This window comes from Pseudofrankia coriaricola, assembly GCF_032027725.1.
Taxonomy (GTDB): Bacteria; Actinomycetota; Actinomycetes; order Frankiales; family Frankiaceae; genus Pseudofrankia.
Genome location: NZ_JASNFO010000085.1, coordinates 1 through 57,671, shown reverse-complemented (window position 1 = coordinate 57,671; position 57,671 = coordinate 1). Strand labels below are relative to the sequence as shown.

Genomic DNA, 57,671 nt, shown 5'->3' with positions numbered 1-57,671 from the left:
GTCGTCGACTCCGACCCCGACGACGACCCGGAGGAGCTGCTGGCGCTGGCCGCGGCCGTGCTCGCGCTGGTCCGCGACGCGGACCTGACCCCGGCGGACACAGCCGCTGGGCTCGACTGGCTCGGCGAGCTGCTCCTGCCGGACACCGAGAGCGAGTTCGTCCCGTCCGCCGAGCTGCTGATCGCGGACGGCCCACTGGACCGCCTGGTCGCGGGTGACACGCCTTTCGGCATCCTGGCACCGGAGATCACCGACGCCTGGTCGACGAGCGTGCTGGAGGCCGTCGGCGTGCTGCGCACGTTCGGGGTGCTCTACGCGAGCGACGTGACGCTCGACCCGGACGAACCCGTGCTGCTCGACCTCGACGACAGCGACACCTGGGTCGAGGAGGCTGTCGAGTCGCCGGCGCTCGCGACGGCGAGGGCCGCGGCGGCCCGCGCCGGCGGCCGTGGCGCTCCGGTGGTGCTCGCAGGCTTCGCCGCCGTGCGCGACCTGGAGCTGGTGGATCCGGCTGCCTGGCCGGAGGCGCTCGCCGAGCTCGCTCAGCCGCCGCTGCGCGGGATCGTGCTCGACGACGAGCCGTCATACACCCGTTGGTGGCTCGCCCGGCACGCGCTGCTGCCGATCGCGAGCGCGCGGGACACCGACGCGGCCGCCGACGCCGATGCCGATGCCGACCGCGGCACCGGCGAGGACGACTACGACGACCGGGACCGGTATGACCGGGAGGGCTTCGGCTTTGCCGGCGGCCGCGGCGGGACGGTCCGGCTGCCACCGCCGGAGCTGCGGCTGCCCGGCGCCGACCCGCTGCTCGCGGGGCTGTTCGCCCCGGCGGCACCGCTGCCCGGGGTGGACGCCGAGCTGCTGCGCGCGCTCGGCTGCCGTCTGACCCTGGGCGACGTCCTCGGCGACGTCGCCGGTGTGCTCGACCTGCTCGACAGGCTCGGTGACGTCGACCGGGACGTTCCGTGGCCGTCCGCCAGGGCGCTCTACGTCGCCGCGGTGACCGCCGCGACCCGGCTGGCCGCCGGCCCGGACGGGGAGCCGGGCGGTGGGCTCGCCGACGGCCGGCTGGACCCGCCGCTGACGGTGCGCACCCCGCGGGGAGTCGTCCCCACCCGCGACGCCGTCGTCCTGGACGCCCCGGACCTGCTCACCCTGCTCGGCGACGCGGCGCCGCTGCGGGTGCCGCTCGACCGGGCGGCCGAGATCGGCCACGTGCTCGGGGTGCCACTCGCGTCGGCGTCCGCCGACTGCGCCGTCCTCGATGGCCCTTACAACACGGCAGAGCGGCAGGCGCCGGACGGCACGCCGTACGTCGAGCACGCCCGGCTGGTGGTCGCCGACCTCGCCGGCCGACCGGCGCACACGCCCTGGCGTGTGGTCGGCGGCATCGGCGGCGAGGTCCACGTCGATGCCGCGGCCGGCACCGACGCGCTCGCCCGCGCGCTCGCCTGGCGGGCCGGCACCTGGCACCGCCGGCACGCCCTGGCCGCGGCCCTGCGGGACCCCGACGGCACGGCCTTCCGCGACGCCGAGGACGACCTCGACGACGAGGCGATCGCCCCCCTCTGGAGCGCCCCATCCGGGTGACCGCCCGGCGGGTGTGGCGATGGCTGACGATGGCGCGCGGCGATCCGGGTCTTCGACGTAATTGTCTATCTTCTTGATGGACAATGGTGAGTACCGTCGGCAGGGCTACGATCATGTGTCAGGGACGGGCCGGGGGGTGAGAATGACGCGGCCGGACTTCGTCGTCGCCGCCCCGCCCGAGACGGGCGGAACGCGGCTCGTCGCCACGCTCGCTCGCCATCCAGGCCTGCGGCTGACCGCTCCGCGGCAGGCAACGGCGGCCGCGGTGCCCGCGGACCAGCACCGGACGCCCAGCGAGCCGGGGGGAGCACCCGCCGGCGACGCGTGGGGGATCGACGGGGCCACCGGCGTCGAGGATGGGCCGGCGGTACCGGCGGGGAGCCGCCACGGCGTCGTGGCGCCGTACCTGCTCGCGGATTTCGCGGCACAGCGGCGGTTACACGAGTGCACGGCCTATCCGCGGCTGTTAGTCGCGCTACGCGACCCGATCGACCGGGCGTACGCCGCCTGGCGGCGCGCGCGGACCACTGGGACAGAGCCGCTGGCCGACTTTGTCGCGGCGTTGCTCGCCGAGCCGGAGCGTGCCAGGGCCGGCTACGGCTGGGCGTGGCGCTACGCGGAGCTGGGCCGTTACGGCGGCCAGCTGCGAAAGCTGTACACCCTGTACAGCCCCGGCCAGGTGCTGCTCGTGCACTATCCGGACCTGGTCGCCGGACCGGCCGCCGTCTTCGACCGGGCCTGCGGCTTCCTCGGCGTCCGCAAGGGCGCGGCCCGTGATCCGCGTTTCGAGCTCGCCGCCGGAGCCGGAACGGGGGCCGGGCTGGCCGACGAGCCCGGCCAGTCGGCCGACCGCCCACCGCCCGACCTGCGTGCGCGGGCCGTGGAGCTGTTCCAGGAAGACATACGCCTGCTGGAGTCGGTGACTCACCGTTCCTTCGGCGCATGGCTCACGCCGTCCGGCGGGCCGGCCCCCGTGGCACGCGCCGCGGACATCTGACCTCGCACCGGCCCGAGCGGCCGGTGCCTGGAGCCGGCGCGCCACCAGCGCGGCCGCCGGCCGCGCCGCCGGGTAACGTCGCCGACGTGGAGGCGCATGCTACGACGAGCCAGGGTGCCGGCGCGGCAGGTCGGGAGCCGGATGGCCCATCGGAGGAACCCTCACGGCCGGACGGCGTCGAGCCTCGTCCGGACGACGGCGCGGGCGGACTCGCCCCCCTGTCCCATGACGGGGTCGGCTCGGTCGCCGTCGGCACGGTGGCCTGGCTGGTTGCTCTGATCATCATGCTGCCGTTCGCCGATGACCTGCGCGCGGACGGACATCTGTGGTGGCTTGCCACGGCGGCCTGCGGCGTCGGCCTCGGCCTGCTCGGACTGGTCATCGTCATCCGCCGCCGCAACCGCCTCCGCCACGCCGGCCAGACCGCGCCGCACTCCGGCGTCTGAACCTCCGGCGTCTGAACTCCGGCGTCTGAACTCCGGCGTCTGAACCTCCGGCGTCTGACCGTCTGACCGCCTCGCGGGCAGTCCGAGCAGCTAGCCCTCGGGGGCCGGGTCCGGTCCTGGCGCCGCGTCCGGCGCGGGCATGTCGGAGATCGTGCCGTAACGGCCGTCGTGGTAGAGAAGCGGCTCGTCCGCCCGGTCGACCCAGCTGTCCACCACCTCGGCGACGACGAGATAGCTCTCACCGGCGGCGATCCGATGTTCGATCCTCGCCCGCAGCCAGACAGCGACATCGGACAGCACCGGCTCGCCGGTCGGCAGTGCGCGCCAGCGGACCGGCGGCGCGAACCGGTCGACGCCGCTCGTCGCGAACCGCCGGGCGATCTCCTCGTGGTCCGACGAGAGCAGATGCACCACCAGCGTCTCGGCGGCCAGCATCGCGGGCGCGGACGACGACGTACTCGACAGCGACAACGACAGCAGCGGCGGCGTGGCCGACAGCGACGCGACCGACGTCGCGGTGAACCCGACCGGGCCGGCGGGCCCGGTCAGGGTGACGACCGCGACGCCGGCCGCGTGCCGGCGGAAGACCCGCCGCAGCGTCCCCGGATCGACGGTGGGCGCGGCGGTCGGCTCGCGGCGGGCCAGCACCACCGGCCGTGGGTCCCGCGCCGCGCCGGTCACGTGGGTCAACGCGGGGTTGACATCCGCCAGGAAGTCCGCGTTCGTCATCGGGCAGCCCACCCACCATGGATGTGTCCTGACATCCGCGTCAGCGGGCGCGTCCACGCCTGTGCCGCCGGTACCGTCGCGCGGAGCGCCAGGCGGTCGTGCGTGCCTTCGGCGGCACTCAGCGCCATGGGCACCTTCCCGACCGACGTCCGCGCGACCGCGAAACCTCCCGTGGCCGGAGGATGTTCGGTGAACTCGGTCGACGGTTTCACACCTCTACCCAACAGTTCCGGACCTCACCACGCAGCCAGAACCCGGGGTGATTTGGACCAGGATCCCGCTGCCGTGGCCGTGGCTGACTCGGCGTCGCCGGAGCCGGCCGCCCCGGCCCGCGCCGTCAGCCGAGCAGGTCGGCCGCGACGGGACGGTAGCGATAGCCGACCCGGCGGACGGTCTCGATCCGGATCCGGTGCTCGGGCCCCAGCTTGCGGCGCAGCCGGGTCACCAGCACGTCGACGGTGCGGCCGGCCTGACCGGGGTCGTCCTCGACGTGGTGCCCCCAGACGTGACGCAGCAGCGCCGCCCTGGAGTACACGCGGCCGGGGTGGCGGACCAAGAAGTCGAGCACCTCGAACTCGAGGTAGGTCAGGTCCAGCAACTCGCCGTCGAGCCAGGCGGCCCAGGCGGACCGGTCGACCATCAGCCCACGGCGCCCGCCCGGCACCCCCGCCGGCCCGGACGAGGCGCCGCTGGCTCCCGGCGCGACCGCTCCCGCCCCGGCCAGCGCCCGCAGGGCCGCGGAGCCACGGTTCAGCTGGTGAAGATCAAAACGCTCGGTGGCGCTGGCCTGCACACCGGCACGGGCGCGCGCCCCGGAACCGGTGGAGTCGACCGGCGGGCCCGCCGGGCGGCGGACCGTATGGATGGATGCGAGCGCGGGTACGCGCGGCGAGGTCTGGGGGGCAGGAGCGGCGGCGGGCTGCGGCGACATGCGGATCTCCTCAGGCGGATGCGGCATGGGACGAGCGGCGGCGTGGCAGGGCTCCGCCGACGGGTTCTGCTCGAAAGTGGGGGCGGGCGCGCCGGCCAGGGACGGCTGCCTCGTGCCCGCCGCCGGCCGTTGTCGACGGACGTGGCACGGGGGGCGGGTCCGCGGCCGGGTCTGGCGGCGCGAGGCGGTCCAGCCGCGACGCCGGGAACCGGCGAGGCGGGCGAACGGAGGGTGGCTGGCGGCTAGGGCGGCGGGGTCGTCAGCGGACCGGACAGGCCGCGGAGGCGACCCGGAGCAGGTCGATGTAGCCCCGGGTGACCAGATAGGCCGGCTTCAGCACGAAAGCAACGGAAACACACGTGTAGCGCGCTCGCCAACGCTTTCACGGTGTGTCGTGATTCACTTTTCTACCACTTGACTGAACAAAGTGAGATTAACGATCATCGGCATCGCCGGGCCGGGCCCCGTCCAGAGGCCACGTCGACTCGACGGTGTAGTACGGATGCCGGCCCAGCACGCTCCTCATGAGATCGAACCGGTCGACCGTCCAGGCCAGGGCCGGCAGCTCGCCGAGCGCCGCCAGCACGGGCCGCAGGTCGACGCCGCTCGTCCCCCGCCCGGAACCGGCCCGGCCGGGGCCGTCCTCCCATCCCGATCGCCGGTCGTCGCGCGCCCGCGCCAACGTCAGATGCGCGCGCAGCGGCCGATCGTCGAGGCCGGCCACCCCGGCCTTCGCCGCCGCCCGCCGCACCCCGGCGGCCAGGGGGGCCAGCTCGCCGGTGACGCCTACCCACAGCACCCGATGCCCGAACCGGCCTGCCCCCGCCAGCTGCACGGCGACCGGAGGGTGACGGCGCGCGACGCGGCCAAGCCGATCGGACAGGTCCTCGCGCAGCACGTCGTCGACCGTGCCGAGGAACGCCAACGTCAGGTGGATCCGCTCCACGTCGACCCAGCGCAGTGCCGGTGCCGCTGGCCGCGCCCGCCCGACCGCCGTGACCAGCGCCTCGATCACCTCAGCCGGCGGTGTCACGGCCACAAACAGCCTTGCCCCGGCCGGGCGCCCCTCGGAGACCGCGGTCGGAGGCCGCGCGCCCGTGGCGATGCCTCGGCCGGACGCCGGCGGTTCGGCGGGCATCACGTCCCCCTTGATCGCGGACGGACCGGCAGCGGCGCGGGGCGCCTCGGCCAGCCCAGGATTTGTCGGCGTGACTCGTGCCAAGCGGGCTTCGTGTGGGCACCCGGCAGAGGCACTATCTCTAGCCATGACCACCGTGCCTGAGCTTGTCGGCCCGCGCGACCCCATGGTCGCCCGGGCCTGGCGGGAGCGACGGCGCGCGGCGAGGCGCCTGGCAGACTCCGGCCGGCCGCCGGTCGTCGCCGCGCTGGTCACCGACGGTTCGGAACGCGCGACCGCGTCGGTGCTGCGGGAAGCCGGGCTGGAGGTGGTCGGCCTGCTCGCGCCCGAGCCGTTGGAGTCGCTGGCCTGGGCGGCCGACGCCGAGGCGCCGCGGGCATACAGCGACCTGGCCGCGCTGCTGTCGGACGAGATCGAGGCCGTGTGCATAGAGCTGGCGCCGCCGGGGTCGGATCTGATCGCCCGGCGAGTGGCCGAGGCGGGCCTGCACGTGCTGATGGTGCGGGCGGCGACGGGCGACCCGGCCGCGCTGCGCGCCGTGGCCGACGTCGCCGAGGACGCGGACCTCGCCCACGTCGTCGCCTTCGACGACCGGGCGTGGCCGGCCGCCCGGCACGTGCAGGCGTCCGTGCCCACGCTCGGCCGCCTCACCCAGATGACGGTCGTGGGCGCGCCGTCCGGGCCGCTGGGCCGGGCGGAGATCCTTGACCTCACCGGCCGCTGGTGCGGCGACGTGCTGGCCGTGTGTGCCGACCCGGAGGGCATGCCGGCGCGCCGGCTCACGGCGGCCGCCCCCGTCACCCTGGCGCTCCTGACCACCAGTGGCGCGACGGTCCTGGTGCACGAGCGGATGGGCGGGAAGCTCGCCGAGGCGACGTTCACGCTGTGTGGTGAGCAGGGGCGGATCGTCGTCGAGGGCCGCCGGGTCCGCCTGGCCGACCACAACGGGGTGCGCACCGTCTGGACGCCCGCGCCGGTCTCCGAGCGCCCCGGTCTGGTCGAGGCTGCCTACGAGCTGGTGCGCGCCGTCGAGCTGGGCGACCCCGCGATGGTCCGCGGCGCCACCGTGCACGACCTGCTCACGGTCACCAGGCTGCGGGAGGCGGCCCGCCGTTCCCGGGACGACGGCGGCTGGGTCGAGCTGTGACGGCCGCCGCGCGTCCATGCGCCCACGCCCAGCCAGGGCGGCACCGAGGGCGCTGGCGGAGTCAGGAGCCGGCGAGGCTTTCGAGGATGGGGGCGGCGCGGCGCAGCGCGGCGATGTCGTCGCCGGACAGGTGGGTCAGGCGCTCGGCGAGCCACTCGTCGCGGCGGCGCCGGTCGGACTCGAGCAGGGCGTGGCCGGCCACGGTGATCTCGGCGATGACCTGCCGGCCGTCGGTGGGATGCGCGGACCGCACGGCCAGGCCGGCATCCGCGAGGTAGGTGATGACCCTGGTCATCGACGGCGGCTGCACCCGCTCGTGCGCGGCGATCTCGCCGAGCGTCATAGGGCCGTGCCGCTCAAGCGTGGCAAGCGCCGCGATCTGCGTCGGCGAGAGGCTGCTGGAACGCTCCTGGCGCATCCGCCGGGACAGCCGCATGACGGACAGGCGCAACGCCGACGCGAGCTCGGGCATCGCCGCGGTCTCCATCGTCTGACGATACTCGTTAGCGAAGCTCAGGATGTACCGGGGTTCACCCACAAGCCCGCCGGAAGGGATCACCGGCCCGACTCTCGCCCGGAAACCTCTCCCAAATCCACCCGCCGGGCGACGCAAGACCACCAACGGGCGGACCCTGGCGGCGGGTTAGGTGGTTCCCCCCATCCCCGCGTGGGGATTGTGACGGACCGTGCCAGGCTTATGACATGGCTCATCAGCATCGCGGGGTGTGCTGACATGGCGTGGTCGCTGGTCTCGCCGTCGCGCGCGGGACTCAGGCCTGCAAGCAGATTCGAATGCCGTGTCCTGGCCCCGGCGGCACTCGTAGTGGCGACGGCCTGTCTCATTACCACTCTGGTCAGGACGACGGCGCAGGACCAGGTGTACCTGCCGATAGCCCTCGCGGTGCTCGCGATCCCAGGTTCATTCGACGCCGCGGCGCTGCGCTGCCGGCTGGCACGGGTGCGAACCGCGCTGCTGCTCGCGTCGCTGCCGGTACCGCCATCGCTGGCGGACGTCAGGAACGTGCTGCGGACAGCTCTGCGCGACCCGACGGGCGAGATCTACCTGTGGGCCGAGGACGACATGCGTCACATCACCGCGAGCGGGGCACCGGCCGATCCCCCGGCACCCACCAAGGGCATCGTGAGGGTGCCGCTGCGCGACCGTGATGGCGGCCCGTTGGCTGTCGTCGTTCTGAGCAGCGGGCGGGGTGGTCCCTGGGACTCCGTCCACGTGACGGTGAAGGCGCTCGCGGTCGCGCTGGAGAACGTCCGCCTCAAGGCGACGGCCGACGCCCGCCTCGAAGAGGTCCTCGCCTCCTCCGCCCGGGCCAACGCGGCCGCCTACGAAGCCCGGCGCCAGCTCGAACGCGATCTCCACGACGGCGCCCAGCAACGGCTCCTCGCTCTGGGCACTCGTCTCGGCGTCGCCCGCCACACCGCCACGGAACCCGACACTCTCGCCGCCCTGGACGCCGCCCGCGGCGACCTCGCCGCCGCCCTCGCCGAGCTGCGCGCCCTCGCCCGTGGCCTCTACCCCGCCCTTCTCGCGGGCGGCGGCCTCGCCCCCGCGCTCGAGGCCGTCGCCGACTCCCTCCCCCTCGCGGTCACCGTCACCGCTTCCGACGAACGGCTCAGCCCCGAGGTCGAGGCAAGCGCTTACTACACGGTCTGCGAAGCCCTCACCAACGCCGTCAAACACGCCCAGGCCACCGCCGCCACCGTCACCGTCGCCCGTACCCCCCTCGCCGTCGTCCTCACGGTCACCGACGACGGCCAGGGTGGCGCGCGGACCACCCCCGACGGGGGCCTCGCCGGGCTCACCGACCGACTCCGCACGCTGGGCGGCCGCCTGACCATCAACAGCCCGCCGGGCAGGGGCACGACACTCACCGCGGTCATCCCGATCGCCTGAGCCTCAGGTCACGCTCCGGAGATCGGCGGGAGCGGGCTTCTTCCTTCTCCCCCGCGGGCCAGCTGGCGTCGGCCAGGGTGAGGTTCTCGGGCGACAGACCAACTACGGAAGGTACCTTCAGTGTTGCCCCAGGGGTCGCAGGCGCACTCGGCCGGCGGCCGGCCGCCCCCTCCAGGGTCGCCGGGCGGCCCGATGCGGAGCATGGGGTTCTCATGCGGGTAGCCGTCGCCGACGATTCGGCCCTCTTCCGGGAGGGTCTGGTCCTCCTCCTGCGCCACGCCGGTATCGAGGTGACGGTCGCCGCGGGGACGGCCGAGGAGCTGCTGGCCGCCGTCGACGCCGACCCCCCGGACGCGGTGATCCTCGATATCCGGATGCCGCCGACCTTCACCGATGAGGGCGTGCGGGCCGCCGAGAGGCTGTGCGCGACCTACCCGGGGGTCGGCGTGGTGGTGCTGTCGACGTACGCCGAGACGCCGCATGTCGTACGGCTGCTCGGTGACGGCTTCGGCGGCGTCGGCTACCTGCTCAAGGACCGGGTCGACGACGTCGACACGCTGCTGGACGCGTTGCGCCGGGTCGCGTCGGGCCGACTGGTGGTGGACGAGCAGATCGTCGCCCCGCTGCTCGCGCACCGCCGCCGGGCGAGCGCGCTCGCCCGGCTGACGGACCGTGAGCGGACTGTGCTGCGTCACATGGCCGAGGGACGGTCGAACCAGGGCATCGGCGCCGCGCTGCACCTGGCGCCGAAGACCGTGGAGAACCACGTCGCGAGCCTGCTGGCGAAGCTGGACCTTCCGATCGCGGCGGACGACAACCGCCGGGTGCTGGCCGTGCTGGCCTGGCTGCGCGCGCAGGCCGATGTCGACCCGGCCGCCGACCCGCCCGCCGGCCCGCCTCCCGCCAGCCCGCGGTAGCGGCTCCCGCGCCGGGGTCGCGGCCGTTCACCGGACTTCGTTCACCGGACTTCACCCGGGCCAATCTGTCCCGGTTGGCCCGTTTCCGGCCACTCGACGCAATGGCGGATATCCCTGAATTGGCCTTCTCGCCTTCTCTCGAAGCGGCGTCAAGAGTGGCGGGGCCCACTCGGGGCAGCCCGGTGCTGCAGGCACACGCTGAGTGGCGCGCGATACACAACGCATTCCCATCAATAATGGGTAATAGCTACCAGAACCAAGGTCGACAAGCGTTGCCGCCACGAGATGTGGCTAGCTCAGAGCGCTGAGCACGGCTCCAGCGACGCAGCAGACCAACCCGACTACGCGGGACGGACCGGGTGGCGCAACCCACGTCGGATGTACCACTCCGATCACGCGCATGTGGCGCTCCGAGCAGCCAGACTTGGGAGTAACGAACTGCCAGCAAACCGGCGCGAGGGCTTCCGTTACCCGGACTCATGGCGCCGGCGTCGTGCCAGCCCGTCGACCGACTGCGCTGCCACAGCGAGAGGAGCCCGGCGTGTCCGAGCAGGTCAGCACCCTGACCGTGACCGACAACCGCACCGGTCGTAGCTACGAGATTCCGATCAAAGACGGCGCGGTGCCCGCGGCGGACTTCCGCAAGATCAAGGTCGACGACGCCGACTTCGGGCTGATGACCTACGACCCCGCGTTCACCAACACGGCGAGCTGTCGCAGCGCCATCACGTTCATCGATGGCGACGCCGGCATCCTGCGCTACCGCGGCTACCCGATCCAGGACGTCGCCGAGAAGAGCAGCTTCCTGGAGGTCGCCTACCTGCTGCTCGCGGGCGAGCTGCCGACCAAGGACGAGCTGTTCACCTGGGAAGACGAGATCACGCACCACACCCTGGTGCACGAGTCGATCAAGAAGTTCATCGACGGCTTCCACCACGACGCCCACCCGATGGGCATGCTGGTCTCCTCCGTGGGCGCGCTGTCGACCTTCTACCCGGACGCCAAGAAGATCAAGGACCCGGGGCTGCGCCGGCTGCAGATCGTCCGGCTGATCGCGAAGATCACCACCCTCGCGGCGTACTCCTACCGGCACTCCGTCGGGTTCCCGTACGTCTACCCGGACAACGACCTGTCGTACGCCGGCAACTTCCTCAACATGATGTGGAAGGCGACGGAGCTCAAGTACGACCCGGACCCGGTCCTCGAGCACGCGCTCGACGTGCTGTTCATCCTGCACGCCGACCACGAGCAGAACTGCTCCGCCAACGCGATGCGCGCCGTCGGCAGCTCCGAGGCCGATCCCTTCTCGGCCGCGGCGGCGGCGATCGCCGCGCTCTACGGCCCGCTGCACGGCGGCGCCAACGAGCAGGTGCTGCGGATGCTGCGCGAGATCGGCTCGGCGGAGAACATCCCGTCCTTCATCGCGCAGGTGAAGGACGGCAAGAAGAAGCTGATGGGCTTCGGCCACCGGGTCTACAAGAACTACGACCCGCGCGCCCGGGTGATCCGCCAGATCGCCGACGAGGTGTTCAAGGTCACCGGCACGAACCCGATGCTGGACCTGGCGATGGAGCTCGAGCGGATCGCGCTCGAGGACGACTACTTCATCAGCCGCAAGCTCTACCCGAACGTCGACTTCTACACCGGGATCATCTACCAGGCGATGGGCTTCCCGGTGGAGATGTTCCCGGTGCTGTTCGCGATCGGCCGGATGCCAGGCTGGCTCGCCCAGTGGGAGGAAGGACTGCTCGACCCCGAGCAGAAGATCGCCCGCCCGCGCCAGCTCTACGTCGGCTACGACGAGCGCTCCTACGCCCCGATGTCGACCCGCTCCGCGGCTACGGACGCCGACGTCGACGCCATCGCCGCCCAGGCAGCCCAGGCGGCGCCGGAGCGCCCGCTGCGTTAGCTGGTTCGCTCCGGGACATGTCTGGGGTCAGGCGGGAAGGTTGTTGCTGGTTCGCTCCGTGCGGGCGGCGCGCTCCGGCCCCGTACTCGCTTCGCTCCCACGGGACCTCCGCGCGCCGTCCTCCTCCGCTCACGGGCGCTACGGCGACCTCGCTGCGGCCCGGCCCACCTCGCTGCGCTCGTGGGCCGGGCCTCCGCGAGGCGCGCCTTCGCGCCCGCACGGTCACCCGCCGCTGAACGTCACCAACCCAAAGCGGCACATCCGTAGGCCACTTCGCTTCGCTCGTGGGTGTCTGGACCGGTACCGGGCCAAGCACTCCCGTACCGGTCGGTCGGGAGCGAACCCCACCCCACGAGCGAAGCGACGTGGCCCCGCACACGGTTATGTGGTCCCGCGCTGTCCGAGCGCAAAGCAACCGTGCTGGCCCGGAGGCGCGCCTCCGCGGAGGCCCGGCCACCGAGCGAAGCGAAGGTGGTTGGGCCGCAGCGGAGGTCGCCGGAGGGCACGTTCGCGGAGGAGGACACGGCGCGGAGGTCCCTTGGGAGCGAAGCGAGTAAGGGGCCGGAGCGCCGTGCCCGCACGGAGCGAACCAATGTCAAGGCGCGAGGCGTTCGACCAGCCAGGTGTCGTCGGCGCGGCGGTAGCGGAGGCGGTCGTGTAGGCGGTCGGGGCGGCCCTGCCAGAACTCGACCGTCTCCGGGACCACGAGCAGCCCGCCCCAGAACGGCGGGACCGGGATCGGCGTCCCCGGCGGCCAGCGCTCGACGAGCTCCGCGTCCCGGCGTTCCAGCTCGGCTCGCGACGAGAGCACCGCCGACTGGTGGCTGGCCCAGGCGCCCAGCTGGCTGCCCCGCGGGCGGGAGTGGAAGTACTCGGCGGAACGTTGCGCGGACACTCGTTCCACGGTGCCAACCACGATCACCTGGCGTTCCAGCGCGTACCAGGGAAAGACCAGGCTCCCGTGCGGGTTGGCGGCGCTTTCCGTGCCCTTGCGGGAGGTGTAGTTGGTGAACAGCAAGAAGCCCTCGGCGCCGAAGCCCTTCAGCAGCACCGTGCGGGCGCTCGGGCGCCCGGCGGCGTCGGCGGTACCGAACACCATCGCGTTCGGTTCGACGATTCCGGAGCCCGCCGCGGCCGCGTCAGCGAACCATCGCGCGAACTGCTCCATCCAGGTCGGTGCCAGATCGCCCTCCTCGAGCCGTCCACCGCCGTAGCCGCGGCGCACCGCGGCGAGGTCGGCGCCGAGCTGGGTATCGGTCTCCGCCGGGACGCGAGCCGGGTGCGGATGGCCGGGCGGTGCCTGGCCGGGGCGCGGCTGATGCGTTGTTGGCTGGATGGGCCGCGGCCGGGTGGACGCGGGCTCGGGGGCGGCCATGGGCCGATCCTGGCATCGGGCGGCGGGGGGCGGGCACCGGAACCCCGCGCGGAGGGCGGCGCCGCGGCGTCGAGACGGCGTTCTCTCCGTAACACGGAGGTTTCACCTACCCAACAGCTTCGCCGGGTGTGAAGTACGACACCTCCCCGTCACTGGGGGTTTCCCTGTGGCCCTGGACAGGGCGATCGTCCCGTCCCAGGAGTTGGATGGTCGGTGGGGCCTGTTCGTGGCGTCGCCGGGCCCCGGGCGGCAGGATGCTCGCCGCGGGGGGACGCCGCAATCACTGCGATACATAGAGCGGAGATCCGGACTCGATGGCCGAGAAGACAAGCGATTTCAAGCCCGGTCTGGAAGGCGTGATCGCCTTTGAGACCGAGATCGCCGAGCCGGACAAGGAAGGTAGCGCGCTGCGCTATCGCGGCGTCGACATCGAGGATCTCGTCGGCAAGGTCGACTACGGCCACGTATGGGGGCTGCTGGTCGATGGCTCCTTCGAGCCGGGCCTGCCGCCGGCGGAGCCGTTCCCCGTGCCGGTGCACTCCGGCGATATAAGAGTCGACGTGCAGAGCGCGCTGGCCATGCTCGCCCCGTACTGGGGCTTCGGCCAGCTGATCGACATTCCGGATGAGCAGGCCCGCCAGGACCTCGCCCGGTCCTCCGTGATGGCGCTGTCGTTCGTCGCGCAGTCCGCCCGTGGCCTCGGTCAGCCGGCGGTGCCGCAGACCGAGGTCGACAAGGCGCGCACGATCACCGAGCGGTTCATGATTCGCTGGCGCGGCGAGCCGGACCCCAAGCACGTCCAGGCCGTCGACGCGTACTGGGTATCGGCCGCCGAGCACGGCATGAACGCGTCGACGTTCACCGCGCGCGTGGTCGCCTCCACCGGCGCGGACTGCGCGGCGGCCCTGTCCGCCGCGGTTGGCGCCCTGTCCGGGCCGCTGCACGGCGGCGCGCCGTCCCGGGTGCTCGCCATGCTCGACGAGGTGGAGCGCACCGGCGACCCGGTCGGCTATGTGAAGCGCGCGCTGGACAACCACGAGCGGCTGATGGGCTTCGGCCACCGGGTGTACCGGGCCGAGGACCCACGCGCCCGGGTGCTGCGGCGCACTGCCCGCGACCTCGGCTCGCCCCGCTACGAGGTGGCCGAGGCGCTGGAGGCGGCGGCGATCGAGGAGCTCACCAACCGCTACCCGGACCGGCCGCTGCGCACGAACGTCGAGTTCTGGTCGGCCGTGGTACTCGACTTCGCCGAGGTGCCGGCGCATATGTTCACGTCCATGTTCACCTGTGCCCGGACCGCGGGCTGGAGCGCGCACGTCATGGAGCAGAAGCGCACCGGCCGGCTTATTCGGCCGTCCGCGCGCTACGTCGGTCCGGCGCCGCGGCCCCTGGGGGATGTCACCAGTGCCTGAAATCGTCCTGCCCGACGAGCTTCGGCCGGCCGATGGCCGGTTCGGCTGCGGCCCGTCGAAGATCCGGCCGGAGGCGGTGGCGGCCCTGGCCGCCAGCGGCGCCGAGCTGCTCGGGACCTCTCACCGGCAGAAGCCGGTGAAGAGCCTGGTCGGCCGCGTCCGCTCCGGAATCACCCAGCTGTTCTCGCCGCCTGACGGCTACGAGGTCGTGCTCGGCGTGGGCGGGTCCACCGCGTTCTGGGACGCGGCGGCGTTCAACCTCGTCCGCGAGCGGTCGCAGCACCTCGTCTTCGGCGAGTTCGGTGGAAAGTTCGCGGACACCACCAAGGGCGCGCCGTTCCTGGCCGAGCCGTCGGTGGTGAAGTCCGTGCCGGGCACGTACCCGGACTGGTCGCCGCTGGCCGGTGTCGACGTCTACGCGACGCCGCACAACGAGACGTCCACGGGCGTGGCCAAGCCGGTGCGCCGGCCGGTCGGCGCCGACGAGGGCGCGCTCCACCTGGTCGACGCCACCTCCGGCGCTGGCGGCCTGCCGGTCGACGTGTCCGAGGCGGACGTCTACTACTTCGCGCCGCAGAAGTGCTTCGGCTCGGACGGCGGGCTGTGGGTGGCGCTGATGTCGCCCGCGGCCGTCGGCCGGCTCGCCAAGATCAAGGCGACGGACCGGTGGATCCCGCCGTTCCTGGACCTGACCACGGCGCTGGACAACTCCACCAAGGACCAGACGTACAACACCCCGGCGGTGGCGACGCTGTTCCTGTTCGCCGAGCAGCTCGACTGGATGCTCGGGCAGGGTGGTCTGGACTGGTGTGTGTCGCGGACCGCCGAGTCGAGTTCGATCCTCTACACCTGGGCCGAGAAGACCTCGTACACGGTGCCGTTCGTGACCGACCCGGCGCACCGCTCGCAGGTGGTCGTCACGATCGACTTCGACGGAGTGGACGCGGCGGCGGTCGCGAAGGCGCTGCGCGCGAACGGCGTCGTCGACGTCGAGCCGTACCGCAAGCTCGGCCGCAACCAGCTGCGGATCGCCTGCTTCCCGGCGGTCGACCCGGCCGACGTGGAGGCGCTCACCGGCGCGATCGAGTTCGTGGTCGAACACCTGTAGTTGCCACGGACCGTCACGGCGCGGTGTGCGATGAGCGCGGGTATCCGCGCGTGAGTCCGGCGATCGACAGAACGGCCGGTCCGGTTCTCCTCCGGGAGCGGGACCGGCCGTTTCGCGTGGGGGCGGTTGCCTTCCGGCTCCTGGGCCGCATCGGCTCTTCCTCCTGATGACCGGACTGGCTGCCATCTGCTTGGCGTGCTCCAGCGTGGGTTTGGCGAGGCCACCATGGGTTTGTCACTGGATGGCAAATTTCACCCTTCGTAGTAGGACAAGCTTCCTATACAGAAACCGACACCCAACGGCAGCTCTAGACCGCAACCCGCCTGTGTATCCGCTATGCGTCGTTGGTACCGTTCCTCACCGGCATCGGTGCGCGCAGGGGAAGTGCCCCCGTCGGCTCCGGCCAACTAGCCCCGCGGGTGGCAACCGTGCGGGCCGGTCCTGTGAGGGAGACGGATTCATGCGTAAATCCAGAATGCGGGCCGTCATGGCCGGCGCTGTCGGCGCGGCGGTGATCGCCGTGGGTGGTCCGGCGTGGGCGGCCTCCCCCTCACCGAGCACGAGCCCCGAAGCGACCACCAGCCCGTCAGCGAGCCCCACGGCCACGGCGACTCCTCTGACGAACGGCCTCGCCGTGACCGTCAGCCCGCCAGCGATCACCCTGCCCACCGCCACGGCTACCTCGACTGGGACGCCAACGCCCGAGGCCAGCCTCACCAGTACCGCGGTGACGTCCGCGAGCCCGACGGCCACCGGCACGCCCGGCGTGATCGTCGTCCCGGGCTTCGGTGAGATCGACTTCAAGAAGGGCTGCGACACCTTCAACTCCTTCTCGCCGATCAAGGTCCCCTGTGACAAGGAGATCAACGGCATCGAGGACTTCGAGGTCAACCCGCTGCTCATCACCGCCACCTGCGGCCCGAACGGCCCGGACTGGACGATCAAGAACACCGGCGCCAAGGCGCTCGGCTTCGGCTGGTTCGACATCAACCTCGGCGGCGGCATCTCGACGATCGCGCCGGGCGAGACCCAGAAGCTCAACAGCCACTCGAAGGCCGTGATCGCCTCGCCATGGGACGCCGCGACCAACGTCCTGCTGGTCGCGATCCCCGCCGTCGGTTTCTCGACCTGCCCCGGCGCTCCGGCCGTCCCGGCCATCCCGGCCAACCTGCCGGTCGCCCCGCCCGCCGCGGCCGTCCCCGGCACCCCGCACTTCACCGGCTGATCATGAGGTTCTCCGGCAAGATCGCTCGCGCCACGGTGGTGGCGGCTCTCGCCGCCGTCACCGCGGCCGGCTGTGGGGGCGGCGGGGCCCCGGAGGCCACCCCCACCCAGATGCCGGACCCGGTGAAGACCCAGCTGGCCGCCGTGGCCGGGGTTGGCGTGGACAGCACGATCCTGGCCGCGACCGGTAACTCGGTCGCGGTCTACCCCGCGCCCGGGGCGCCCGCCGCCGCCGCGACCCCGAAGCTACGGCTGGCAAACCCAAACCAGGACGGCGCGAAGCTCGTCCTCCTCGTCACGGCCAAGATGCCGGGCTGGTGGCAGGTCCTGCTGCCAGTCCAGCCAAACGGCTCGACTGGCTGGGTCAAAGCCGAGCAGGTGACCGCAAGCAGCACTCCGTACCGGATCGTGGTGTCCCGCGGCCAGCACACCCTCACGCTCTACAAGTCGGACGCTTCGATCGCCGTGGAGAAGGTCGCGATCGGAACCTCGGACACTCCGACGCCGGGCGGCCGGTTCTACCTCGCGGAGCTACTGAAGCCACCGAACCCGAACGGACCGTATGGTCCGTACGCATTCGGTCTCAACGGCTTCTCCACGACCCTCGACTCCTTCGAAGGCCAGGATCCGGTGATCGGCCTCCACGGCACCAACCAGCCGCAGCTGCTCGGCCAGGACGTCTCCCACGGGTGCATCCGGCTCAGCAACGACGCCATCACTCGTCTCGCGGGAACCGTGCCGACCGGCACCCCGGTCGACATCATCGCCTAAGGCGTGCGGGCGCTGGACGCGCCGCCCTGCCTGTCGGACGCTGAGCGTCCTCCCCGCGTGGCTCCGGGTCCTGGCATTTGGCGGTGGTGGGGCTGGGACCGGGTTGACGAGGTGGTCGGGTTGGCGCTGCGCCGATGCGCTGTCACCAGGTGTGGGTGAGGCGGTCCCGCGGCCGGACGGTCCGCGCCCGCCGCCGGGCGCCGCCTGTCGGACGCTGAGCGTCCTCCCCGCGTGGCTCCGGGTCCTGGCATTTGGCGGTGGTGGGGCTGGGACCAGACTGACGACGTGGTCGGGTTGGCACTGCGCCGATGCGCTGTCACCAGTTGTGGGTGAGGCGGTCCCGCGGCCGGACGGTCCGCGCCCGCCGCCGGGCGCCGCCTGTCGGACGCTGAGCGTCCTCCCCGCGTGGCTCCGGGTCCTGGCATTTGGCGGTGGTGGGGCTGGGACCAGACTGACGACGTGGTCGGGTTGGCACTGCGCCGATGCGCTGTCACCAGTTGTGGGTGAGGCGGTCCCGCGGCCGGACGGTCCGCGCCCGCCGCCGGGCGCCGCCTGTCGGACGCTGAGCGTCCTCCCCGCGTGGCTCCGGGTCCTGGCATTTGGCGGTGGTGGGGCTGGGACCAGACTGACGACGTGGTCGGGTTGGCACTGCGCCGATGCGCTGTCACCAGTTGTGGTTGAGGTGCGCTTGCTGGTCGCTGGAACGGCGCCACTCCGCCGGGGGGCCGGTGGCGCCCGAGGGGGGCGACTTGTGCGGTTCGTCGGGTGCCGGGTCGGGGCTAGCGCAAGACACGCGGGCTGTCGGTCATCCGACAGCCCCGGAAGTCGGGATGCGGTGGTCAGTCGCCCGTTGGATGCCCGAACCTTGGCTGGACGCTCCCAGCTTCAGCCGACTCATATTGGGTGCGTAAGCCCGGCTCAGCTGGGTAGGTGGCCATAACGTCGCTGGTCAGGCCCGAAGTCGCGGCTTGGGTCGGCGGCAGGTGGGTACGGAATGTCCAGGCTAGGCGGAGGCGATGGGGATCCCTCCGCCGCTGGGACCACGGACGTGTGGACTAGGAGGGTTCCACTCGTCTAGGACGGTCCCGCCCGGCCGCGGTCGCGCCGACCCTACGCTCGGAGGGGGGCGTACGGAGGCGCGACCGCGATCGGGGTACTCGCGGATCGGGACGCCGGGTGGCTTGTCCCCGTTCGCTGAGTGTTGGCAGTTTCGGCAGAGCCCGTCATGTCGCTCCGAGGCCGCGTCCCGGACCGACGAAACACAGGCCCGGCCCGGCCCGGTCTGTTCGCGAATCGGTCGGAAAGTGGCGCCCGAGCGCGCATCCGGCTTGCTGCCTGAGGACCTCACTCACATGTACGGGGTCAGGATCCCAAAGGCTCTAGGCTCGGTCACCGCGGACGATGTTGAGATGTGGACGGTGGGAGTCCTGCATGGGGGTGGGGCCGGTCTTCACGGCGGCCGAACGGTAGCGGTCGAAGGCGGCCTGAGCCCGGCTTTCCAGGTCGTCGACGAGCGCGAGCTGAGCGCGGACCCGCCGCTCACCCGCCGGTCCGGCGGCCAGCAGGTCCGAGAGGCAGTGGTCCACCGCCCGCCGTGCCGCCAGCCACCCAAGGAGCAGGCGGGAACGGTCCATGTCCGATACCTCGTCCACCGAGAGTTATCCCTCCGGATTGCTGATTGCTCGCTCCGGTCGCGTCTCCTGCCTCGCCTGGCGGTGCGACGTGTGTCGGCGCCGTCCTCAGCGCCCGCGCTGGTGCCCACTCCCAGAGTGCCGCAGTTAGGCCGGCGACGCCCAATGGTTCGCCGAAACCGCCCGCCCCGTCGATCTGCCAACCCGGCCTTGCCGCTGGTCAGCGCACCGGCGCCATCCGGGCAGGCCGGAGGATCGACGAAGAGCCGGGCACACTGATCCGTCAGCCGAACCCCGCCGTTCGTCAGCCTGAACCCGCCGTTGGTCAGCATGCCCAGCACCACGCGGGTGGACCGCCGGATCGACGAGGCTCGGCGCCGACCGACCACCAACCGCCCCGCGCCAGTAAGCGGTACGCACCCGTCGGCACAGCGCGGTACGCACCCATCGACACAGCGGGTGCCACGGCCGGCGGGGCTCCCGAGCACGGCGATCGGGAGGATTCTCGTCGGTCAGCGGGCGGACTGGTGGGACGCCGCCAGAGCGCGGCGACGGCCCGGCGAGGCCGGCTCACCGCCTTCGCGGGTTTCCGCCGCGGCAGCGAGCGCTGGCAGGTCCGCTCCCGCGGAAATTCACGACACGAGGCCGCCACGGACCACCCTGAGGTGACACTCCGCGAGCGAATTGTGGCGCGCCGTCGACCTGCCGGCTCACTGACGCACATGTCTCGGCATCCTCTCGTGCAGGCTCGGCCGCACGAGACCCGGCCAGGCCACCGGCGCCGCCAGCGGCCGGTGGCGGGTGGAACTTCGCGAGTCTCGGCAAGATGTGGCAAAGCGAGTACCGACGGCCATGACGGGCAACCAGAGGTCGAGTGCCTGGGCGTTACCGGACAGAATGGGCATTGTGTCGGCCGTCCGTTGCCGCCGGGCCGCCACGGTCTGGCTTCTCAGCCTCACGCTCGCGGTGCCCGCCACTGCCGGATGCGGAATCCTCGCCGACGACCGACCCGCCACCCAGGCCGGAGCCGGTCCCACGCCAGCCGCGGCCGCCGTCGTGACGCACACGGCCGGCCCGGACGCATACGAACGCTCCGGCCGGCCCGGCAACCTACGGCTGGTGCTGCCGGGCGCCGACACCGCGGGGCCGTACCCGCTGGTCATCGCGCTGCACAGCCTCTTCCACGACGGCAGCGAGGCGGCCGGGTGGGGCCTGGACAAGCTGGCCAAGACGGCTGGCTTCGCGCTGGTCAGTCCGGACGGCATCGACGGGTCCTGGAACGCGGGCACCTGCTGCGACGAGGCGGCCAACGCCTCCGTCGATGACGTCGGCTGGCTGCACGCGCTGATCCAGCACCTGGAGAGCAACTACCCGATCGATCCGGCGCGGGTGGTCATCATCGGCCTCTCCAACGGCGGAATGATGGCCTACCGGTACGCCTGCGATCATCCCGAGGACGTCGCGGGGATCGCGGTTGTCGCCGGCAGCCTGCAGCAGCTGGGTTGCCGCCCGAATGCGCCGGTCACGGTCGTCTCGGTACACGGTGGCAAGGACGGGCACGTGCCCGGCGCCGGGACGCCCTGGCAGCCCGCGCTCGGCACACCGATCACCTCGACCGAGCAGAGCCTTGCCCCGTTCCGAGCGGCCGACCGCTGCGAGGCGCCGACCCGCCCGGGCGACGTCACGGCCACCGGCCAGGACGGCGCGCCCCGGCTGTCGCCGGCCCTCAGCACGAGCAGCGCGGCGGTGACCCCCGCCCAGATCCGAGCCGTGCTCGCGGCGGTCGCGCCTCAGGCCCAACCGACAGCCGCTTCCGGGGGCCCAGCATCCGGACCCGCGGCGGGCGGCACCGCCGCGCCGACGCCTTCCTCGACCACCGCGGCGCCCACGACGCCCTCGTTCACGCTGGTGACGGTCGACCCGGTGGCGAGCCCGGCACCCGTGGTACGCACCGAGTCGACGTGCGCCACCGGAGCCCGGGTGGTCGACTACTACCTGCCGGACGTCGACCATGGCTGGCCGCCCGCCACCGGCCCCAGTGCCTTCGACACCGCGTCAGTGCTCTGGCAGCTGTTGAGCACGGCGCGCGCCCACGCGGCCTCCGTCGCCCGCTGACGCGACGCCCGAGGCGCCAGCCTCAGGCACGGCCAGCCTCAGGCAGCGGGTTGGAAGGACGCACGCAGCGAGGTCATCAGGGTGTCGAGTTCGGCGTCGGAGTCGGCGGGCACCCGGACGATCAGGATGTAGACGGCGCCGGGCGCGTCGACCGAGCGCATCAGATACGAGACCTTCTGCCCCTGCCTGGTGTAGGTACCGGTCAGCTCACGCACCTTGGCGCCGGACACCGGGTCGGTGACGTCGCCGGAGCCGGTGACGGCGAGACCCGGCTGCCCGCCGAACTCGAGTGCCTGCACCTTGGACAGCGCGCCGGCCCCGTCGACCCCGGTCCGCCGAGCGACGCCGATCATCCTCGGCCCGGACGGCTCTCCGAAGAACACCCCGGTGGAGTCCTCTCGCACCGCCCAGCTGCTGGGATGAGAGAAGGTGGACTTCGCCTTGCTGGCCGTCGTGGTGTACGAAACCCAGTCCGATGGCACGGCCGGGGTCGCCGACGCGCCTGGCGAGGGTGCCGGCGTCCCTCCGGTCGGGGCGGACGTGACAGCCGTCGGGGTGGCGCTTGACGTCGCCGCCACGGCGCTCTCTCCGCTGGGGCGGATCTTCTCCCAGACGACACCCGCGCCAACACCGAGGCCGAGCGCGAACCCAAGCCAGACCAGCGCGATCACCAGCCGGCGCAGGAACAGGCTCATGCTTGGATCGGGCGCCGCTTTGGCGGAGGAACTGGGGCCGCTCTCGGGGCCGTCGCCGGGATCGTCGGAATCGTTGATCTTGGCGAAGCGGCCGGAGCCCTCGGGCGACGCGGCGAACCTGGAGGACGTCGCTCCGGCGGCTGTCCGGCGCGGGCCGGTCCCGCGGCCAGGCTGGAAACCATCCTCATCGGCGTCGTCATCCCTGGGCGCGCCGCCCCGCCCTCCGGTACGCCAGGGGCGCTCGCCGGCACGGTCGGGGCCGTCGGCCCTGGCCCGCTCCCCGGCGGCCGGGCTGGGCGCTGACGCGAACCGGCCGGTTCCGCCGCCGGCCCTGGCCGACGGATCCATGCCAACCGGCAGCCCGTCGGTAGCTGGATCCTGGTCGTCGTCGGGGCTCGTCCGCCCGGCCGGTCTCCGGTCGCCCCAGCCGTCCTGACGGCCCGGGCTGACGGCCGGGCGGGCGCCCGTGCCCTGGTAGCCGCCCCGGCGTGGTGAGCCGTCGCCATCGCTCCGGTAGTCACGGGCTGGCCCGGTGCCTCGCCCAGCGGGCTCATCGCGGTGCCAAGACCCGGATCCGTCGCGGTCGCCGCCGCGCCCGACGTTCCCTCGTTCACCGCCGGCGCGAGTCCGGCCGCCCTCATAACTTGGCCTGGTGCCCCCCGGCCGGTCTGCGATGTCCTCGCGCCCGGTGCCGCGCCCGCCAGCGGGACGCCGGCCTTCCGGCTCCTCGCGGTAGTAGTCGTCGCGCGGGTACGGCGCACGCCCGTCGCTGTCCTGCCGGTACCCGTCGGACTCGTCGGCGCGACGTCCGGTCACCGCGGACCGACGCGGGTCGACCGGGCCGGGCCGGCGAGCACCGTCCGTCACCAGGCAGCCTCCATCCGGAACTCATGCCAGATTTGCCCAACACCGGTGTACCACCGCTGTTGGTTCCCTATTGCGGCAGGTCCTGATCAACCGGACCTTCGTCGCCCACAGGGCATTGAGCATGCCACCGAGCATTTCGATCGCATAGCCGTCGACCGAGCACTAACGCGGATGAGATGGCGGAATCATGACAGAATGCCGCCCGCTGGGCACGCTGCGGAGACAGGGCAGTCACGCAACGCTGTCAGACCGATCCGGCGCCACCCTGGCGCCCCTCCGGATTCGTTCGATTCAGGACCGTCCAATCGGGCGTTCGGGACATTCGTCTACGGTGACCAGTCGGACGACGCCCCACCCCGGCACCCGCGAGGAGCAGGGCGGGCGCCCGCGCAGGCGTCCCGCGCCCGCGCGCGGTACGCGGACCGGCGCCCGAAAGAACAGACCGAGGGGGAGCGATGCAGAACACGCTCAAAGCGATGCAGGACCTGCTCAAGGGGTTCAAGCAGTTCATTCTGCGCGGCAACATCATCGACCTGGCCGTGGCGGTCGTGGTCGGCCTCGCGTTCACCGCGCTGGTCACGTCGCTGGTGGAGAACATCTTCACGCCGCTCATCGCGGCGATCGGCGGCAAGCAGGACTTCTCCGCCCTGCACTTCAAGATCCACAACAGCGTGTTCCTGTACGGGAGGTTCATCAACAGTGCGATCACCTTCCTGACCGTCGCCGCGGTGATCTACTTCCTGGTCGTGTTGCCGCTGGCCAAGCTCAACGAGCGGCGCGCGCATGATCAGGTGCCCGTCGAAGAGGAGCCCGTGCTGTCCGACGAGGCCCGGCTGCTGATCGAGATCCGCGACCTGCTCGCCACCCGCGAGCCCGGCTCCGGCACGAACAGGACGAAGTCGAGCCTCTGACGGCCTGGCCGCACCGGTCTGGCTTGCTCTGGCCTGGCCGGCTGGCGGAACCATGCGCCGTGTGCCCTTGTACCGGTCGTCGTCTGTACCGGTCGTCGTCGACGGCGCCCAGGACCCGACGTCCCGACATCCGCGACACCGCGCGCGGAGGTCGGCCGGCGAACGCCGCCCGCCGCCCCGGCGGCGACGTGATCTCCTGCCCCGGCGGAGGGCATGCCGGTCGGCCCGCGTGCCCGGCCCGCAGCGACCGACGCGGCCAACGCGGCCGCCGTCACAGCCACCGGCACGGCCCGCGGACGACGGACGACGGACGACACGCGAGGACGGCGGAGGGGTGTGTCGGCCGACCGACCCGCGCCGGACCCGTCAGTCCGATAACCGATAGCCTGTGCAGACCGCTTAGCGGAAACGTTGGATGGATTTCAGGAATCACTCAGGGTCCGCCGGGAAAGTGCATCTCATGACAACGCGTCCCACCTTCAACACCACCGCGTTCGGCAACAGCGACGCGGCCGGCCGGCCAATCGATGCCCGGGAGGTGCCTGACGCCGCGTCCGAGTACCGCTCGCCCTGGGCTCCGCCCGTAACGGGCTCGGCCGAGAACACCGGACCCGGCGCGGCCCCACAGGGGCCGCCCGGCGAGTTCGGGCATACGCCATATGCCGGCGGCATGAACCCGGCCACGGGCCCCGTCCTCGTCGGTCCGGCGACCGGTGGGGTCCCGACGAACACGGTGTTCAACACCGAGGGCACGCCGGGCCCCAACCCGCCGACTGGTCCCGGCCAGGGCTCCCCTTGGGGCCCACCGCCGTCCCCACCGTCCCCACCCTGGTCCGCGGGCCCGCCTTCCGGCCAGCCATGGGCGGCCCCGCAGTATCCGCCACCCACCGGCGGGTATGGCTCACCCGCCGGTGGTATCCCCGGCGGTCCTGTCGGGCCGGGCGGGCCGGGCCCGGGCCCCGCGCGCTCGGGCCCGCTGGGCGGCCGGCGCCGGCTGGTCGCCGCGGCGGTCGCGCTGGTGCTCGTCAGTGGGGGCATCGGCGGCGGCGTCGGAGCCCTGGTGGCCGACAACAGCGGCTCCTCCCAGGTCGTCACCGGCTCGGGGCTGACCCGTGACACCGACAACTCCCCCGTGGCGCCGGCCGCCGACGGCACCGTCAGCAAGGCCGCGCAGGTCATCCTGCCGAGCGTGGTCACGATCTCCGAGGTGTCGAGCAGCGAGGCCGGCACCGGGTCCGGCGTGATCATCCGCGCGGACGGATACATCCTGACCAACAACCACGTCGTGTCGGGCGCCTCGTCCGGCGGATCGCTTACCGTGACGCTGCAAACCGGCGAGCAGCTCGACGCCACCGTCGTGGGTACCGACCCCAGCTCGGACCTCGCCGTCGTCAAGATCAATAAGACCGGCCTCACGGCGGCGACGTTCGGCGACTCCGACGCGCTGCAGATCGGGGAGCTGGTGGTCGCGGTCGGCAGCCCGCTCGGCCTGTCCGGGACGGTCACCTCCGGCATCGTCAGCGCCGTGCACCGGCCGGTGCGCACCGGCGACAGCCAGGTGCAGGACCAGAACGCGGTGCTCGACGCGATCCAGACCGACACCGCGATCAACCCGGGCAACTCGGGCGGGCCGCTGGTCAACAGCAAGGGCCAGATCGTTGGCATCAACAGCGCGATCGCGACTGTCGACAGCGGCAGTGGGCTCGGGCAACAGCAGCAGTCCGGCAACATCGGCGTCGGCTTCGCGATCGGCAGCAACTACGCGCAGAAGATCGCCGAGCAACTGATCGCGACTGGCCACGCCACCCACCCGTATCTCGGCGTCAGCGCGTCGGACGTGGGCAACGGCAACAACAACCAGCCCAGCACCAGCAGCGAGGGCGCCCAGATCCGGTCCCTCGTCGGCGGTGGCCCGGCTGAGCAGGCCGGTCTGCAGGTCGGCGACATCATCACCAAGCTCGACGACCGGACGGTGACTGACACCGACTCGCTGATCGCGGCGGTACGGGCACACGAGGTCAATAACAACGTCACGGTCACCTACAGCCGTGACGGCCAGACCCGGACCGTCCAGGTCAAGCTGGCCCAGCAGCCGTAGTAAACCAGGCTGCGCAGTACCCCAGCGCCCGTGCGTGGCCCGACAGCCGCCCACGGCCGCGGACGGGCACCCGAGCCCGGCCGGTGGCAGCCACCGGCCGGGCTCGTCACTGTTCGGGGCCAGCACCCGGAGAGCTGTCGAACGCCTCCCGCCGTACGGGGCAGCGCCTCGTCATGGACGGCCCCCTCCGACGATGGACTGACGCTGAGGCCGGGCCAATGCTCGGCGCGGATGTTCCGCGGGTGGGCGGCCATCAATGGTGGCCGCGCCGCGAATACCTGACGGAATCGCGGGTGTTCATTCGGATTTTCCCATCAGATACACCACGGACGCCCAGAAAACGATTCCAGGTCCGGCGCAACCATGCGGCGCAGATTGTGCGGGGCAACGCCCGGCGGCGGCCTGGCGCGGTCCGACGGACCGTCCGCGGCGGCGCCGCGCGGAGGCAAGTTGTCCCATAACGGACGTGATCCGCCCTAGAACCTGCTGTACGTCCGGTCCCCCCAGATGAGAACATGTTCGCGGAGAAGGTGTCACGGATCGGCACCCCGTGGGCCGAGTACGGCCATCGCCGTCAAGTCCGATGGGCTGTCGAACGCGCGACACGGCGATCTTTGCAAGCTTCACGCCCAACGAAGGCCTGGCTCCTAGTATTGGTGCGTCCGACAGAGCGACAGGAGCGGCGGGCGATATGGACGGCGACGCGGACCTGGTGGCACGAGTACGCCGCGGTGACCGTCAGGCATTTGACGATCTCTACGATCGGTACGCGGACGACGTCTTCTCGATGTGCGTTGTCGTTCTGGGGGACCCGACGGTCGCCCGCGCCGCCGCCGGCACGGCGTTCGCCCTCGTGGCCCGCACCCGGATGAACCCGCTGAGCGAGCCGGCCCGGCTGCGGTCGTGGCTGCTCGAGCTTGCCCGCGGCAGCGCCCTCGCCTGGTCCGGGTCGCCGCAGGCGCGTAGCGCGCCCGTGCCGCATGGCATCAGCGCCGAGGACATGATCGACGGAGCCGTGGTGCCCGCGCCGGCCAGCCTGCGCGCGGGCCTCGCGCGCACCTTCGACCGGGCCGCCAGCGCCGCCGCGCACGAGCGAGCCGCCCAGGAGCGCCTCGCCGCCCGGACGGACTACGGCATGGAGTCGTCCGGGCTGCCGGTCCGCACCACCGGCGCCGCCATCGCGATGGCCGGCGCCGCCGCGTTCGCCGACTCGGACCCCGACACCGACACCGAGGTCGACGCCACCCGGCGCGACGTCGCGGGCGCGATCGGCCTTGGGGCCGTGGCCGTGGCCGTGGCCGGCCTCGCCGACGCCCCGACCATCGTCTCCGGCGCGACCGGAGGCACGGGCGCAGCCGCGGCCGGAGGCGCGGGATCGGCCGGGTCGAACCTCGCCGCGGCCGCGGCCGACAAGGGGACCGCCGCGGCGCAAGCCGACGGCGGAAACCTCGCCCAGGCAGCCGCCGACCATCTGACCAAGGCCGCCCAAGGGACGACAAAGAGTGCCGGCGCGGCGCACGCCGACGGCGGAAACGCCGCCCAGGCAGCCGCCGACCACCTGACCAAGGCCGCCGGGCACGACCCGGCTGGCGCCGCCGGGCTGCACGGCCACGCCGCCGAGGCGCACGGCCACGCCGTCGGCGTCGCGAAGGCCTCCGGCGGCGACTCCGCGGCAACCAGCCACGCCGCGGTCGGCCACGGCAATGCGGCGAACGCCGCCCAGCAGGCGCAGTCGGCCCAGTGGCAGGGCGCAGCCGACGCGGCCACCAGCCCAGGGCACCTCCCCGCCGTCGACGTCGACCCCCCGACCGTCGACGTCGACCTGAGCGAGCTCGCCGAGCCGAACGTGGTGCCGTTCCCGGCCCACCGGTACGACGCCGACGGCCACTACTACGCCGACGGCCAGGGCGCGCCGCTGGTGCCGATCGACGGCGTCGAGGGGCGCCGCCGCCACGGGCCGGACTGGCGCACCCGTCCTGCGATCGCGGTGGCGGCGTCGCTGGTCGTCGCTGTCGCGGGCATCACCGCCGCGCTCAACTGGCCGGCGCCGACCGCCCAGCTGTCCGCTCAGGACTTTCCCGACGTCGCGATCGTGGCTCCCTCGCTGGAGGTGGGCAAGACGGCCGGCACGGGGGCGACCGGCCGGCCGACCCCGCCCGGGCCGACGGCCGCCCCGACCGTCGGCGTCTCCAGCCTCCCGGGCCCGGGAGGCCAGCCGCGGCTCGTCAGCGACGACCGCCCGATCGCCACGACGACACCAGCGCCGCCGACGCGGGCGGGCGCCTCGTCGGCGCCCGTGACCCCACCGCCGCCGGAGACCACCACCAAGGGCACCAGCTCCGGCCCGTCACCGACGCGCACCACGAGCTCGCCCACGCCGTCACCGACGCGCACGACGACCTCGCCCACGCCGTCACCGACCCGTACGACGACCTCGCCCACGCCAGGCGACGGCGGCGCTCCCACCACCCCCGCGCAGCCGACGTCGTCCACACCGAGCACGCCGCCCGCGGCGCCCAAGACGACGAACCCTCCGACCATCGAGTCGAACAGCGGCACGTCGTCGCTTCCCGGCACCGTCGGCTCCGGAAACACGGCCAACATCTAGTCCTCGCTCGAACGACGGCCCCGGTCTGAACGCGGCCGCGCCGCCTCGGGGCTATGCCGTGTCTGTCGGCCTCCCGGACGCGAGGCTTCGCCATCATCGCCGCAGGGGTCCCCGGAAGATCGGCGCTAGCCGATCCTCCGGGGGCGCGACTTCGGCCTAGGACTCGCGGAGGTAGGTGAGGACGGCGAGCACGCGGCGGTGGTCGCTGCCGGATGCCTCCAGGCCCAGCTTGGAGAAGACGTTGGAGATGTGTTTCTCGACGGCGCCGGCGCTCACCACCAGCTCGCCGGCGATCGCCGCGTTCGAGCGGCCCTCGGCCATCAGCCGCAGCACTTCGCGCTCACGCGGGGTCAGAGAGGCCATCGGGTCGTCGCGCCGTGTGCGGACGAGGAGCTGCGCGACCACCTCGGGATCCATCACGGTGCCGCCCGAGGCCACCCGCCGGACGGCCTCGACGAACTCCCGGACATCGGCGACACGGTCCTTGAGCAGGTAGCCGATGCTGCCGGCGCCGTCGGCGAGCAGCTCGGCCGCGTACTGTTTCTCGACGTACTGGCTGAGCACCAGCACCGGCGAGCCCGGCACGGTGGAGCGGGCCGTGATCGCGGCCCGCAGCCCCTCGTCGCGATGCGACGGCGGCATTCGCACGTCGACAACCGAGACGTCCGGTCGGTGGGCGGCGATCGCCTCAACCAGGGCAGGACCGTCACCGACCGCTGCCACAATCTCACAGCCCGCGTCGGTCAGCAGGCGGGACAGCCCTTCCCTCAGCAGCACCGAGTCCTCGGCGATCACGACCCGCACGAGTCCTCCCGGTCCTGGTCCATCGTCGGCAACCTTCACGGCGCGGTACCGGCGCACCTCCGGCCGCGCAAGACTCGGCCATTGTCGCGCGGCCTTTCAGCGGGTCGTTCTCGGTGGTCCGGCGTGAGCGGCGTTACGCGGGCGCGGGCGGCGTCACCGCATCGCCCGGGCGCACCGTGCCCGCGCCGCGCACCTGGACGTAGATGCCGCATTCGGTATGACCGTAGTGGGCGGAAAGCTCCTTGACGACCTTGAGGTCACGCTCGGCGGTATCCGGATTGACGGTGGTCGCGGCGCAGCGCCGGGTGACGGAGAGCACCTGGGCCCGCACCGGGCCCAGGGTGATCTCCTTACCGATCCAGTCACGCTCGGCCCAGGCCGGGATGCCGTCGACGTAGACGTTCGCCCGGAACCGCAGCGGGTGGACCGGTTGGCCGACCCGCGCGGCGAGGTCGCGCACGGATGCCAGGTTGACGACGGAGACCGCGCGCATCAGGTCCGGCCCGGCCGGCCCCGCGTCGGTGAACCGGTGGCCGCCACGGGCCTCGACCAGTCGGGGCAGCCCGTGGACCGTGTCCGTCACGTCCGTCATGCCCGTGCCGTCCGTGCCGTGGCCCGGGGCGGCGCCGGATGTGCCGGCGGTCGGGGTGGCGAGCGCGCCGAAGTACTCCTCGACGGCGCGCCGTCCGGCCGCGGTGCCGAGGTCGGCCGACCAGCGGCGCATGCCGTCGTCGACGCGGAGCTGGCCGGTGACCGGGTCGTAGCCGGTGCGGACCCTGGCGAGCGCCTCGTCGCGCTGCAGCATCAGGAACCGCGTCTTGTGCAGCGCCGCCGGATGGTCCTCGTCGAACTCGGTGTCGGGCAGCGCGAGTGCGAACATCCGATCACCGGGGACGCCCTCGTCGGCGCTCAGCGCGACCTCGCCGATCGGCTCGGCGGACAGCCCCTTCACCGGGTACCGGTAGAGCTCGGCTACCAGCGGACCAGCCGAAACACCCATCTATCCGCTCCCTCGTCTGTCCACCGCCGTCTCCGTCCTCCGGCCACCCGCCGCGGCGACGGCCGGCCTCACACGACGAGAAGCGGCCAGCCGGCACGAGCCCCATGCCTCGTGACGACGGCGCGGCCCCACACAGCGGGAGGCGACTCGGCCGGCGGCGCGCATGCCGACGCTACCGGGCACTCGGCGGCTTCTTCACCGTGGCTCTCGGTCGGTCTCCAGCATTCGGCCCTCTTCGCCGTCTCGCCCCCCGGACAGCCCGTCGGCCGACGGGCCGAAGGCCGCGCTCACGGGTCAGCGGACGCGGTAGGTGACGGTGGTCGAGTACTGGTCGAAGTCATTGATCCGCAGGGTGATCGTCATGCGCCAGTCCCCGGGGAGCGGGACCTGAGCGTCCTGGGTGACCAGGGCCCCGGTGCCGGCCGCGACCACCGGTACCTCGAGCGGGCCGACCTGGGCCGCCGGTAGCGACAGCGTCACCGACGCCTCGACCAGCCGTTGCGGCTGTCCCTGCGGGTCGCGCACCGTGACCTCGATGCCCTCCAGGCCGATCCGGGTGGGCGACACCCGCACGTCGACGGTGAGCGGTCCGGCGACGGTTGTCGTGTGGAACGGCGGAGCGTACGAGGACCGGCCGGGGACACGGTTGATCAGTACGGCGGTCACGGCCAGCACCGCGATCGCGATCACCGCCTCGGCGATCACCCCACGCCGCAGCGCGGCGAGCGCTCCGACGGTGACCTCCCGCCCGGAGCCGTCCGCGTCGGGTGTGGCGGGTGCGACGGGTGCGGCGGCCGCCTTGGCGCCGTCCAGGCCGCCACCCGCGGCGCGCCGGTGGGCCACGCCGCGGCCCACCGGATCCGTCTCGGCTGTCATGGCCAGCGCGACCGGCCGATAGTGGTGCCTGACCCAACGCTGGGAGATGTAGCCGATCCCGAGCATCGCCAGCACGAACCAGAGCTTGTAGAGCAGCAACCGCCCGTAGTCGGTGTCGAACAGGGCTGGCAGCGTGCCGACCTCGCGCCAGGTCTGGTAGGTGCCGCTGACCACGATCGCGGCGACCGCGGCCATCGCCGTGCGTGACCAGCGCGGGAGCACCGAGGCAAGCTCCGCGGCCCGGGCCGCCGGCACCGGTACGGCCTCGGCGCCCTGCTCGTCCAGGTAGGCACGAGCGGCGGCGAGGTCGGCCTCCTCGTCCGTCTCACCGGCGTTCCCCCGCTCGACAGCGGAGGCCCAGCCGGCCGATACGCCCTGGCCGCCCGTCGTCACGGCCGCCGAGGCACGCCGGTCGAGGAGCCCGGCGGCGAGCACGGCCAGGCCTCCCAGCCAGATCGACATGGCGAGCAGGTGCACCGTCAGGCTGCTGGCGGCGAGCCAGGACCACGAGCCCGCGCCCGCGTGCCCGACGAGCGCCGTCGTCGCGGCGACCGCGACGGCGAGGCCGCCGAGCTCGGCCATCACCCAGCGCGAGGGCCGCACCGCGCCGGCGGGCGGCGGGCTGTCGGCGGCTCCCTCGGCGAGGGTCCAGACCAGTCCTCGGAGCAGCGGAAGAGCGAGCAGCAGGGCCAGCAGGCGAATCAGGGTGAGCCGGCCGTACCGGTCCCCGAGCGTGGCCCCGAGCGGATCCCAGCGTGCCAGCGCCGAAAGCCCCAGTCCCGAGGCGTAGACGCCCTGCAGGAGCAGACAGGCGACGGACCCGACGAACACCGCCACCCAGCCGCCGACGATCAGCAGCCGCGGCGCGCGGCGGCGTAGCCCGCCCGGCCAGAGCGCCACCAGGAGAAACACGGCGCCGAGCAGCAGCGCCATTCCGGCGAACGCGACCAGCCGCGCGAGGCCGAAGGTGAACCCGGTGAGGGCCGACCCCTTCGGGGTGGCGCTCGCCGCCGCCGCGGCGCCGGCAGCCGGCGCCTCGCCGATCCCGAAGGCGTAGCCACCCGCGATCGGATGGCTGTCGGCGGAGATGACGCGCCAGCTGACGAGGTACGTCCCCTTCGGCAGCCCCGGCTTGAGGGCCACGGTCACGTCGGAGGCGTGTGCGCCGCTGTGCGCGCCGCCGGTGTCCACCCGGGTGCCATGGGTGTCGATCACACGGATCGCGTTCGCGTCGGTGCGGACGGCCTCACTGAAGCCCAGTGTGATGTTCGTCGGTGCGGTGGCGACGGCGGTGCCGCCGGCCGGGGTGGCCCGTTCCAGGATGGCGTGCGCCCACGCTGGCGAGGCCGCGCCACCGACGACGGCCAGTGCGGTGGCCAGCGTCAGCACCAGCAACGTCCCGGCCCGACGCCGACGGTGCCCCGCCGCCGCGATCCGGCGCCGAGGCCGGCGGACCGCCGCGGCACCGGAGCTCCCCGAGGGCGTCGTGGGCTCATCGGCCGCCGCGCCCGCCGCCGGCCCCCGGGAGAGGCCCGGCGAGTCCGCCTTGATGCCGGTCTTACCGCTCATAACGTTCAGTCTCTTCCTGTCACCGCGCCCAGCGGTGTTCTCGCCAAAGCAAGGGTTGGTCCCGATCTCGTCGGCGGTGCGGCGCATAGCGCCGATGAGCCATCCCCGAGCAACCCGAGGTGAAGCGGCCGCGGACAAGCCTGGGCCTGTCCGCCCGAGGACCGTTCCACCGGGCGGACAGGCCACGCGCGTGCGTCAGCCTCCCGTACCGGCGCGACGCCGGGACGTGGCGAGGGCGAAGCCCGCCGCCGCGAGCCCGAGAACGCCGACGACCAGCCCGGCGATCCCAAGCCCACGAGCCGTGCCATCCGACAACGACCCCGACGACTCCGACGACGCGGCCGCCACCGGCGTGGCGGCCGTCGTGGCGCCGTCGTCCGCGTCGTCCGCCGACGCCTTGGTCAGCGTCAGCGTCGGGGCCGGGTGCTCCGGCTCGGGCTGCCCAGCCGTGCTCGTCTCGATCCAGCGCACGACCTCGCCGTCCGAGTAGGTCTGCAGCGCCTTGAAGGAGATCGACGCGACGCCCTCGGGCAGCGGGCCGGCCGAGACGACGAAGGTGTCGAACTCGCCAGGCTTGATCCCCGGCGAGCCGGCGGCGGTCCAGATGATCTCGGTGACCACCTCGTTGATCTGGTCACCGTCGTCGGTCACCACCGGCTTGGGTGGCTTGCCCTTGTGGACCTCGTAGGTCCAGCCCGCCTTCGGCTGCACGCTCACCGAGCCGATGGGCGCGTCGGTGGGGAACGCGACGTCGAGCTTGGTGGTCGACGCGGTGTCGCTCTCGGTCGGCACCTTGAACGCCAGCGTGGTGTAGCCGCCGGCGGGCGCACTCGTCGGGGCGACGCTGACGTGCGCCCAGGCGGGCAGGGCCGTCGCGACGAGGGCGATGGTTCCGGCGGCGAGCACGCCGCCGGCCCGGGCGACCCGGGACATGGTTCGGGACACGGTTTGGGACATGGTGGTCCTTCCACACAGGTGGACGAGAAGTTGGGAGGGGATGCCACCCGGCGCCCGGGACCGTCGCGGCGGTCCCGCCCTGGACGGTCGCTCATGGGCCCGTCGCCCACGGGGCTCACGGGTGGTGGCGAGGCGCCGCCGGTCGGCCCACTCCGCCGCGCGGTGGCGGCGGGCTCGGCCCCCGGTCGTGGAATGTGCCTCGTCGTGACGCGCGCCGCCCAGCACCCGGCCGTCGTCTCCTGGTCCACAGGGGGGACGGCCACGCGACCGGCCGGCTCCGACCTCACCCCAGCGTCAGCCGCGGGGTGGGTGGCGTCGTCCGGTAGCTCCTCCCCACCGATTGGCCAGGTGGGGACTCAGCACGCACCGGCACGTCCAGGGCTCCCCGCCACTTGGCAGCCAGTCGGCGGGGGCCCTGAGGGGGGACCGACGCGGAAATGCCGCTCGCGCGGTCAGAGGCCGCTCAAGTGTCGGAGCTGGACATGCGTGAGCTGGACACGTACAGGGAGGTCAGGCGGGTGTCAGGCAGGGAGGTCAGGCGGGTGTCAGGGCGTGGCGTGGCGCCGGCGGGCCGCGCCGCCGGGCCGCACGTCCGACCGGGATGTCCCGTGGCGGCACCGGTGGCGTGGCCGCCACGGCGGTCACCCCGGCGCTCATCGCCGGCGGAAGGCCCACGATCACCGACGCGAGCAGGCGCCGCAGCCGGGACACGGCGTCGGCCAGTGGTCCGAAGACGCGCGCCGTCAGGTGGCGCAACGTGGCCCGCAGCGCGGCCGCGGCCCACAACAGCTCCTCGGCCCGGTGCAGCAGCGCGCCGGTGACGACGACCGCGGCCAGGTGGGCCAGGATCATGAACCCTGCGCCCGCGCCGTAGTGCTCCCCGCCGTAGGCGAGCAGCTCCGCCGGGGCTACCACATGGTGATGCTCCGGGTTCGCGGCCCGGTGGCCGCTCAGGACGAAGGCGATGTGCAGCCCGAACTGGGAGCCGGCCAGGGCGGCGAGCACCGTCGGCAGGCCGCGGTGACGCCCGGCCAGGCCGTAGGCCAGCCGGATCAACAGCGCGCCCGCGGCGGCGACCAACGCGGCGGAGGGTGGGGCACCACCGGCGGCGGCGTGCGCGGCGATCGCGAGGCTCGTCGAGGCCCCGCCGGCGACGACCGCCCTGGCGAGCCGGACGCCCGGCGCCGCGGGATGCCCGGCCAGGGAGTCCGAGGAGCCCAGGGAACCGAGCTGATGGCCGGCGGGGGCGTGCTGTCCGGCGGGCGACGCGAGACGCGGCGTCGGGAAGCTCGGGAGCCTTGGCAGGCTCGGAACACCGGACAGGCCGCCTCGCACGGTGAACATCACGGAGGACCGGCGGGCGGCGAGCGGCTCGCGCCGCCCCGGGCCGGTCGCGCCGGGTGGCCGGCGCGGGCGGCTCCGACCGGTCGTCACGACCGTGACTCTGCCATATCCCCAACGTTCATCACTATTGCCCACGCAGTCAGCTGAGCGTCAGATGTCCCGCCGGGCTGGGAGGCCGCGCCGGATCACGTCTCAGCCGGCCGTGGCGGGCTCCGCGGCCGGGGAGCGAGGGGTGGCGAGATGGGCGCGGGGGGCGAGAAGCAGCGAGAAGGCGAAGAGGGCGGCAATGGTGAGCACGATGGCGCCGCCGGCGGCGACGTCCCACTGGGCGCTCACCGCGAGGCCGATGACGCTCGCGGCGACGCCGAAGGCCATCGAGAGGGCGGTCATCGGGCCGATACGCGCGCACCACAGCCGCGCGGTCGCCGCCGGGCCGACGACCAGCGCGATCGCCATGATCGTGCCAACGGCGGGCACCGTGGTCACGACCGTCACCTCGACCACGAGCAGCACGACCAGGTCGAGCAGCCGCGCCGGGTAGCCGGCGGCCCAGAGCGCGGTCGGGTCGAACGCGCCGAGCAGCAGCTCCTTGCGCAGCGCGACGAGCACCGTGAGGACGACGGCGGCCGCGCCGGCGGTGATGGCGAGGTCCGTCGTGCCGACGGTGAGGATGGAGCCGACCAGGAAGGCCGTCAGATCCTTGGTGAAGCCATCCTGGGCGGACATCAGGGCGACGCCGAAGGCGAACCCGCCGGACAGGACAACGCCCGTGACGCTGGACAGGTCACGCCCGCCGCGGCCAGCCGGAGCGGCCGAGGGCAGGGTGCCGCCCCCGCCGCGCGCCCCCGAGACGGCCGCGACCACGCCGACGACGAGCAGGCCGAAGAGTCCCGCGCCGAGGACGAGGTGCACGCCCAGCAGCGCGGCGATGACGACGCCGGGAAACGTCGCGTGGGTGAGCGCGGTGGTCAGGAAGCTCAGCCGCCGCAGGACCACGTGCACCCCGACGGCCCCGCAGAGGATGCCGACCAGCACGGCCTCGGTCAGCGCCCGGCGCGTGTAGCCGTCGCCGAGGGTCTCCCACAGCCTCATCGCGTGCCCAGCCCGATCTCGGTGCCCGGACCCGCCGCGCCGGGACGGCCGTCAGAGTTCTTCGTCAGTCCATGGCGGGTGCCCATGCCCGGCCGTTCGCCCGGGGTGGTCGCCATGGACTGAGGGTCGTCGGCCTGAGGGTCGTCGGGCGAGGGCGTGGCGGCCACGGCCCGCCGGCTGCCTCGAGTTCCTCCTTGGTATCGCGGGCGCAGGCGAGCGCGCACGGCGGCGGCCGCGAGCGCGAGCAGGTAGGCGGCGACGAGGACGAGCACGACGGTCGCGCCGGTCGCGAGCCGGATGCCGTGGTCCACCGAGATCCGGTAGCTGACCAGCAGGCCGAGCCAGCCGCTCGCCATCCCCAGGGCCGCGGCGACGGTGACGATCACGATGAGGCGGTCGGAGAGCAGCCGCGCGGCCGCCGCCGGGACCACGACCAGCGCGATCACGAGGACCGTGCCGACTGCGCGCACCGCGGCGACGACAACGAGTGCGATCGCCAGGTTGAGCGCCAGGTCGAGTGCGGCCACCCGGTACCCCGCAGCCCGGGCCGATTCAGGGTCGAACGCGACCAGCAGCAGTTCCTTACGCAGAACGGCCAGGATCACGAGCACGAACGCCGCGACGACGGCCGTCGCGACGATGTCGGAGACACGCACGGTCAGCACCCGGCCGAACAGAAACGCCGTCAGGTCGGCCGTGTACGACGAGCGACGCGAGACCAGCACGACGCCGATCGCGAAGAACCCGGTGAGCAGGATCGCGAGCGCCGCGTCCTCCCCGACCCGGCGGGTGGCCGCGAGCAGAGTGAACAGCCCGGCGGCGACGCAGGCGACCACCAGGGCGCCCGGAAAGATCCCCGACTGCCCGCCGAGCAGGAAGCCGACGACGACGCCAGGGAAAACGGTGTGGGTGAGTGCGTCGGTCAGGAAGGCGAGCCGACGCAGCAGCACGAACACCCCCACGACGGCCGCGACCCCGCCGAGCAGCAACAGCTCGACGAGCGCCCGGGTGAGGTAGGGCCGCTCGAACGGTGCCACCAGCAGCTGTGTCACCGTGCCGCGCCCGTCCCGACGCCTTCCCGCCTCGCGGCCCGGGCCGCGAGGCGGCGGCGGGTCGAGGTCATGGGCGGGCCACGATGACGCCGTGGGCGCCCAGCTCCACCGCGGCACCGCCGTAGGTCGCGCGCAGCAGCTCGGGAGTCAGGGTCGCCGCCGGCGGCCCGAACGCGAACTGATGCCTGTTGAGCAGGCAGACGTCATCGCAGGCCAGGTGCGCCAGCGCCAGGTCATGGGTCGAGATCACCACGGCGGTCCCCGCGGCGGTCAGGCGCGCGAGCGTCGCGAGCAGCGCGTCCTGGGAGACGGTATCGACGCCGTTGAACGGCTCGTCGAGCAGCAGCAACCGCGGTCGCGCCGAGATCGCCCTGGCCAGCAGAACCCGCTGACGCTGCCCGCCGGACAACGTTCCGAACCGGTCGCGGGCGCGGTGCTCGAGCCCGACCGCCGCGAGCGCCTCCTGGGCGGCAGCCCGGTCGTCGGCGCCCGGCCGGCGCACCCAGCCGATCCGCCGGTAGCGGCCCATCAACACCACCTGCGCGGCGGAGACCGGGAAGTCGGCGTCCAGGGTGTCCGCCTGGGGGACGTAGCCGACCTCGCGGCGGGCCCGCGCCGGCGTCTGGCCCAGCACGGTCACCGAGCCGGACACCACGGGGACCAGGCCGAGCACCGCCTTGATCAGCGTCGACTTGCCGGCGCCGTTCGGGCCGATCAACGCGACCGTGCGCCCGGCCGGCACCCGGCCGCTCACGCGCTCCAGCGCCGGGGTGCGGCCATAGGCGACGGTCGCCTCCGCGAGCACCAGCGCGTCCGGCACTCCCGCGGCGGCCGGCTCGACGGGCAGAGCCGCCTCGGCGGCCCGTGCCCCCCCGGCTGGCCCGGTCCGCGCGGCCGGCTCCCGGCGCGGCGCGGAGCGGCCGCCGTCCGCGACCGGCCCCGCCACGGCGACCGGCCCCGCCACAGCGGCCGACGCGGCCATGGTCACATGCCCGGCGACAGCCGGCGGCGCCTCGCGGTCAGCGAGCGCGGCCAGCCCGAACCGGGGCGTCACGAGCGACGGGCCCAACGGGGATACCGAGGTGGCCCGAGCGTCGGAACTCATGACGGCCACGGTATGCGGTCGACCACCAGGTGACAGCGCCCGGTCCGCCCCCAGACCACCCCGCCTCACCGAAGCGCTCCGATGATGACGTCGGTGTTGTGCTGTTCGGCCTTCAGGTACGTCTCGCCGGCGGACCCGACGGGGCCAAGTGAGTCGGCGTACAGCGAGTCCTCGCCGGCGACCACCGTGACACCGGCCTCGCGTCCGATCGTCTCGGCGGTCTTCGGTGGCAGCGACGACTCCGAGAACACCGCCCTGACCCCGGTCGCCCGGATCTTCGCGACGATCTCCTGGATGGCTCGCCCGGAAAGCTCCGCCGAGGTGTCGAAGCTCGGGATGATCGAGCCGACGTAGGTGATCCCATAGCGGGCCGTGTAATAGCCGAACGCGTCGTGGTTCGTGACCAGCAGCCGGCGCTCGGGCGGGATCGTCGCGAACGCGGCGGCCTGGCGGCGGTCGAGCGCGTCGAGCGACGCCGAGTAGGTGGCCAGATTCGCCTGGTAGGTCCCGGCGTGCGCCGGATCGGCCCGCGCGAGGCCCCGCTCGACATCGGCAACCATGATCTTGGCGTTGCGCGGGTCGTGCCAGATGTGCGGGTCGTGCTCGCCGGCCTCGCCACCGGTGCCGGTGCGCAGGGTCACGCCGTCGGCCATCACCACCCGGGTGCCCTCGAACCCGGCCGCCGAGACCGCGTCGTCGAGCCAGTGCTCCAGCCCGACGCCGTTGGTGACCAGGACGCCGGCGGTGGCGATGGCGTCCAGGTCGGCCGGCGACGGCTCGTAGTCGTGCGGGTCGACGTTCGGCTTGACCAGCTGGGTGACCTCGACGAGGTCACCGCCGATCGCCCGGCTGAAGTCGCCGGCCTGGGTGGTCGTGGCGACCACACGCAGCCTTCCGTCGTGGGCATCGCCGGTGCTGCCGCCGTCGTCCGCCGAGGCGCAGCCGGCAAGCAGCGCCGAGGTGGCGAAGCCAAGCGCGACAAGCGCGCCGACCGCCGCCAGGGCCCTCGGACGGTACTTCCAGGGCACGGCGGACCGGCGCGCGGGCGTCCGGTCCTCATGAGGGCGCATGCCCGTAATGAAAACCGTTTCGGATACCGCTGTCAAACGCGGTACCCGGCGCCTCCGCCTCCGCTAGTCGTTGGAGAGCAGACGGCGAAGCTCCAGGCCCAGCGAGCGCGGCTCGGTGAGCGGCTGACGGAAGGTGACGCGCAGTTCGTCCGCGCCGTCCTGGCCGACCTGCCACAGCGTCAGGCCGGTGCGGTCGAGGTCACCGATCGCGACCGCGGCGACGGCGGACAGATCCGTCGGGTCCGCGAGCCGTCTGGTCCACGCCGGCTCGCCCGAGTCGCTTCCGCTCGCGACGCCGCCCAGTCCGAGGGCGCCGGCCGTGCCCGCGGCCGAACCCGCGCCGTCCGCCGTCGCCGTGCTCCCGAGCGCGCCGGCCGTCCGTGACGGCCTCGGCACGGGCGCCGCGACGGGCTGGCCATGAGCGGCGATCCGGCGCAGCTGGTCGCCGTGCGCGATGTTCAGGTGCTCCACGAGGTCCGGCGCGTACGCGGCGATCAGGTCCGGCTCGGCGAGCGCGTAGGCGGCCAGATCGATCCGTTGGCCGTTCGCCGTCGACGGCCACCGCGGCTCGGTGCCCTGGCCGAGGGCACCGCCCTCCGCGGCGCTCGCGGCACCTCCGGCGACACGGTGGAGCCATCCCCGGCGCGCCCCCGGCTCGGCCACGCTGGGCAGGCACAGCAGTACCTCGTCGACCGACAGCGCCACCGCCGCGAGTTCGTCGCCGCCGCACTGCGGCACCTCGACCGTCAGGCCGGGCCCGGCGATCCTGCGGGCCACCTGCTCGGCGCTGCCCGGCACCGTCCGCAGCTGCCCGGCGAGCACGAGCCGCTCGCCCGCGGCGCCGGGGATATCGAGGCGGCAGCGGCGCGCCGAGCCAGCGGCGGCCGCGCGCGTGGGCGGGCTGTCGGCACCGACCAGCAGAACCGGTTCGCCGCCATCGTCGATCAGGCCGGTCCAGCCTCGCACCCGCGGTCCCAGCACGGTCAGCAGCGCGTGCCGGGCGCCGGCCAGGACGGTGCGCGCACGGACCGCGTCGCGGGCCATCGCCTCGTCCGGTTCCTCCGCTGGCATCGAGTTCCTCCTGTCATCAGGTAAGGCTTACTTAAGTAGCCAGCGGCCTCCCCGTCAAGCAAAGGCCCCCTGCCAGTCGGACGGACGGCGACACCGGGCCCCTACCGGACAATCGATGGGAGGAGAGTGTGACAGGCGTCTCGCGCGGATCGCCGCGGCGACGGCGGGGCACGTTGACAACTACCCGACGCCAACAAGGCCCGCGTGTCTCAAGGTCCGGGCAACTACGGGCCGGACACTGGTAGTGCTTCGGGGCGCGGACGGAGGATTCTAGGCTGGAACGGCCGGCCGATCCGGGGGCTGGCGAGCGGCCACGCGGTCCGGTGCCGTCCGGGTGGTGAGGTGTTGGGAGTAGGTCCGTGGCGTGAAGGCTGACGGCACGGCGAGGAGGTTCAGGTGATCTTCAAGCTGGTCGGGGACAGTCGCCCGTACCCCGACCACGGGCTCGGCCAGCGCGACTGGGCAAAGATCCCGCCCCGCCAGGTCCGGCTCGACCAACTGGTGACCACGAAGCGGGTCCTCGCGTTGGACCTGCTGCTGGATGAGGCCTCCACCTTCTACGGCGACCTGTTCCCGCACGTCGTCGAGTGGGAGGGAACCCTCTACCTTGAGGACGGCCTGCACCGCGCGGTACGAGCCGCCCTGCAGCAGCGCACGTCCATCCACGCCCGCGTCTACACCGTCACCCCAGCACGCGAGGCGCCCCACTCTCCGGCCGACCCCGGCGGCACCTCCCGCCCGATGCTGTGACATTGGTTGCTGGTTCGCTCCGTCCGGGCGCGGCGCTCCGGCCCCGTACTCGCTTCGCTCCCACGGGACCTCCGCGCCGCGTCCTCCTCCGCTCACGGGCGCTCCGGCGACCTCCGCGGCGGCCCGCCTACGTCGCTTCGCTCGTAGGCAGGCCTCCGCGGAGGCGCGCCTCCGCGCCCAGCACGGTTGCGTCACGCTGTACGTCGCCAACCCGAAGCCGCCATCTCGGCAGGGCCACGTCGCTTCGCTCGCGGCCGGGCCTCCGCACCCAGCACGGTCACCTCCCGCCGGACTAGGCCAGGGCTGGTACCGGGAAGCACTTCGCTGCGCTCGTGAGGTGGGCTTCGCGTCTGGTCGGTGGTTCCCCGCAGGAATCTGGCTTCAGATCAGGCCGGACCCTGGACTCGTGACGTTCCAGCGAAACGCAACCGGGCTGGGCGCGGAGGCGCGCCTCGCGGAGGCCCTCCTACGAGCGAAGCGACGTAGGGGGGCCGGAGCGCGCCGTCCTCCTGCGCTCACGGAGCGAACCAGCAACAACCTTCCAGCCCAACCCGATCCGACTCCGATCCCGACCCACCTCCGCCAACCATCTCGACGGGGAGCGAAGCGAGTACGGGGCCGGAGCGCGCCGCCCGCACGGAGCGAACCAGCAACAACCTTCCCGCCCAAACCCGGCCCCGAGGCGGCCCGGCGCGTCCAGCGCCCGGACGGCTTACTTGGTCGGGAAGGTGTAGACGACGAAACGGTCGTCGTCGACCTTGGCGAAGACGTAGCGCGGGCAGGCCTTCGCGGGGCGGTAGGCGGCGACCGGGCGCAATACCGGCGAACGCATGATCTGCTTCACTCGGCCACCAGCGATCCTGTTCATCTCGGCAGTGGAGACGTCCGGCGGATTTTCACGCTGCTGGTAGTAGGAGCCGCAATACTTGATCTCCGGGGGCCGCGACGTCCAGGCTGGGGTATGGAAGATCCACAGTAGGTAGAGCTCCCGGAAAATGATCACCATCAGCCCAATGATCAACAGCGAACGGACGAAGTTCCCCGCTCGGGACGAGGCGAGAACGGGGCTCACAAGACCGGGAGCCTACGGGCATCGCAGCAGATTTTGGGGCATGCCCCCCCCCGATGCGGCGAGGCGCGGGGCGCCTCGCCGTCGCGCGGACGTAGACGAGACGGCCCGCGGCCTGACCGTACTGCCCAGCCCGCCGCGGAGCGTCCTCCAGGTGCTACAGGCAGTGCGTCAGGACGTTCAAGGTTCCCGTGTTCGGGAAGTCGAAGGCCTCCGATGGGCACCAGCCCGCGGCGCGCAGGTCGGCGAGCTCCGCCCGTGTGCCCGAGCGGTCGTAGACGAGGACGAACAGCAGGACGCGGCTCGGGGGCGGGCCCTGGCGCGCCGCCAACGCCACGCGCCCCTCGCCGGCGCCGACCTCGGTGAGGAAGACCGTCGAGCCCTGAGGCAGGCGAGGGCCGACGCGGGACGGCGCGTTTGGGCTTCCCGCCGGATTGGTGGGGCTTGCGTTGCCCGGGGTTCCTGCCGGATCGGCTACAGGGTCCCTGCCGGATCCGGGGTCCCTGCCCGATTGGCGAAGCCGATCGGGGAGGTCTGGGAGCCGATCTGGGAGGTTAGCGATCTGGGAGGTCTGCTGGGAGGTCCGGGGCGGTGGCTGGTAGGCACGGTCGTCGCTGACGCTCATCGCGTACAGCCAGCCGGAACGGGCCAGCCGGCCACCAACGATGACGACGTCACCCGGCTGGTAGAGCCGGCGGGCCTGCTCCGTCGCGTCGACCATCAGCGCCACCGGCCGGATCTCGGCGCGCTCCCGCCACAACGGCGCCAACGCGCTCGCGGACGCCACCGGCATCACGGCGAGCACGGCGAGCCCACCCGCCACGAGCACCCGACCGGCCAGCACCGCCGCCGCGGCAACGGGACGGCCGTGCCGGTAGGTGGCCGCGGGGCGGCCGTGCCGGTAGGTGGCCGCGGGGCGGCGGACAACGGGGCGAGCAAGGCGGCGGGCGAGGCGGTCGGCGCCGGTGGCGACGACGACGACCAGCAGCGGGACGAGGAACAGGTTGGTGCGGTTGGCACCGAATGGCCAGTAGCGGCCGGCGCTGGCGGCGAGCGCGAGCACCAGCGCGCCGACGACCGCGGCGATCAGGTGCCGCCCGTCGCGACGGCGCGCGAGCGCGACGGTCCCGACGGCGAAGGCCACCCCGGCGGCGGGGGCGATGAGCCAGCCGGCGGCGAAGGTGGTGTCCGTCGCCGGGTGCACCAGGTTCGGGTCGTAGCGGTCGATGCCGGTCGGCGCGCCGCCGAGGATCCGGACCACCTCGCCCGCGACGAACCGGACCGCTTCGAGCGGGCCACGGCCCGCGAGGAACTGGGTGTCCCAGAACCGGCTGGCCCGCTGGCTGGACTGATGGCCGACGAACACCAGGGTGTGCAGCCCGCAGATCGCCAGCGCGGGCGTCGCCACGAGCACCGCGGTCAGCCTGCGCCGCGACCCGCGTCCGGCTGTCAGCACATCGGCGGCGGCCAGCGGAATGACCAGGAAGGCGGCCGGCACCGAGAACAGTGCGACCAGCCCCGCCGCGCCGCGCGCGAGCAAGGCCCGCCCCGGCGCGGTCGCGGCGCCCTGGGCGCTCGGCGCGGCCCCGCTGGTCGGGTCGCCAGCGCGAGACGCCGTCGCCGGTCGCGGGTGTCCAGCCCATGGGCGTCCAGCCGTCCACAGCCAGACGATGGCGACGGAGGCGAGCGCCTCGACCGAGTACGGCTTGAGCTGGGTACCCAGGTCGACGATCACCCCGGACAGCCCGACCGACGCCCCCGCAAGGCCGGCCGCGACCACGCCGGCGAACCGCCGGGTGAAGACATAGACGACGGCCGGGAGCAGGACCAGCGCAACCAGCTCGGGCCCGCGCAACGCCCAGGCGTGCCAGCCGGCCAGGTCGCCGACGAGCCGGGTGAGCACCGCCCAGCCCAGCGCCGACGGGGTGTTCGCGTGCGCGAGCTCCGGCCAGAACGTCGCCGGTGGCTCGGCGAGAAAGTGCGGGCGCCAGATCTCGTCGTACCAGAGCGGACGGCCCAACACGACGTGTAGCGCGCCTAACGCGGCGACGACGGCGCCGGCGAGCGCCACCGGCACGGCGATGTCCACCGGCCGCCGGGGCCGGCGCGCCCGCCTGGTGTCCGCCCGCGTGTCCGGCTCAGCACCTTCAGTGAGATCGGCACCTTCAGTGAGATCAGCGCCTTCAGCGAGATCCGCGTCCATCGGCACCGATGATCTACCTTCGACGGGGCCGGTACTGGCAACGCCAAGTAGCGACACGCTTCGGTCGTCAGCCCCGGCGTCCACAGCTGAGGGCGAGTTATCCACAGCTCTTGTCCACAGGGCGCTCATGACTGTGGAAATCTCGCCTGGTCATGTGGACAGCGGCGCCGCGAGCCCCCTCGCCCACCACTCAGATCTGCTGGTAGGTCGACAGGAAGTGGTCGATGCGGCCGATCGCGGCGGTGAGGTCGTCGACGTTTGGCAGGGTGACGATGCGGACGTGGTCAGGCTTCTCCCAATGGAAGCCGGTGCCCTGGACCAGCAGGATGTTCTCCGCTCGCAGCAGGTCGAGAACGAACCGTTCGTCGTCGCGGATCGCGTACACGTCGGGGTCCAACCGCGGGAACGCGTAGAGAGCGCCGCGCGGCGGCACACAGGACACCCCGGGGATGTCGTTCAGCAGCTTCACCACGGTGTCGCGCTGTTCACGCAGCCGGCCGCCGGGAAGCACGAGTTCGCCGGCGCCCTCGTCGTTGGCCAGGGCGGCCACGACGGCGTACTGACCGGGCACGTTCGCGCACAGCCGCATGTTCGCGAGGATGTTCAGGCCCTCGATGTAGCTGGAGGCGTGCTCGCGAGGGCCGGAGACGACCATCCAGCCGGCGCGGAACCCGGCGAGCAGATAGGCCTTGGACAGGCCGTTGAACGTCACGCAGACCAGGTCGGGGGCGAGCGCCGCGGCCGAGACGTGCTCCGTGCCGTCGTAGAGAACCCGGTCGTAGATCTCGTCGGAGAAGACCATCAGGCTGTGCTGGCGGGCCAGCTCCACCAGCGCCTCGACCGTCGCGCGGTCATAGACGGCGCCGGTCGGGTTGTTCGGATTGATCAACACGATCGCCCGGGTGCGCGGAGTGATCCTGGCGGCGACGTGTTCCAGGTCGGGCATCCAGCCCGCGGACTCGTCGCAGAGGTAGTGCACCGGTTTGCCGCCGCAGAGGCTCACCACGGCCGTCCACAGCGGGTAGTCCGGGGCCGGCAGAAGCACCTCGTCGCCGTTGTTGAGCAGCGCCTGCAACGACATCATGATCATTTCGGAGACGCCGTTGCCCAGATAGACGTCGTCCGGGCCGACGCCCGCCAGGCCCTTGCGGCGGTGGTACTCGGCGACGGCGACACGCGCCGCCGGAAGTCCCTTGGAGTCGCTGTAGCCCTGGGCGCTCGTAAGGTTCGCGGTCACGGACGCGAGAACCTCGGGCGGGGTCGAGAAGCCAAACGAAGCCGGGTTGCCGATGTTCAACTTCAGGATCCACTCCCCAGCGGCCTCCATCCGAGTCGCCTCGTCGAGGATGGGACCTCGGACGTCGTAACAGACGCCGGCGAGCTTGTCGGACTGGGTGAACTCCATGCCATCCAGGGTAGGCATGTCGTCCACCGGTTATGCACGCCCGGTGGCCGCGCCAGACGCCCCCACCCTGGCCGTGTGGGGGATGAGACACCCGTACCTGCGCGTTCGCGGCGGTGCGCCTCACCCACCGTTCGAACCCATGGCGCGACGACTCATTACTTTCCGTAATCGCCCATCGGGTTGCGGCGCCGTCCGGCGGCGCGGGTCAGCCGCCGCCGGGGAGCGTGGGCAAGGGTGGCTTCGTAGCCGGGGTGGTCTCGTCCATGGGTGGTGTCGGCGTGGTGGGGCTCGCCGTGGTCGCGGGCGGCGGAGCCGGAGTGGTGGTGGCGGGCGGGGGACCGGTTCTCGGCGCGGTCGGCGGCGGGGTCGTGCGGACGGGCGTCGGCCTGGTCGCTCCGGGCGTGGAGGCGGGCGCGCCGGGCGTCGCCGCGTCCGGCGGGGTGCTCGTCTCCGCCTCGGACGGGGGAACCGCCGCGGCGGTGGCCATCGGCAGCGAGAGCCGGGCCGCGAGCGCGGCCCACTGCTCGTCGCCGGTGGTGAGCCCCTTCCTGATCTGCTCCTGGAGCACGTCGACGCTGAGCTGGGTGCCGTCGAAGAGGTTCCCGCAGGCGGTGACGCCGTCGCCGTAGCCGTCGAGGCCTGCATCGAACAGGTTCTGCGCGGCGGTGTCCGGGCCGGACGTGAGTGCCCTGGCCTCGGTCACATCATCGGCAAGCGTGGTGCAGGCCGGGCGCAGCGCATTGCCGTCCTGAGCCGAGAGGCGCGCGCGGATCTCCGCGACGTCGTCGGCGATCCGCTGACGGACGTCGTGCGTCCCGTCATACCAACGGGCGATCACGTCGTCGCTCACGGTCGAGGCGGCGTACACGCTGTCGGGAGAGCTGGTCGAGCCGGACGACCGTCCGTCGGTGCAGGTGGTCAGCACCCCGGCGACCGCGATGAGCGCGGCGCCGGCGATGGCGAAGCGGACCCAGATCTGGCTCGGCTCCCCATCGGCGCGCACGCCCGCCCGCGACCCCGTCCGGGGGCGTTCCATCCGCCGTCCTCCTTGACCTCCTGGCGCCACACAATCGTGCCGCTCCGCCACACCACGCCTGGTCAGGCGGGCGCACCCGCCGACCCCGCCGCGACCAGGCGCCGCGTCTTGGGGGCCGGGGTTCGCGCCTCGGTGAAGGAAGCTTTCGATTGGACGATATCGCCAGTTAGGTCAGCCTTTGGTGGGGGTGCACCGTTGGCACCCCCACCGCCGGGCGAAGGGCGCGTGAGCCTCAGCAGTTGACCAGGTCAGGGCGTTGGTTGCGGATCTGCGACTCTGGCGAGGTGAACCGGCGGTAGGCGTCGCCCGCGCGCCCACCGGGTGAGAAGGCGCCCACCCGGTGGCAGTTCTGGAAGGCAAGCGCGACGCCGAAGCGCCGTTCCAGCGCGCCGCGGATCGACGTGCTCGCGAACGCGCGCAGCAACTGGCCGAACGCGGCGTCGTCCGGCGGCACGGTGTCATCGACGGCGCAGGACGCGCCGGCGGCAACGGCCGCCGGCAGCCGACGGGCGAGCCGCTCGACGACACCGTAGGCGTAAGGCAGCGACTCCTGGACGCAGGCGACAAACGCCTCGTCGGAGAGCCGGCCCGCCTCGGCGGCCTCGAGTACGTCCGGCGTCACGGTGAGCGACATGGAGCTCCCTCCACTTCCTGACGGTTCCTGATGGCGGTCGTGGCACCAGGCGCGACGACCTCACCACGGATCGTGGTTGAAATGAAAACCGTTGTCAATACCGTTAGAAGAAGAGAGACCGCCGGTCCCCCGCAGTCCGTCCAGCCCGGTCCCCCGTAGCTCCGGAGATGAGAAAGTGGAGGGCGTGCCCACCGCGAACCGCGATCGCGCCAGCGACGAACCGGACGGCCGCGTGACCGTCTCGGCCGGTCGCGGCCTGCCCGGCCGCGGCACGACGACGCGGTCCACCCGCCAGGGCGACGCCGTCTCGGCGGCGCTCGCGGCGACCAACGCGTTCACCAGCGCGCAGGAGTTGCACGCCCAGCTGCGCGCCGACGGCCAGCCGGTCGGCCTCACCACCGTCTACCGGCATCTGCAGGTGCTCGCCGACCGTGGCGAGGTCGACGTGCTACGCCTGGACGACGGCGAGACGGTCTACCGCCGCTGCGCGACGGGCTCGCACCACCATCACCTGGTGTGCCGCGAGTGTGGGCACGCCGTCGAGGTCGCGGGCCCCGAGATCGAACGCTGGACCGAGCAGGTGGCCGCCGCCGAGGGCTTCACCGACGTCGCGCACACCCTGGAGATCTACGGCCGCTGCGCCGACTGCGTCTCCTGCCCCTGACCCCGGCGCCGCTTTTCGCGCTGATCGCTCGCGGGGTCCCCCGGGGTTCCTGCCGGATCGCGAAGCCGGGGTCCCTGCCGGATCGCGAAGCGATCTGGGAGGTCTGCTGGGAGGTCCGGATTGGCTCCGAGTGCGCAGGGCCGGACGTGTCGGTATGGCCGCGGTTCGACCTAGCCAATCGGTGGGGAAGATGCACTCGCCGGGCCACCGGTCGCGCCGCCCTGGCTGGTGACGGGGATGGCGCCCCACGTCGGCGGGTTGGGGTTCAGCCCGGCACAGCCCTGCAGTGCGCCCTTGGCCGCGAGGATCGCCTGGGCGTCGGACCCGGTGGCCGGCCGGGGCAGGCCGCCGACGATGCGCGCCGGTACCCACTGGGCCTGGGTCACCGCCCGGCCCTGGACGGTCAGCCGCAGTACGCCGCTCTCCGTGGTGGCGCTCACGCCGGAGGCGTAGAAGACGAAGTTGCCGAGCCCGTAGTCGACGAAGGCGCCCGACGGATGCCAGCCGCCGCCCTCGAGAACGTGCGCATGCGAGCCGACGACGACGTCGGCGCCCGCGTCCACCAGGGCGGGCACGATGCCGGTCTGGTCCTCACCCGCGCAGCTGCGCATCTCCACCCCCCAGTGGAGGAACACCACAACCGTGTCGGAGTCGGCGCGCGCCGCGCGCACCGCCGCCAGGAGCTTGGGCAGGTCCTTGGCGGAGGCGAGCCCCGGCTTGCCCGGCCCCGCGGTCCACGCGGCGGCGAGCTCGTCGTCGAGCACCCGGGTCGCCCCGATCACGGCGATCCGCTGGCCCTTGATCTCGGTCCGGTAGGGCCGGAACGCCTGCGTGTCGTCCTGCCCGATCCCCACCACGGGGAAGTTCGCCGCCTGGGCGGCGCGCAGCGTGTCCTGAAGACCGGTCGGGCCGTAGTCCATGCCGTGGTTGTTCGCCACGTTCACGACGTCGACGCCCGCGGCCCGCAGCGACGTGAACGCCTGCGGCGGCGCGCGGAAGGTGAACGCCTTCGACGCCGGCTCGCCGCCGGTGGTGATCGCCGTCTCCAGGTTGAGCACGGTGAGGTCGGCCGCCGTCAGCGTCGGGATCATCGGGCCGAGAGAGGTGAGCCCGGCCGCCGACGAGCCGGCGAAGTGCACGTCGCCGGCGAACTCAAGGGTCACCGGCTCGCCCGTGGGCGCTCGTTGCGCTCCGCCCGGGGGCACGGACGGAACGGGCGGCGCCGTCGTGGCGGGGGCGCTCGGCTGGCCGAGCGCGCCGGCATGCACCTGGCCGTCCGACGAACCGTCGTCGCCACCGCCGAGGAGTCCGCAGCCCATCAGCGTCGCGCTCACCGCGACAAGCGCCAGCACGATCCGCGGCGCCCCGCGGCGGCGGCCGGCGGACGGGTACCTGGATACGGCCATCGAGCCCTTCTCCCTCGGTACCTCGGAGGCCGGGGTCCTCGCCGCGGACACGCTGGCCGCCCGCCGGCCGCTCGCCGCGGCTCTGCTCCTCGGGCCCTCGTCCCGGCTCCCGCCGGTCCTGCCCAGCCTGCCTGGGCTCCGCCGTGCCGGCATCACCGCTCACCCCACCCCGTGCTGGCCCCCATCAGGGACACGGTAGGCAGCACCTACGTGCCACATGCGACCGGGGCCACACTGTCGGCTCGCACGGGCGGGCCGGTCACGCCGGGTCATCCACCCTGGGGTAGAATCTCCCGCTCTGTGCTGAAACGTGCCGTCCCCGAAGTGGTCGTCCCGAAGTCGGTCTCTGCTAGTGCGCGAGCAGCGCGGGGGCGAGCTCGCGCCACTGGCGGCGCGGCAGGCCGCGGCGGTCGTAGTCGAGCACCTGCACGGCGACCTGGTCGGCGCCGGCGTCGAGATGCTCGGTGACCCGGCGCGCGAGCACCTCGGGGCCGCCATGCGGCACGATCATGTCGACCAGCCGGTCGGAACCGGCGTTCGCGAAGTCATCGTCGCCGTACCCATAGCGGCGCAGGTTGTTGGTGTAGTTCGGCAGCCGCAGGTAGGAGCCGGTGTGCCGGCGGGCGAGCTCCCGGGCTCGCTCGGTGTCGGTGTCCAGCACGAACGCCTGCTCGGGAACGAGCACCTTGCCCGAGCCGAGCGTCTTGCGGGCGGCCGCGGTGTGCTCGGGCGGAACGAAATAGGTGTGCGCGCCATCGGCGCGGTCACGGGCGAGCTCCAACATCTTCGGGCCGAGCGCGGCCAGCACCCGGACTGGTGTGCCATCGGGCGGCACCGCCCGGTACTGCTCGGCGGCCATCCGGTCCATCTCGTCGAGATAGGCCGCCATCTGGCCGAGTGGTTTGGTATACGGCGCGCCGCGGATCTGCATCAGTTCGGCGTGCGAGACGCCGAGGCCGAGCAGGAACCGGCCGGGGTGCGCCTCAGCCAGCGCCAGCTGGCCGGCGGCCATGGTCAGCGGGTTGCGGGCGAGGATCTGCGCGATGCCGGTGGCCACGGTGATCCGGCTGGTGGCTGCGAGCATCAGCCCGGCCGTCACCAGCACCTCGCGGCCCTTCACCTCGCCGGTCCAGACCGTCGGGTAGCCGAGCTCGTCGAGCTCGGCCACCGCCTCGCGGACGACATCGGCCGGCGAAAAGTCGAACTGCCCGCTCCAGATGCCCACCCGCCCGAGTGACCCGCCGTCGACCAGTGGCCGCGGCACCGGCACGGCGGAGCCAGGCGGGCCGGACGGCGGGAACGCGGACGTGTGCGAGGTGGCTTCCGACGATGCGCTCACGCCGGTCACCGTACCGAGCCGCCCGGCGCCTATCGCCCGGCAACCCGCTGTCGCCCTCTTTGCCCCCGGAGCCGCGCCGCCGAGCCACCGAGCGTCTGGCCCAGCGTGGGGCAAAGCCCCACCAGCGGGGCATAAAACGAGCCGGCAGCAACGACTACTACCTTTCGAATCGATCTGATTACAGATTGCTGGCTTGCCGACGCGCCCACGCGGTCTATCGTTGGCCAACGTGACGGAGCTGATGCAGCTGCTCACACCGAGCGGACAAAGGGTGGCGGCGGCCGGACCAGAGATCAGCGCGCAGGAGATCGAGGCGCACATCGCGGATGTGACCTTGGCGGACCTGTTGGACATGTATACCGACATGGTCATCATCCGCCGCCTCGACGAGGAGGCCACTGCCCTGCAGCGCCAGGGTGAACTGGGGCTGTGGGCCCCGCTGCGCGGTCAGGAGGCAGCCCAGGTCGGCTCCGCCCGGGCACTCGCGCCCGACGACATGGCGTTCCCGTCCTACCGTGAGCACGGGGTCGCCTACTGCCGGGGCGTCGACCCGGTCGCGATCCTCGGGCTCTTCCGCGGTTCGGCGCACGGCGGCTGGGACCCGAACGAGCACGGCTTCGCGCTCTACGCGATCGTCGTCGGCTCGCAGACGCTGCATGCGACCGGCTACGCCATGGGCGTCAGCCGCGAGACCAGCCAAAGCGGCTGGCAGGCTGGCCAAAAGCCAGCCGCGGAGGCCACAAAGGGCAACACAGCCCAAAGCGGCTGGCAGGCTGGCCAAAAGCCAGCCGCGGAGGCCACAAAGGGCAACGCCGTCGACTGCGCGACGATCGCGTACTTCGGCGACGGCGCCTCCAGCCAGGGTGACGTGGGCGAGGCGTTCGGCTGGGCGGCGGTCTTCGGCGCACCGGTTGTCTTCTTCTGCCAGAACAACCAGTACGCGATCTCCGAGCCGACCACCCGGCAGTCGCGCGTCCCGATCAGCCATCGCGCCGCCGGCCACGGCTTCCCCGGGGTGCGGGTCGACGGCAACGACGTGCTCGCGACGCTGGCGGTGACCAGGTGGGCACTGGCCCGCGCCCGCGCCGGCGAGGGCCCGACGCTCATCGAGGCTGTCACCTACCGGATGGGCGCGCACACCACCGCCGACGATCCGACCCGGTATCGGGACGCCGACGAGGTCGCCCGGTGGGCCAAGCGCGACCCGCTGGCCAGAGTGCGTGCGCACCTGACGGCCCAGAACGCCCTGGACGACACGACGGCCGCCGCCGTCGCCGCGCGGGCCGACGAGGCCGCCGCCGACCTGCGCCGCCGTTGTCTGGCCCTGCCGGACCCGGAGCCGCTGTCGATGTTCGACCACGTCACCGTCGTCGAGAGCGGGCACGTGGCAGCCGAACGCGCCGACCTGGCCGACTTCCTCGGCACCGACGACCGCCCCCCGGCGCCCTCCTCGACATCACCACGCGCGGCGTCCGCGGACGCCGCGCATCCGAGCCCGGCGCATCCGACCCCAGCGCCAGCGGACTCGGCGCCAGCGGACTCGGCGCCTGTGAGCTCGGCGCCTGTGAGCTCGGCGCCGCGGGCCCCGTCGCCACCGGGCTCGTCGCCACCGGAGGCGAGCCTGGCCGCCGCGCGCCCCGTCGCACCGCCCCCACAAACCCCGGGACCGGAGGCATCGTGCCCACGCTGACCCTGGCCGGCGCGCTCAACAGCGGCCTACGCGCGGCGATGGAGGCCGATTCGAAGGTCGTCATCATGGGCGAAGACATCGGCCAGCTTGGCGGGGTCTTCCGCGTCACCGATGGGCTGCGTGAGCGGTTCGGCGAGGAACGGGTGATCGACACGCCGCTTGCCGAGTCAGCGATCATCGGTACCGCGATCGGGATGGCGATGCGCGGCTTCCGCCCGGTCTGCGAGATCCAGTTCGACGGCTTCGTCTACCCGGCGTTCGACCAGATCGTGAGCAACCTCGCCAAACTGCACTACCGGTCGGCCGGGCGAGTGCGGATGCCGGTGACGATCAGGATCCCGGTCGGCGGCGGCATCGGGGCGGTGGAGCACCACAGCGAGTCGCCCGAGGCCTACTTCTGCCACACCGCCGGGCTGAAGGTGGTCACCTGCTCGAACCCGGCCGACGCGCACGTCATGATCCAACAGGCGGTGGCGGCGGATGACCCGATTATCTTCCTGGAGCCGAAGCGGCGCTACTGGGAGAAGGACGAGGTCGACCCCATCGACCTGGCCAGCCTGAACGGCCGCGCGGACCGGGCGGGCCGCGCCGGCGTCGGCACGGCCCCAGGCGGCCCGGCGCCGCTGTTCACGAGCCGGGTCGTGCGGCCCGGGACGGACGCGACCCTGGTCGGCTACGGGCCGATGGTGCGCACCTGCCTGGACGCGGCGGTGGTCGCCGAGGCGGAGGACGGCCGCTCGGTCGAGGTCATCGACCTGCGTTCACTGTCGCCGCTCGACCTGGACCCGGTGATCGCCTCCGTGCGCCGGACCGGACGGCTGGTCGTCGCCCACGAGGCGCCGTCGAACGTGTCGCTGTCGGCAGAGGTTGCGGCCCGGGTGACCGAACAGGCCTTCTACTCCCTGGAAGCGCCGGTCCTGCGGGTCACCGGCTTCGACACCCCCTACCCACCGTCACGGCTGGAGGACAGCTACCTCCCCGACGTCGACCGCATCCTCGACGCCGTCGACCGCTCCTTCACCTACTGACGCCCTGCCGGCCGTTACTGACCCCCGGCCGGCAGGCAAACGCCCGAACCAGCCGCACCAGAAAGATCGTGGATCACCACGATGGCTGAAACGCAACCCCCAACGCAACCCAAGGGACAACGCGGAAGGCGACCACAAGCAGCACCAGAAAGATCATGGATCACCACGATGGCTGAAACGCAACAATCAACGCAGCACAAGGGTGAATCGGAAGGTGACCATCTCAACCACGATGGCTGAAACGCAATCCCGAACGCAACACAAGGGATAACGCGGAAGGCGACCACAGGAAGCTTCTGGGAGGAACGGTGGCGCGACGAGAGTTCCGGCTCCCCGATCTGGGTGAGGGGCTCGCGGAGGCCGAGATCGTCCGCTGGCTGGTGGCGGTGGGCGACACGGTGACGGTCAACCAGCCGCTGGCCGAGGTCGAGACCGCGAAGGCTCTGGTTGAGCTGCCGAGCCCGTTCGCCGGCCGGCTCGTCGCGACGCACGGCGCCGAAGGTGAGACGATCTTCGTCGGCGCGGTGCTGGTCACCATCGAGGACGACGAGCCGACGGACGCGGATGGCGGCGGGCCTTTGGCACAAGCCCCAGCGGCGGTGCCCGTCGATGAGCCGGCTGGCGGCGGGCCGGCGGAGGCCGCGGGGCCGCCCGTGTCAGGGCTGGAGGTTCCGGACGTACCGGTACGCCGCGGCGGCGGGCGCGAACCGGTGCTCGTCGGCTATGGCCCGCGTACCTCGGCCGGGGCCGCCGGCCTCGGCCGCGCGCGCCGGCGCAGGCAGCGGGCCGCGGCTCCCACGGAGCCGACGCCTCCGGCCGCGGCCTCCCAGGCCACGGCCCCGCCGGCCCCGCTGAACGCCTTCGCCGCCGGCGCCGCGAGCACCTCCGTGGGCACGCGGACACCGGCCGCCCCGCCTGGCGGTGGTGGGGCCGACGGCGGGCGGCCCGCCGACGAGGCGGCCGCCGGACGGGGCGGCCGGGCGTTGGCAAAGCCACCGGTGCGCAAGCTGGCCCGCGACCTGGGTGTCGATCTAGGTCTGCTTTCCGGCACCGGTCCCGCCGGATCCATCAGCCGTGCCGACGTCGAGACCGCGGCCCGTGCGCTGGTCACCGGCGCGCCGGAGGGCATGACGCGGCCGGCCGAGCCGGACGCCTGGGCACCGCCGGCACCACCGACCAGGGAGCCGGCCAGTCAGCCGGCGGCGTCGGCCACCGGCCGCGCGGGGGCTGGGCAGGTCGGCCGGATTCCGGCCGAGGCCACGTTCGACGCGGCCAGCAGGATCTGGCGGGTTCCGGTCTCCGGCGTGCGCCGGGCCACCGCGCGCGCCATGGTCAGCAGCGCGTTCACCGCGCCGCACGTGACCGAGTTCGTGACCGCCGACCTGACGGAGACGATGGCCACGCGCGACCGGTTCGCCGCGCTGCCGGAGTTCGCCGGGGTCAAGGTCACACCGTTGCTGTTCGCCGCGCGAGCCCTCCTCGTCGCGGTCCGGCGACACCCCATGATCAACACCAGTTGGGTCGAGCGTGAGCGGCGCGACCCGGAGATCGCCGTCTCGGAGGCCGTCAACCTCGGCATCGCGGTGGCGTCGCCACGCGGGCTGCTGGTGCCGAACATCTCTGACGCCGACCGGCTCGACATGGCTGGGCTCGCCCACGCGCTGGCCGATCTGACCGCGCGAACCAGGGCCGGTCAGGCCAGGCCCGCGGACCTGACCGGCGGCACGATCACCATCACCAACATCGGCGTGTTCGGTGTGGACACCGGCACGCCCGTGCTGAACCCCGGCGAGGCCGCGATCCTGGCCCTGGGCGCGGTCCGCCCGGCCCCCTGGGTCCACGAGGGCCAGCTCGCCGTCCGCACTGTGGGGCAGCTGGCGCTTTCCTTCGACCACCGGCTGGTCGACGGTGAGCTGGGCTCCGCCGTGCTCGCCGACGTCGCCGCCATGCTCACCGACCCCGCCCTCCTGCTCGCCTGGTCCTAGAGGGCCAAAGGGTGTGCGAAAATGATCTTCCTTCGCACACCCGGCGGCCGTTGTCCCCAGGATCACTAATCCGAACTTGCGAGTGCTCGAAGATCGCTACGCGCACAGCCTGGCACTTTGGCCTGTGTTGTCCGAAGTGTAGTCAGTAGGTTGCTTGATCGGGATCTTGCTGGATGGGATCATCGACTCGTGGCGAGGCAAACGGGTGCTATGCACGTGGACCGGATTGTCAGTCGGCAGACGAACGCGGCCGGCGAGCCGCGGGAGTACGTGTCGCATCTGGTGCGGCGTACCTTCCGGGAAGACGGAAAGGTCAAGAACGAGACCATTGCGAACGTCTCGCACCTTCCGCCGGCGGCCATCGACGTGCTCAGGAAAGCGCTCGCGGGCCGGACGCTGGTCGATGTCGAGAAAGATGTCGAGATCGCTCGGTCTCTTCAGCACGGCAATGTCGCCGCGGTCATGACGGTCGCCCGGCAGCTCGGCCTGCCGGCACTGCTGGGGCCGGCTGGGCGACAGCGGGATATCGCCCTAGCGCTGATTGTCGCCCGGATTATCCAGCCCGGTTCGAAGCTCGCCACCAGATCCTGGTGGTCCGACAACACGCTCGGCGCGGACCTGGGGATAGACACGGCGTCGACCGACGAGATCTATGCCGCCATGGACTGGCTGCTACACCGGCAGGACGACATCGAAAGGCAACTCGTGGGCCGGCATCTCGTCGACGGCGGCCAGGTTCTTTTCGACCTGTCGTCGTCCTGGATGGAAGGGCACTGCTGCCCGCTGGCGTCCCATGGCTATTCCCGTGACGGCCGTCGCGGGCTCGAGCAGATCGAGTACGGAGTCCTCACGGACGCCGACGGCCGGCCTGTCGCGATACGCGTCTTCCCCGGTAACACCGGCGACCCGTCCGCGTTCATCGAAGCCGTGCACGCCGTCCAGAAAACGTTCCACCTGAAGAGTGTGATCATGGTCGGCGATCGAGGGATGATCACGTCGGCGCGTATCAGGGCGCTCCGCGAGTCCGACGACCTGGGATGGATCACCGCCCTGCGCGCGCCCCAGATCGCCCAGCTCGCGGCCGTGGACGGCCCGCTGCAGCCGACCCTGTTCGACGAGACCAACCTCGCCGAGATCCGCCACCCGAAATTTCCCGGAGAGCGGCTGATCGCCTGCCGGAACCCTTTCCTGGCAGCCGAGCGTGCCCGCAAGCGTGACGAACTGCTCGATGCCACCGAAAAGGCGCTCGCCCCAGTCGTCGCCGCCGTCACGGAAGGCCGGATCGTCGGCGCCGCGGACATCGGCATGAAGATCGGGAAGATTGTCCACAGGCGGAAGATGGCGAAGCACCTCGAGATCACGATCACGGACGCCGATGTCACCATCGCCCGGCGGGAGGAGAGCATCGCCGCCGAGGCGGCGCTCGACGGCATCTACGTCGTCCGCGCCGAGGAGAAACACGCGAGCGGAATGCGCGGAGACGAGATCGTCACCGCGTACAAGAACCTCTCCCAGGTCGAACGAGTCTTCCGTACGATCAAGACGACCGACCTTCAGGTGCGACCGATCTACCACTACCTGGAAAACCGGGTCCGCGCACATCTCTTGATCTGCTCCCTCGCTGCCTACATCACCTGGCACCTGAGGAAACGGCTCGCCCCCCTCACCTTCACGGACGAGGAGCCGCCAGGCCGCACCGACCCGGTCGCGCCCGCTCTCCGTTCCGAGGCCGCCAACCGGAAATCCACACGCAAGGAACAGCCCGACGGAACGCCTCTTTACAGCTTCCAGGGCCTCCTCGCGCACCTGGCCACCCTGACCCGCGACGAGATCCGCATCAGCGGCGGCGGCAGCCTTCAGCTACTCACGAACGCCACCGAAACCCAGAGAAAGGTCTTCCAGCTAATCGGCGCGCCTATCTCCAAGACCGTTGGTAGTCAGTAAGACGATCAATGGCTGCCGCGAACCCGCAAGTCACGAGCCCGCAG

45 protein-coding genes (1 of these 45 running past the window's edge) are annotated in these 57,671 nt (G+C 72.6%); 21 read left to right on the top strand and 24 right to left on the bottom strand.

Annotation, left to right across the window (positions count from 1 at the left end):
- The 3 genes from QOZ89_RS36205 to QOZ89_RS36195 all read left to right on the top strand — a co-directional run.
- Positions 1–1,593: the final stretch of a sacsin N-terminal ATP-binding-like domain-containing protein gene (locus tag QOZ89_RS36205; protein ID WP_397428906.1), read on the top strand. It extends 2,427 nt beyond the left edge of the window; 1,593 of the gene's 4,020 nt are visible here — the last part of the coding sequence; its start codon lies off the left edge, out of view; the stop codon is at positions 1,591–1,593.
- 142 nt (positions 1,594–1,735) lie between these two features.
- Positions 1,736–2,590 (top strand): sulfotransferase family protein, encoded by an 855-nt coding sequence (locus tag QOZ89_RS36200; protein ID WP_071046941.1) that lies wholly within the window; start codon positions 1,736–1,738, stop codon positions 2,588–2,590.
- 86 nt (positions 2,591–2,676) lie between these two features.
- Complete coding sequence (locus tag QOZ89_RS36195; protein ID WP_083418177.1) at positions 2,677–3,036, top strand: DUF2530 domain-containing protein; 360 nt, start codon at positions 2,677–2,679, stop codon at positions 3,034–3,036.
- A gap of 90 nt (positions 3,037–3,126) precedes the next feature.
- On the opposite strand, the gene QOZ89_RS36190 is transcribed toward QOZ89_RS36195, so the two are convergent.
- From QOZ89_RS36190 to thpR, 3 genes are all read right to left on the bottom strand, one after another.
- A complete protein-coding gene (locus tag QOZ89_RS36190) occupies positions 3,127–3,765 on the bottom strand; it encodes a flavin reductase family protein (RefSeq protein ID WP_083418176.1) in 639 nt (212 codons plus the stop codon).
- A gap of 337 nt (positions 3,766–4,102) precedes the next feature.
- Positions 4,103–4,696 carry a winged helix-turn-helix domain-containing protein gene (locus QOZ89_RS36185; RefSeq protein ID WP_071046939.1) on the bottom strand — a complete coding sequence of 198 codons (594 nt, stop codon included), beginning with the start codon at positions 4,694–4,696 and terminating at the stop codon, positions 4,103–4,105.
- 433 nt (positions 4,697–5,129) lie between these two features.
- Positions 5,130–5,834: an RNA 2',3'-cyclic phosphodiesterase gene (gene thpR / locus QOZ89_RS36180; RefSeq protein WP_312628382.1), complete on the bottom strand. Its 705-nt coding sequence runs from the start codon at positions 5,832–5,834 to the stop codon at positions 5,130–5,132.
- A gap of 127 nt (positions 5,835–5,961) precedes the next feature.
- On the opposite strand from thpR, the gene QOZ89_RS36175 reads away from it, so the two are divergent.
- The gene (locus tag QOZ89_RS36175; RefSeq protein WP_071046938.1) at positions 5,962–6,981 is read left to right on the top strand and encodes a Gfo/Idh/MocA family oxidoreductase; all 1,020 of its coding nucleotides are present in this window, start codon (positions 5,962–5,964) and stop codon (positions 6,979–6,981) included.
- A gap of 61 nt (positions 6,982–7,042) precedes the next feature.
- Here QOZ89_RS36175 and QOZ89_RS36170 read toward each other — a convergent pair whose 3' ends face one another.
- Positions 7,043–7,468 (bottom strand): MarR family winged helix-turn-helix transcriptional regulator, encoded by a 426-nt coding sequence (locus tag QOZ89_RS36170; RefSeq protein WP_071046937.1) that lies wholly within the window; start codon positions 7,466–7,468, stop codon positions 7,043–7,045.
- A gap of 336 nt (positions 7,469–7,804) precedes the next feature.
- Between QOZ89_RS36170 and QOZ89_RS36165 the strand changes: the two genes are divergently transcribed.
- The 3 genes from QOZ89_RS36165 (at position 7,805) to QOZ89_RS36155 (ending at position 11,719) form a co-directional block, all read left to right on the top strand.
- On the top strand, positions 7,805–8,893 hold the full coding sequence (locus QOZ89_RS36165) for a sensor histidine kinase (RefSeq protein WP_157910429.1): 1,089 nt from the start codon (positions 7,805–7,807) through the stop codon (positions 8,891–8,893).
- Between the two features lie 212 nt (positions 8,894–9,105).
- Complete coding sequence (locus tag QOZ89_RS36160; RefSeq protein WP_312628378.1) at positions 9,106–9,810, top strand: response regulator transcription factor; 705 nt, start codon at positions 9,106–9,108, stop codon at positions 9,808–9,810.
- Between the two features lie 541 nt (positions 9,811–10,351).
- The gene (locus QOZ89_RS36155; RefSeq protein ID WP_071046934.1) at positions 10,352–11,719 is read left to right on the top strand and encodes a citrate synthase; all 1,368 of its coding nucleotides are present in this window, start codon (positions 10,352–10,354) and stop codon (positions 11,717–11,719) included.
- Positions 11,720–12,314: 595 nt separating this feature from the next.
- Here QOZ89_RS36155 and pdxH read toward each other — a convergent pair.
- On the bottom strand, positions 12,315–13,094 hold the full coding sequence (pdxH, locus tag QOZ89_RS36150; RefSeq protein WP_083418163.1) for a pyridoxamine 5'-phosphate oxidase: 780 nt from the start codon (positions 13,092–13,094) through the stop codon (positions 12,315–12,317).
- Between the two features lie 314 nt (positions 13,095–13,408).
- On the opposite strand from pdxH, the gene QOZ89_RS36145 reads away from it, so the two are divergent.
- The 4 genes from QOZ89_RS36145 (at position 13,409) to QOZ89_RS36130 (ending at position 17,609) form a co-directional block, all read left to right on the top strand.
- The gene (locus QOZ89_RS36145) at positions 13,409–14,506 is read left to right on the top strand and encodes a citrate synthase 2 (RefSeq protein ID WP_071046933.1); all 1,098 of its coding nucleotides are present in this window, start codon (positions 13,409–13,411) and stop codon (positions 14,504–14,506) included.
- Entirely contained in the window at positions 14,490–15,614 is a 1,125-nt protein-coding gene (gene serC, locus QOZ89_RS36140; protein ID WP_312628373.1) for a phosphoserine transaminase, read from the top strand. Before QOZ89_RS36145 ends, serC begins: the two co-directional genes overlap by 17 nt.
- A 460-nt stretch (positions 15,615–16,074) precedes the next feature.
- On the top strand, positions 16,075–16,839 hold the full coding sequence (locus QOZ89_RS36135) for a hypothetical protein (protein ID WP_312628371.1): 765 nt from the start codon (positions 16,075–16,077) through the stop codon (positions 16,837–16,839).
- A 2-nt stretch (positions 16,840–16,841) separates the two neighbouring features.
- Positions 16,842–17,609, top strand: coding sequence for a L,D-transpeptidase (locus QOZ89_RS36130; protein ID WP_071046930.1), 768 nt, complete (start codon positions 16,842–16,844; stop codon positions 17,607–17,609).
- A gap of 1,379 nt (positions 17,610–18,988) precedes the next feature.
- On the opposite strand, the gene QOZ89_RS36125 is transcribed toward QOZ89_RS36130, so the two are convergent.
- On the bottom strand, positions 18,989–19,261 hold the full coding sequence (locus QOZ89_RS36125; RefSeq protein ID WP_071046929.1) for a hypothetical protein: 273 nt from the start codon (positions 19,259–19,261) through the stop codon (positions 18,989–18,991).
- An 876-nt stretch (positions 19,262–20,137) separates the two neighbouring features.
- On the opposite strand from QOZ89_RS36125, the gene QOZ89_RS36120 reads away from it, so the two are divergent.
- On the top strand, positions 20,138–21,355 hold the full coding sequence (locus QOZ89_RS36120; protein WP_071046928.1) for a CE1 family esterase: 1,218 nt from the start codon (positions 20,138–20,140) through the stop codon (positions 21,353–21,355).
- A 38-nt stretch (positions 21,356–21,393) separates the two neighbouring features.
- On the opposite strand, the gene QOZ89_RS36115 is transcribed toward QOZ89_RS36120, so the two are convergent.
- Positions 21,394–22,917, bottom strand: coding sequence for a hypothetical protein (locus QOZ89_RS36115; protein WP_312628366.1), 1,524 nt, complete (start codon positions 22,915–22,917; stop codon positions 21,394–21,396).
- A 455-nt stretch (positions 22,918–23,372) separates the two neighbouring features.
- Between QOZ89_RS36115 and mscL the strand changes: the two genes are divergently transcribed.
- The 3 genes from mscL to QOZ89_RS36100 all read left to right on the top strand — a co-directional run bounded on the left by mscL (position 23,373) and on the right by QOZ89_RS36100 (position 28,534).
- The gene (mscL, locus tag QOZ89_RS36110) at positions 23,373–23,828 is read left to right on the top strand and encodes a large conductance mechanosensitive channel protein MscL (protein WP_241841504.1); all 456 of its coding nucleotides are present in this window, start codon (positions 23,373–23,375) and stop codon (positions 23,826–23,828) included.
- Between the two features lie 460 nt (positions 23,829–24,288).
- Positions 24,289–25,926 carry a S1C family serine protease gene (locus QOZ89_RS36105; RefSeq protein WP_071046926.1) on the top strand — a complete coding sequence of 546 codons (1,638 nt, stop codon included), beginning with the start codon at positions 24,289–24,291 and terminating at the stop codon, positions 25,924–25,926.
- A gap of 691 nt (positions 25,927–26,617) precedes the next feature.
- Positions 26,618–28,534, top strand: coding sequence for an RNA polymerase subunit sigma (locus tag QOZ89_RS36100; RefSeq protein ID WP_312628362.1), 1,917 nt, complete (start codon positions 26,618–26,620; stop codon positions 28,532–28,534).
- Between the two features lie 156 nt (positions 28,535–28,690).
- Here QOZ89_RS36100 and QOZ89_RS36095 read toward each other — a convergent pair whose 3' ends face one another.
- The 10 genes from QOZ89_RS36095 to QOZ89_RS36050 form a co-directional block, all read right to left on the bottom strand.
- Positions 28,691–29,338: a response regulator transcription factor gene (locus tag QOZ89_RS36095; protein WP_071046924.1), complete on the bottom strand. Its 648-nt coding sequence runs from the start codon at positions 29,336–29,338 to the stop codon at positions 28,691–28,693.
- Between the two features lie 133 nt (positions 29,339–29,471).
- On the bottom strand, positions 29,472–30,338 hold the full coding sequence (locus QOZ89_RS36090) for an MOSC domain-containing protein (protein WP_312628360.1): 867 nt from the start codon (positions 30,336–30,338) through the stop codon (positions 29,472–29,474).
- Positions 30,339–30,632: 294 nt separating this feature from the next.
- A complete protein-coding gene (locus tag QOZ89_RS36085) occupies positions 30,633–32,783 on the bottom strand; it encodes a copper resistance protein CopC (RefSeq protein ID WP_312628358.1) in 2,151 nt (716 codons plus the stop codon).
- Positions 32,784–32,978: 195 nt separating this feature from the next.
- Positions 32,979–33,740, bottom strand: coding sequence for a YcnI family copper-binding membrane protein (locus QOZ89_RS36080; RefSeq protein WP_241841502.1), 762 nt, complete (start codon positions 33,738–33,740; stop codon positions 32,979–32,981).
- A gap of 534 nt (positions 33,741–34,274) precedes the next feature.
- Positions 34,275–35,174, bottom strand: coding sequence for a hypothetical protein (locus tag QOZ89_RS36075; protein ID WP_071046921.1), 900 nt, complete (start codon positions 35,172–35,174; stop codon positions 34,275–34,277).
- Positions 35,175–35,276: 102 nt separating this feature from the next.
- Entirely contained in the window at positions 35,277–36,176 is a 900-nt protein-coding gene (locus QOZ89_RS36070; protein ID WP_071046920.1) for a metal ABC transporter permease, read from the bottom strand.
- Entirely contained in the window at positions 36,173–37,228 is a 1,056-nt protein-coding gene (locus tag QOZ89_RS36065) for a metal ABC transporter permease (protein WP_241841501.1), read from the bottom strand. The genes QOZ89_RS36070 and QOZ89_RS36065 overlap by 4 nt, the downstream gene beginning before the upstream one ends.
- Before the next feature lie 67 nt (positions 37,229–37,295).
- A complete protein-coding gene (locus tag QOZ89_RS36060) occupies positions 37,296–38,333 on the bottom strand; it encodes a metal ABC transporter ATP-binding protein (RefSeq protein WP_312628354.1) in 1,038 nt (345 codons plus the stop codon).
- A gap of 65 nt (positions 38,334–38,398) precedes the next feature.
- Positions 38,399–39,403 carry a metal ABC transporter substrate-binding protein gene (locus tag QOZ89_RS36055; protein WP_083418160.1) on the bottom strand — a complete coding sequence of 335 codons (1,005 nt, stop codon included), beginning with the start codon at positions 39,401–39,403 and terminating at the stop codon, positions 38,399–38,401.
- Positions 39,404–39,466: 63 nt separating this feature from the next.
- Positions 39,467–40,474 (bottom strand): DUF2470 domain-containing protein, encoded by a 1,008-nt coding sequence (locus tag QOZ89_RS36050; protein ID WP_071046919.1) that lies wholly within the window; start codon positions 40,472–40,474, stop codon positions 39,467–39,469.
- A gap of 396 nt (positions 40,475–40,870) precedes the next feature.
- Here QOZ89_RS36050 and QOZ89_RS36045 point away from each other — a divergent pair, with 396 nt between their 5' ends.
- Positions 40,871–41,224 carry a type II toxin-antitoxin system VapB family antitoxin gene (locus QOZ89_RS36045; protein WP_071046918.1) on the top strand — a complete coding sequence of 118 codons (354 nt, stop codon included), beginning with the start codon at positions 40,871–40,873 and terminating at the stop codon, positions 41,222–41,224.
- 712 nt (positions 41,225–41,936) lie between these two features.
- Here the strand turns inward: QOZ89_RS36045 and QOZ89_RS36040 are convergent.
- The 5 genes from QOZ89_RS36040 to QOZ89_RS36020 all read right to left on the bottom strand — a co-directional run bounded on the left by QOZ89_RS36040 (position 41,937) and on the right by QOZ89_RS36020 (position 47,571).
- Complete coding sequence (locus QOZ89_RS36040; protein ID WP_071046917.1) at positions 41,937–42,296, bottom strand: hypothetical protein; 360 nt, start codon at positions 42,294–42,296, stop codon at positions 41,937–41,939.
- 154 nt (positions 42,297–42,450) lie between these two features.
- On the bottom strand, positions 42,451–44,496 hold the full coding sequence (locus tag QOZ89_RS36035; protein WP_312628406.1) for a hypothetical protein: 2,046 nt from the start codon (positions 44,494–44,496) through the stop codon (positions 42,451–42,453).
- Positions 44,497–44,686: 190 nt separating this feature from the next.
- Positions 44,687–45,901 (bottom strand): pyridoxal phosphate-dependent aminotransferase, encoded by a 1,215-nt coding sequence (locus QOZ89_RS36030; protein WP_312628404.1) that lies wholly within the window; start codon positions 45,899–45,901, stop codon positions 44,687–44,689.
- A 205-nt stretch (positions 45,902–46,106) separates the two neighbouring features.
- Positions 46,107–46,937, bottom strand: coding sequence for a hypothetical protein (locus tag QOZ89_RS36025; RefSeq protein ID WP_312628348.1), 831 nt, complete (start codon positions 46,935–46,937; stop codon positions 46,107–46,109).
- A gap of 232 nt (positions 46,938–47,169) precedes the next feature.
- Positions 47,170–47,571 (bottom strand): SCO5389 family protein, encoded by a 402-nt coding sequence (locus tag QOZ89_RS36020; RefSeq protein ID WP_312628346.1) that lies wholly within the window; start codon positions 47,569–47,571, stop codon positions 47,170–47,172.
- A gap of 175 nt (positions 47,572–47,746) precedes the next feature.
- Here QOZ89_RS36020 and QOZ89_RS36015 point away from each other — a divergent pair, with 175 nt between their 5' ends.
- Entirely contained in the window at positions 47,747–48,235 is a 489-nt protein-coding gene (locus QOZ89_RS36015; protein WP_083418158.1) for a Fur family transcriptional regulator, read from the top strand.
- A gap of 170 nt (positions 48,236–48,405) precedes the next feature.
- Here QOZ89_RS36015 and QOZ89_RS36010 read toward each other — a convergent pair whose 3' ends face one another.
- Both QOZ89_RS36010 and QOZ89_RS36005 read right to left on the bottom strand, forming a co-directional pair.
- Positions 48,406–49,641, bottom strand: a complete 1,236-nt coding sequence (locus QOZ89_RS36010; protein ID WP_312628344.1) for a CapA family protein — start codon at positions 49,639–49,641, stop codon at positions 48,406–48,408.
- A 349-nt stretch (positions 49,642–49,990) separates the two neighbouring features.
- Positions 49,991–50,905 carry an LLM class F420-dependent oxidoreductase gene (locus tag QOZ89_RS36005; protein ID WP_397428909.1) on the bottom strand — a complete coding sequence of 305 codons (915 nt, stop codon included), beginning with the start codon at positions 50,903–50,905 and terminating at the stop codon, positions 49,991–49,993.
- A gap of 316 nt (positions 50,906–51,221) precedes the next feature.
- On the opposite strand from QOZ89_RS36005, the gene QOZ89_RS36000 reads away from it, so the two are divergent.
- The 4 genes from QOZ89_RS36000 to QOZ89_RS35985 all read left to right on the top strand — a co-directional run bounded on the left by QOZ89_RS36000 (position 51,222) and on the right by QOZ89_RS35985 (position 57,627).
- Positions 51,222–52,670, top strand: a complete 1,449-nt coding sequence (locus QOZ89_RS36000; protein WP_312628402.1) for a thiamine pyrophosphate-dependent enzyme — start codon at positions 51,222–51,224, stop codon at positions 52,668–52,670.
- Complete coding sequence (locus QOZ89_RS35995; RefSeq protein ID WP_312628342.1) at positions 52,658–53,698, top strand: alpha-ketoacid dehydrogenase subunit beta; 1,041 nt, start codon at positions 52,658–52,660, stop codon at positions 53,696–53,698. The genes QOZ89_RS36000 and QOZ89_RS35995 overlap by 13 nt, the downstream gene beginning before the upstream one ends.
- A 308-nt stretch (positions 53,699–54,006) precedes the next feature.
- Positions 54,007–55,683, top strand: coding sequence for a dihydrolipoamide acetyltransferase family protein (locus QOZ89_RS35990; RefSeq protein ID WP_312628340.1), 1,677 nt, complete (start codon positions 54,007–54,009; stop codon positions 55,681–55,683).
- A 216-nt stretch (positions 55,684–55,899) separates the two neighbouring features.
- Entirely contained in the window at positions 55,900–57,627 is a 1,728-nt protein-coding gene (locus QOZ89_RS35985; RefSeq protein WP_312623741.1) for an IS1634 family transposase, read from the top strand.
- The last annotated feature ends 44 nt before the right edge of the window (positions 57,628–57,671 follow it).

Coding starts and splice junctions, on each gene's coding strand:
- QOZ89_RS36200 (WP_071046941.1), top strand. CDS start 1,736: ATGACGCGGCCGGACTTCGTCGTCGCCGCCCCGCCCGAGACGGGCGGA.
- QOZ89_RS36190 (WP_083418176.1), bottom strand. CDS start 3,765: ATGACGAACGCGGACTTCCTGGCGGATGTCAACCCCGCGTTGACCCAC.
- QOZ89_RS36185 (WP_071046939.1), bottom strand. CDS start 4,696: ATGTCGCCGCAGCCCGCCGCCGCTCCTGCCCCCCAGACCTCGCCGCGC.
- thpR (WP_312628382.1), bottom strand. CDS start 5,834: ATGCCCGCCGAACCGCCGGCGTCCGGCCGAGGCATCGCCACGGGCGCG.
- QOZ89_RS36175 (WP_071046938.1), top strand. CDS start 5,962: ATGACCACCGTGCCTGAGCTTGTCGGCCCGCGCGACCCCATGGTCGCC.
- QOZ89_RS36170 (WP_071046937.1), bottom strand. CDS start 7,468: ATGGAGACCGCGGCGATGCCCGAGCTCGCGTCGGCGTTGCGCCTGTCC.
- QOZ89_RS36160 (WP_312628378.1), top strand. CDS start 9,106: ATGCGGGTAGCCGTCGCCGACGATTCGGCCCTCTTCCGGGAGGGTCTG.
- pdxH (WP_083418163.1), bottom strand. CDS start 13,094: ATGGCCGCCCCCGAGCCCGCGTCCACCCGGCCGCGGCCCATCCAGCCA.
- QOZ89_RS36145 (WP_071046933.1), top strand. CDS start 13,409: ATGGCCGAGAAGACAAGCGATTTCAAGCCCGGTCTGGAAGGCGTGATC.
- serC (WP_312628373.1), top strand. CDS start 14,490: ATGTCACCAGTGCCTGAAATCGTCCTGCCCGACGAGCTTCGGCCGGCC.
- QOZ89_RS36135 (WP_312628371.1), top strand. CDS start 16,075: ATGCGTAAATCCAGAATGCGGGCCGTCATGGCCGGCGCTGTCGGCGCG.
- QOZ89_RS36130 (WP_071046930.1), top strand. CDS start 16,842: ATGAGGTTCTCCGGCAAGATCGCTCGCGCCACGGTGGTGGCGGCTCTC.
- QOZ89_RS36120 (WP_071046928.1), top strand. CDS start 20,138: ATGGGCATTGTGTCGGCCGTCCGTTGCCGCCGGGCCGCCACGGTCTGG.
- mscL (WP_241841504.1), top strand. CDS start 23,373: ATGCAGAACACGCTCAAAGCGATGCAGGACCTGCTCAAGGGGTTCAAG.
- QOZ89_RS36105 (WP_071046926.1), top strand. CDS start 24,289: ATGACAACGCGTCCCACCTTCAACACCACCGCGTTCGGCAACAGCGAC.
- QOZ89_RS36100 (WP_312628362.1), top strand. CDS start 26,618: ATGGACGGCGACGCGGACCTGGTGGCACGAGTACGCCGCGGTGACCGT.
- QOZ89_RS36090 (WP_312628360.1), bottom strand. CDS start 30,338: ATGGGTGTTTCGGCTGGTCCGCTGGTAGCCGAGCTCTACCGGTACCCG.
- QOZ89_RS36085 (WP_312628358.1), bottom strand. CDS start 32,783: ATGAGCGGTAAGACCGGCATCAAGGCGGACTCGCCGGGCCTCTCCCGG.
- QOZ89_RS36080 (WP_241841502.1), bottom strand. CDS start 33,740: ATGTCCCAAACCGTGTCCCGAACCATGTCCCGGGTCGCCCGGGCCGGC.
- QOZ89_RS36070 (WP_071046920.1), bottom strand. CDS start 36,176: ATGAGGCTGTGGGAGACCCTCGGCGACGGCTACACGCGCCGGGCGCTG.
- QOZ89_RS36060 (WP_312628354.1), bottom strand. CDS start 38,333: ATGAGTTCCGACGCTCGGGCCACCTCGGTATCCCCGTTGGGCCCGTCG.
- QOZ89_RS36055 (WP_083418160.1), bottom strand. CDS start 39,403: ATGCGCCCTCATGAGGACCGGACGCCCGCGCGCCGGTCCGCCGTGCCC.
- QOZ89_RS36050 (WP_071046919.1), bottom strand. CDS start 40,474: ATGCCAGCGGAGGAACCGGACGAGGCGATGGCCCGCGACGCGGTCCGT.
- QOZ89_RS36035 (WP_312628406.1), bottom strand. CDS start 44,496: ATGGACGCGGATCTCGCTGAAGGCGCTGATCTCACTGAAGGTGCCGAT.
- QOZ89_RS36030 (WP_312628404.1), bottom strand. CDS start 45,901: ATGGAGTTCACCCAGTCCGACAAGCTCGCCGGCGTCTGTTACGACGTC.
- QOZ89_RS36025 (WP_312628348.1), bottom strand. CDS start 46,937: ATGGAACGCCCCCGGACGGGGTCGCGGGCGGGCGTGCGCGCCGATGGG.
- QOZ89_RS36020 (WP_312628346.1), bottom strand. CDS start 47,571: ATGTCGCTCACCGTGACGCCGGACGTACTCGAGGCCGCCGAGGCGGGC.
- QOZ89_RS36010 (WP_312628344.1), bottom strand. CDS start 49,641: ATGGCCGTATCCAGGTACCCGTCCGCCGGCCGCCGCCGCGGGGCGCCG.
- QOZ89_RS36000 (WP_312628402.1), top strand. CDS start 51,222: ATGCAGCTGCTCACACCGAGCGGACAAAGGGTGGCGGCGGCCGGACCA.